This window comes from Empedobacter sp. UBA6305 (assembly GCF_002440405.1).
GTDB lineage: Bacteria > Bacteroidota > Bacteroidia > Flavobacteriales > Weeksellaceae > Empedobacter > Empedobacter falsenii_B.
In genome coordinates, this window is the sequence record NZ_DJTP01000050.1 from 57,177 (window position 1) to 114,847 (window position 57,671).

The 57,671-nt window shown below is 31.5% G+C and carries 55 protein-coding genes, 1 tRNA gene and 1 pseudogene (2 of these 57 cut by a window edge); 37 read left to right on the plus strand and 20 right to left on the minus strand.

Annotated features, from left to right (window positions below; translation table 11 throughout):
- Both B3M86_RS13190 and B3M86_RS13195 read right to left on the minus strand, forming a co-directional pair.
- Window positions 1-709 carry the 5' portion of an alkaline phosphatase gene (locus B3M86_RS13190; RefSeq protein ID WP_219033963.1) on the minus strand. It extends 692 nt beyond the left edge of the window, so the window shows 709 of its 1,401 coding nt (coding positions 1-709); it begins with the start codon at window positions 707-709; its stop codon lies off the left edge, out of view.
- Between the two features lie 64 nt (window positions 710-773).
- Window positions 774-1,355, minus strand: a complete 582-nt coding sequence (locus B3M86_RS13195; protein WP_219033962.1) for a DUF6642 family protein — start codon at window positions 1,353-1,355, stop codon at window positions 774-776.
- Between the two features lie 107 nt (window positions 1,356-1,462).
- Between B3M86_RS13195 and B3M86_RS13200 the strand changes: the two genes are divergently transcribed.
- From B3M86_RS13200 to B3M86_RS13210, 3 genes are all read left to right on the plus strand, one after another.
- On the plus strand, window positions 1,463-2,116 hold the full coding sequence (locus tag B3M86_RS13200) for a class I SAM-dependent methyltransferase (protein WP_291076054.1): 654 nt from the start codon (window positions 1,463-1,465) through the stop codon (window positions 2,114-2,116).
- Window positions 2,117-2,221: 105 nt separating this feature from the next.
- Window positions 2,222-3,988 (plus strand): AMP-dependent synthetase/ligase, encoded by a 1,767-nt coding sequence (locus B3M86_RS13205; protein ID WP_291076052.1) that lies wholly within the window; start codon window positions 2,222-2,224, stop codon window positions 3,986-3,988.
- A gap of 131 nt (window positions 3,989-4,119) precedes the next feature.
- Complete coding sequence (locus B3M86_RS13210; RefSeq protein WP_291048518.1) at window positions 4,120-5,895, plus strand: AMP-dependent synthetase/ligase; 1,776 nt, start codon at window positions 4,120-4,122, stop codon at window positions 5,893-5,895.
- Window positions 5,896-6,043: 148 nt separating this feature from the next.
- Here B3M86_RS13210 and B3M86_RS13215 read toward each other — a convergent pair whose 3' ends face one another.
- Window positions 6,044-6,319, minus strand: coding sequence for a hypothetical protein (locus tag B3M86_RS13215; RefSeq protein ID WP_291072453.1), 276 nt, complete (start codon window positions 6,317-6,319; stop codon window positions 6,044-6,046).
- A gap of 121 nt (window positions 6,320-6,440) precedes the next feature.
- On the opposite strand from B3M86_RS13215, the gene B3M86_RS13220 reads away from it, so the two are divergent.
- The 11 genes from B3M86_RS13220 to B3M86_RS13270 all read left to right on the plus strand — a co-directional run bounded on the left by B3M86_RS13220 (window position 6,441) and on the right by B3M86_RS13270 (window position 14,496).
- Window positions 6,441-8,204 (plus strand): AMP-dependent synthetase/ligase, encoded by a 1,764-nt coding sequence (locus B3M86_RS13220; protein WP_221855060.1) that lies wholly within the window; start codon window positions 6,441-6,443, stop codon window positions 8,202-8,204.
- An 85-nt stretch (window positions 8,205-8,289) separates the two neighbouring features.
- The gene (locus B3M86_RS13225) at window positions 8,290-8,823 is read left to right on the plus strand and encodes an STM3941 family protein (protein ID WP_291076050.1); all 534 of its coding nucleotides are present in this window, start codon (window positions 8,290-8,292) and stop codon (window positions 8,821-8,823) included.
- Window positions 8,824-8,850: 27 nt separating this feature from the next.
- Window positions 8,851-10,158 (plus strand): DEAD/DEAH box helicase, encoded by a 1,308-nt coding sequence (locus B3M86_RS13230; protein WP_291076048.1) that lies wholly within the window; start codon window positions 8,851-8,853, stop codon window positions 10,156-10,158.
- A gap of 11 nt (window positions 10,159-10,169) precedes the next feature.
- Window positions 10,170-10,466 (plus strand): Dabb family protein, encoded by a 297-nt coding sequence (locus B3M86_RS13235; protein ID WP_180906722.1) that lies wholly within the window; start codon window positions 10,170-10,172, stop codon window positions 10,464-10,466.
- Between the two features lie 121 nt (window positions 10,467-10,587).
- Window positions 10,588-10,842: a type II toxin-antitoxin system Phd/YefM family antitoxin gene (locus tag B3M86_RS13240; RefSeq protein ID WP_286473425.1), complete on the plus strand. Its 255-nt coding sequence runs from the start codon at window positions 10,588-10,590 to the stop codon at window positions 10,840-10,842.
- Window positions 10,843-11,100, plus strand: coding sequence for a Txe/YoeB family addiction module toxin (locus B3M86_RS13245; protein ID WP_291076045.1), 258 nt, complete (start codon window positions 10,843-10,845; stop codon window positions 11,098-11,100).
- A gap of 136 nt (window positions 11,101-11,236) precedes the next feature.
- Window positions 11,237-11,998: a type I methionyl aminopeptidase gene (gene map / locus B3M86_RS13250; RefSeq protein ID WP_291051740.1), complete on the plus strand. Its 762-nt coding sequence runs from the start codon at window positions 11,237-11,239 to the stop codon at window positions 11,996-11,998.
- 6 nt (window positions 11,999-12,004) lie between these two features.
- Complete coding sequence (locus B3M86_RS13255; protein WP_125350083.1) at window positions 12,005-12,304, plus strand: hypothetical protein; 300 nt, start codon at window positions 12,005-12,007, stop codon at window positions 12,302-12,304.
- Window positions 12,305-12,520: 216 nt separating this feature from the next.
- Entirely contained in the window at window positions 12,521-13,093 is a 573-nt protein-coding gene (locus B3M86_RS13260) for a YceI family protein (RefSeq protein ID WP_221855071.1), read from the plus strand.
- Between the two features lie 27 nt (window positions 13,094-13,120).
- Complete coding sequence (ygiD, locus tag B3M86_RS13265) at window positions 13,121-13,939, plus strand: 4,5-DOPA dioxygenase extradiol (RefSeq protein ID WP_221855074.1); 819 nt, start codon at window positions 13,121-13,123, stop codon at window positions 13,937-13,939.
- A gap of 38 nt (window positions 13,940-13,977) precedes the next feature.
- Window positions 13,978-14,496 carry a YceI family protein gene (locus tag B3M86_RS13270; RefSeq protein ID WP_125350085.1) on the plus strand — a complete coding sequence of 173 codons (519 nt, stop codon included), beginning with the start codon at window positions 13,978-13,980 and terminating at the stop codon, window positions 14,494-14,496.
- 53 nt (window positions 14,497-14,549) lie between these two features.
- Here the strand turns inward: B3M86_RS13270 and B3M86_RS13275 are convergent, their stop codons facing one another.
- Window positions 14,550-16,013 (minus strand): alanine/glycine:cation symporter family protein, encoded by a 1,464-nt coding sequence (locus tag B3M86_RS13275; RefSeq protein ID WP_221855076.1) that lies wholly within the window; start codon window positions 16,011-16,013, stop codon window positions 14,550-14,552.
- A 230-nt stretch (window positions 16,014-16,243) separates the two neighbouring features.
- Window positions 16,244-18,586 carry an ATP-dependent helicase gene (locus B3M86_RS13280; RefSeq protein ID WP_286494898.1) on the minus strand — a complete coding sequence of 781 codons (2,343 nt, stop codon included), beginning with the start codon at window positions 18,584-18,586 and terminating at the stop codon, window positions 16,244-16,246.
- 195 nt (window positions 18,587-18,781) lie between these two features.
- Between B3M86_RS13280 and B3M86_RS13285 the strand changes: the two genes are divergently transcribed.
- Window positions 18,782-19,234 carry a Fur family transcriptional regulator gene (locus B3M86_RS13285; protein WP_038331681.1) on the plus strand — a complete coding sequence of 151 codons (453 nt, stop codon included), beginning with the start codon at window positions 18,782-18,784 and terminating at the stop codon, window positions 19,232-19,234.
- 61 nt (window positions 19,235-19,295) lie between these two features.
- On the opposite strand, the gene B3M86_RS13290 is transcribed toward B3M86_RS13285, so the two are convergent.
- Complete coding sequence (locus B3M86_RS13290) at window positions 19,296-20,216, minus strand: Dyp-type peroxidase (RefSeq protein ID WP_115000647.1); 921 nt, start codon at window positions 20,214-20,216, stop codon at window positions 19,296-19,298.
- A gap of 244 nt (window positions 20,217-20,460) precedes the next feature.
- Between B3M86_RS13290 and B3M86_RS13295 the strand changes: the two genes are divergently transcribed.
- Genes B3M86_RS13295 through B3M86_RS13305 form a run of 3 tightly spaced genes read left to right on the plus strand, consistent with a single transcriptional unit; the run spans window position 20,461 to window position 23,914 of the window.
- Window positions 20,461-22,134 (plus strand): OstA-like protein, encoded by a 1,674-nt coding sequence (locus tag B3M86_RS13295; RefSeq protein WP_291048470.1) that lies wholly within the window; start codon window positions 20,461-20,463, stop codon window positions 22,132-22,134.
- 39 nt (window positions 22,135-22,173) lie between these two features.
- On the plus strand, window positions 22,174-22,725 hold the full coding sequence (locus B3M86_RS13300) for a hypothetical protein (RefSeq protein ID WP_291048466.1): 552 nt from the start codon (window positions 22,174-22,176) through the stop codon (window positions 22,723-22,725).
- Between the two features lies 1 nt (window position 22,726).
- Window positions 22,727-23,914, plus strand: coding sequence for an aspartate aminotransferase family protein (locus B3M86_RS13305; RefSeq protein ID WP_221856827.1), 1,188 nt, complete (start codon window positions 22,727-22,729; stop codon window positions 23,912-23,914).
- Window positions 23,915-23,959: 45 nt separating this feature from the next.
- On the opposite strand, the gene B3M86_RS13310 is transcribed toward B3M86_RS13305, so the two are convergent.
- Window positions 23,960-24,727, minus strand: a complete 768-nt coding sequence (locus tag B3M86_RS13310; RefSeq protein WP_291076043.1) for a methyltransferase domain-containing protein — start codon at window positions 24,725-24,727, stop codon at window positions 23,960-23,962.
- A 256-nt stretch (window positions 24,728-24,983) separates the two neighbouring features.
- On the opposite strand from B3M86_RS13310, the gene B3M86_RS13315 reads away from it, so the two are divergent.
- The 5 genes from B3M86_RS13315 (at window position 24,984) to B3M86_RS13335 (ending at window position 31,994) form a co-directional block, all read left to right on the plus strand.
- Window positions 24,984-25,898 carry a helix-turn-helix domain-containing protein gene (locus tag B3M86_RS13315; RefSeq protein WP_125349466.1) on the plus strand — a complete coding sequence of 305 codons (915 nt, stop codon included), beginning with the start codon at window positions 24,984-24,986 and terminating at the stop codon, window positions 25,896-25,898.
- An 87-nt stretch (window positions 25,899-25,985) separates the two neighbouring features.
- Window positions 25,986-27,200, plus strand: a complete 1,215-nt coding sequence (locus tag B3M86_RS13320; protein WP_291048458.1) for an MFS transporter — start codon at window positions 25,986-25,988, stop codon at window positions 27,198-27,200.
- A 211-nt stretch (window positions 27,201-27,411) separates the two neighbouring features.
- Complete coding sequence (locus B3M86_RS13325; protein WP_291048455.1) at window positions 27,412-30,567, plus strand: TonB-dependent receptor; 3,156 nt, start codon at window positions 27,412-27,414, stop codon at window positions 30,565-30,567.
- An 11-nt stretch (window positions 30,568-30,578) separates the two neighbouring features.
- Entirely contained in the window at window positions 30,579-31,439 is an 861-nt protein-coding gene (locus B3M86_RS13330) for a glycerophosphodiester phosphodiesterase family protein (protein ID WP_291048451.1), read from the plus strand.
- 294 nt (window positions 31,440-31,733) lie between these two features.
- Window positions 31,734-31,994 (plus strand): helix-turn-helix domain-containing protein, encoded by a 261-nt coding sequence (locus B3M86_RS13335; protein WP_125349469.1) that lies wholly within the window; start codon window positions 31,734-31,736, stop codon window positions 31,992-31,994.
- Window positions 31,995-32,073: 79 nt separating this feature from the next.
- Here the strand turns inward: B3M86_RS13335 and B3M86_RS13340 are convergent, their stop codons facing one another.
- From B3M86_RS13340 to B3M86_RS13350, 3 genes and pseudogenes are all read right to left on the minus strand, one after another.
- The gene (locus tag B3M86_RS13340; RefSeq protein ID WP_125349470.1) at window positions 32,074-32,715 is read right to left on the minus strand and encodes a DUF6266 family protein; all 642 of its coding nucleotides are present in this window, start codon (window positions 32,713-32,715) and stop codon (window positions 32,074-32,076) included.
- A 461-nt stretch (window positions 32,716-33,176) separates the two neighbouring features.
- Window positions 33,177-34,226: a phytase gene (locus tag B3M86_RS13345; protein ID WP_291048446.1), complete on the minus strand. Its 1,050-nt coding sequence runs from the start codon at window positions 34,224-34,226 to the stop codon at window positions 33,177-33,179.
- A 6-nt stretch (window positions 34,227-34,232) separates the two neighbouring features.
- Window positions 34,233-37,031, minus strand: a pseudogene (locus B3M86_RS13350) (TonB-dependent receptor).
- Window positions 37,032-37,213: 182 nt separating this feature from the next.
- On the opposite strand from B3M86_RS13350, the gene B3M86_RS13355 reads away from it, so the two are divergent.
- Window positions 37,214-38,743 carry a SulP family inorganic anion transporter gene (locus B3M86_RS13355; protein WP_115000408.1) on the plus strand — a complete coding sequence of 510 codons (1,530 nt, stop codon included), beginning with the start codon at window positions 37,214-37,216 and terminating at the stop codon, window positions 38,741-38,743.
- Between the two features lie 30 nt (window positions 38,744-38,773).
- Here the strand turns inward: B3M86_RS13355 and B3M86_RS13360 are convergent, their stop codons facing one another.
- A complete protein-coding gene (locus tag B3M86_RS13360; protein WP_291076041.1) occupies window positions 38,774-39,265 on the minus strand; it encodes a DinB family protein in 492 nt (163 codons plus the stop codon).
- Window positions 39,266-39,483: 218 nt separating this feature from the next.
- Between B3M86_RS13360 and B3M86_RS13365 the strand changes: the two genes are divergently transcribed.
- The 5 genes from B3M86_RS13365 to B3M86_RS13385 all read left to right on the plus strand — a co-directional run bounded on the left by B3M86_RS13365 (window position 39,484) and on the right by B3M86_RS13385 (window position 43,855).
- Window positions 39,484-41,124 (plus strand): AMP-binding protein, encoded by a 1,641-nt coding sequence (locus B3M86_RS13365; RefSeq protein WP_291076039.1) that lies wholly within the window; start codon window positions 39,484-39,486, stop codon window positions 41,122-41,124.
- 97 nt (window positions 41,125-41,221) lie between these two features.
- A complete protein-coding gene (locus B3M86_RS13370) occupies window positions 41,222-42,391 on the plus strand; it encodes a sigma-54-dependent transcriptional regulator (RefSeq protein ID WP_280061530.1) in 1,170 nt (389 codons plus the stop codon).
- A gap of 10 nt (window positions 42,392-42,401) precedes the next feature.
- Entirely contained in the window at window positions 42,402-42,830 is a 429-nt protein-coding gene (locus tag B3M86_RS13375; protein WP_280048904.1) for a hypothetical protein, read from the plus strand.
- Window positions 42,827-43,345, plus strand: coding sequence for a hypothetical protein (locus B3M86_RS13380; RefSeq protein WP_291076036.1), 519 nt, complete (start codon window positions 42,827-42,829; stop codon window positions 43,343-43,345). The genes B3M86_RS13375 and B3M86_RS13380 overlap by 4 nt, the downstream gene beginning before the upstream one ends.
- A 51-nt stretch (window positions 43,346-43,396) precedes the next feature.
- The gene (locus B3M86_RS13385; RefSeq protein ID WP_286476923.1) at window positions 43,397-43,855 is read left to right on the plus strand and encodes a GNAT family N-acetyltransferase; all 459 of its coding nucleotides are present in this window, start codon (window positions 43,397-43,399) and stop codon (window positions 43,853-43,855) included.
- Here the strand turns inward: B3M86_RS13385 and B3M86_RS13390 are convergent, their stop codons facing one another.
- Window positions 43,856-44,311: a DUF420 domain-containing protein gene (locus tag B3M86_RS13390; RefSeq protein WP_084106812.1), complete on the minus strand. Its 456-nt coding sequence runs from the start codon at window positions 44,309-44,311 to the stop codon at window positions 43,856-43,858.
- Between the two features lie 132 nt (window positions 44,312-44,443).
- On the opposite strand from B3M86_RS13390, the gene B3M86_RS13395 reads away from it, so the two are divergent.
- Window positions 44,444-45,496: a sensor histidine kinase gene (locus B3M86_RS13395; RefSeq protein ID WP_038330528.1), complete on the plus strand. Its 1,053-nt coding sequence runs from the start codon at window positions 44,444-44,446 to the stop codon at window positions 45,494-45,496.
- Window positions 45,493-46,188 carry a LytR/AlgR family response regulator transcription factor gene (locus tag B3M86_RS13400; protein ID WP_038330530.1) on the plus strand — a complete coding sequence of 232 codons (696 nt, stop codon included), beginning with the start codon at window positions 45,493-45,495 and terminating at the stop codon, window positions 46,186-46,188. Before B3M86_RS13395 ends, B3M86_RS13400 begins: the two co-directional genes overlap by 4 nt.
- A gap of 42 nt (window positions 46,189-46,230) precedes the next feature.
- Here the strand turns inward: B3M86_RS13400 and B3M86_RS13405 are convergent, their stop codons facing one another.
- Window positions 46,231-47,280, minus strand: coding sequence for a nucleoid-associated protein (locus B3M86_RS13405; protein WP_280045571.1), 1,050 nt, complete (start codon window positions 47,278-47,280; stop codon window positions 46,231-46,233).
- Between the two features lie 231 nt (window positions 47,281-47,511).
- Here B3M86_RS13405 and B3M86_RS13410 point away from each other — a divergent pair, with 231 nt between their 5' ends.
- Complete coding sequence (locus B3M86_RS13410; protein ID WP_147279988.1) at window positions 47,512-48,381, plus strand: DUF6515 family protein; 870 nt, start codon at window positions 47,512-47,514, stop codon at window positions 48,379-48,381.
- A 60-nt stretch (window positions 48,382-48,441) separates the two neighbouring features.
- On the opposite strand, the gene B3M86_RS13415 is transcribed toward B3M86_RS13410, so the two are convergent.
- A tRNA-Met gene (locus B3M86_RS13415) sits at window positions 48,442-48,515 on the minus strand.
- A gap of 116 nt (window positions 48,516-48,631) precedes the next feature.
- On the opposite strand from B3M86_RS13415, the gene B3M86_RS13420 reads away from it, so the two are divergent.
- Window positions 48,632-49,015 (plus strand): START-like domain-containing protein, encoded by a 384-nt coding sequence (locus B3M86_RS13420; protein ID WP_038330532.1) that lies wholly within the window; start codon window positions 48,632-48,634, stop codon window positions 49,013-49,015.
- Between the two features lie 11 nt (window positions 49,016-49,026).
- Window positions 49,027-49,836 carry an aminotransferase class IV gene (locus tag B3M86_RS13425; protein ID WP_291076028.1) on the plus strand — a complete coding sequence of 270 codons (810 nt, stop codon included), beginning with the start codon at window positions 49,027-49,029 and terminating at the stop codon, window positions 49,834-49,836.
- Between the two features lie 4 nt (window positions 49,837-49,840).
- Here the strand turns inward: B3M86_RS13425 and B3M86_RS13430 are convergent, their stop codons facing one another.
- On the minus strand, window positions 49,841-50,392 hold the full coding sequence (locus tag B3M86_RS13430) for a YqgE/AlgH family protein (protein ID WP_219033938.1): 552 nt from the start codon (window positions 50,390-50,392) through the stop codon (window positions 49,841-49,843).
- Window positions 50,393-50,466: 74 nt separating this feature from the next.
- On the opposite strand from B3M86_RS13430, the gene pdxH reads away from it, so the two are divergent.
- Entirely contained in the window at window positions 50,467-51,114 is a 648-nt protein-coding gene (pdxH, locus tag B3M86_RS13435) for a pyridoxamine 5'-phosphate oxidase (protein ID WP_280048899.1), read from the plus strand.
- Window positions 51,115-51,136: 22 nt separating this feature from the next.
- On the opposite strand, the gene B3M86_RS13440 is transcribed toward pdxH, so the two are convergent.
- The 4 genes from B3M86_RS13440 to hemW form a co-directional block, all read right to left on the minus strand.
- On the minus strand, window positions 51,137-53,200 hold the full coding sequence (locus B3M86_RS13440) for a M48 family metalloprotease (protein WP_291076026.1): 2,064 nt from the start codon (window positions 53,198-53,200) through the stop codon (window positions 51,137-51,139).
- 77 nt (window positions 53,201-53,277) lie between these two features.
- Entirely contained in the window at window positions 53,278-54,510 is a 1,233-nt protein-coding gene (rocD, locus tag B3M86_RS13445) for an ornithine--oxo-acid transaminase (RefSeq protein WP_115000400.1), read from the minus strand.
- A 63-nt stretch (window positions 54,511-54,573) separates the two neighbouring features.
- On the minus strand, window positions 54,574-55,383 hold the full coding sequence (gene murI, locus B3M86_RS13450; protein ID WP_125349482.1) for a glutamate racemase: 810 nt from the start codon (window positions 55,381-55,383) through the stop codon (window positions 54,574-54,576).
- Between the two features lie 17 nt (window positions 55,384-55,400).
- On the minus strand, window positions 55,401-56,528 hold the full coding sequence (hemW, locus tag B3M86_RS13455; protein ID WP_115000397.1) for a radical SAM family heme chaperone HemW: 1,128 nt from the start codon (window positions 56,526-56,528) through the stop codon (window positions 55,401-55,403).
- 126 nt (window positions 56,529-56,654) lie between these two features.
- Between hemW and B3M86_RS13460 the strand changes: the two genes are divergently transcribed.
- Window positions 56,655-56,846 carry a cold-shock protein gene (locus B3M86_RS13460; protein ID WP_038330556.1) on the plus strand — a complete coding sequence of 64 codons (192 nt, stop codon included), beginning with the start codon at window positions 56,655-56,657 and terminating at the stop codon, window positions 56,844-56,846.
- Window positions 56,847-56,900: 54 nt separating this feature from the next.
- On the opposite strand, the gene B3M86_RS13465 is transcribed toward B3M86_RS13460, so the two are convergent.
- Window positions 56,901-57,446, minus strand: coding sequence for a hypothetical protein (locus B3M86_RS13465; RefSeq protein WP_115000395.1), 546 nt, complete (start codon window positions 57,444-57,446; stop codon window positions 56,901-56,903).
- 41 nt (window positions 57,447-57,487) lie between these two features.
- On the opposite strand from B3M86_RS13465, the gene B3M86_RS13470 reads away from it, so the two are divergent.
- On the plus strand, window positions 57,488-57,671 hold the 5' portion of the coding sequence (locus B3M86_RS13470; protein ID WP_115000393.1) for an MGMT family protein. 149 nt of this gene lie beyond the right edge of the window; the window shows 184 of its 333 coding nt (coding positions 1-184); it begins with the start codon at window positions 57,488-57,490; the stop codon falls past the right edge of the window.

The window sequence follows — 57,671 nt, forward strand, 5'->3', positions numbered from 1 at the left end:
AAGGAATTGCTCCAGTATTGAAAATACCTAATAGAGATTTATTGTTTTGAGATTTTCCTAATTCCTCCTTTGTTTTCGCAATTTGATAGCCTTTATTTTTATAAATAGCATACAAATCTTTCTTGTCTTCTCTTTTGGATGAATTAAAAAACTCATCACCACCACCTAATAAAACATCAATGCCAATTTCGGCATATTTTTCAGCTATCTCTGGTTCTGCATTTCTACTTGCAGAATTTATACAAAAACCAGCTGGAGTGGCATGAGTAATAGTAACTGTAGTCACACACCCTGTTCTTTTACCCGCTTTTTTGAACTTTTGCCAAATCGGAACATGATGTTCTCCATTCGTGCTAATATTTAATACGCCATTTTTCACACGAATTCCACCTCCAAAAGCTGAACTTGCAGCAGCTGAATCGGTAACAATAGAACTTGCAGAAGCGGTGTCCATTAAAGCTCTTTTTACTTTATTTTCTTCATAAAGATTTATCCAATTACCATTTTTTCCATGCAATTGTATGTTGTACAAATTAGCCATAGCAAGAGTTCCGGAACTCATTCCATCACTTATCATAAAAATAATATTCTTTGCAGAATTTGTAGAAAGATTAGGTTTGATTTTATTTTGAGCAAATAAATCGAAAGGATTTAGAATTAAGCCTGTAGAAATTAATGCCGATCCTCTAAGAAATTTACGTCTATCCATTTTATTATTTTTGTAAATGAATAGATTATTTCTGAGAAGTGTTTTAGCTTATTGTTAAATCTTATTAATGATACAATCTAAATCCTAATTTCAGGCATATATTGGCGTGTTTATCAAACAATGCATGTACAAGCTCTTCTTCGTCATCAATTTCTTTTGCTAAACAAAAATAATATTGATCTAAAATTGTACTCAAAATTGGAGAAGGGTTTACATATCCAGATAAGGCTTTTGCTCCTGTAACATCAATAAAATATTGAAAACTTTCGTCTTCCAAATTTAAACTCATTGTATTTGCAAAATGAACAATTTTATCGGTTAGTTTTCCTTGAAAAATTTCTGCTACTTCTTCCAAACTATAGTAATAATCATCAATTTGAATTTGATTTCCTTCGCCTTCAAAAACTAAATAAATGATTTTATAATCTCTAAAATATTTATCATGATAAAGAAGATTGGTCAAACTTTCTTCGAAACCTTCAAAGCTATCAGTCGTTTTATAAACATTTGTAATCTGAAATTCTCGAGCCAAATGTTCCAAAAATTCCAATAATTGCGAATCATTTTGCTCTTCAATATCTGCTACAGATTCCAAACAAAACAATTTGAAATCATCTTCGTCTTCAGTTCGTATAATATCCTTCATCTATTTTACTATTTTTCAAAGGTAAGATGTAATTTTTAAATGATTAAAATCACGCGAACAATGATTAATATTTATTAATTTAGAATTATTCTATATAAATAAATTTAATGAAAAATAATATTGATTTACAAAATCTTGCGGAACAATTGAGTTGTCCAAATGGAGACGAAGGAATTGAAGTTGGTGAGCAAATGAATGAAAGTAATTTTGGTATGATAAAAACGACAATAGATCATTTACAATTACAAAATAAAGAACAAATATTAGAGTTAGGTCATGGAAATTGTAAGCATTTACCTTATGTATTAAATCAAGCAAAGGATTTAGAATATATTGGTTTAGAACTTTCACAGGTCATGAAAAATAGTGCTATCATGAACAATTCTGATTATTTGAATTCAAGTATTAGGTTTGAAATAATTATGGATGAAAGAATTCATTTTTATGAAAAACGATTTGATAAAATTTTTACGGTGAATACAATCTATTTTTGGAAAAATCCTAAACTTTTCTTGAGTGAAATTTATAGAGTCTTGAAATTCAACGGGAAATTTGCGCTTACTTTTGCTAAAAAGGAATTTATGGAAACATTGCCTTTTACTCAATTTGGCTTCAATTTGTACACAGAAGATGAAGTGATAAAACTATTGAAATCAGCTAAATTTTCTATTGAAGATACAAAAACATTTTCGGAAAGTGCGATTAGCAAAGCTGGCGAAAAAGTTGAAAGAGAGTATAGTATAATTATTGCAAAAAAATAAAATGATTTTTATTGATAATAAACTTAATTTTTTTGAGAAAAGAATGAGCAAATAATTTCTAAAGTAGAAAGAATTAGCAGAAATTTGTATCCTTATTTCAAGAATATGAAACAACCACAAAGAGTATTCGATTTACCTCGATTTCAAGAAAAAAATACACCTAACATTTCTATTTTTAATTACAAAGAAAAAGGAGAATGGAAGGGAATTTCGACAACAGATTTTATCAATCGAGTAAATAATATTTCGAAAGGTTTGATTGCAAATGGTGTTCAACCAAATGATAAAGTTGCGTTGATTAGCGAAAATCGTTTGGAATGGAATTTAGTAGATTTTGCAATTCAGCAAATTGGAGCTGTTGTTGTGGCAATTTATCCCAATATTTCGGACAATGATTACGAATTTATCCTAAATGATGCCGAAATCAAACTTTGTTTTGTGAGTAATGATGCTTTATATCAACGATTATTAGGAATCAAAGATCATATTCCAAATCTTGAACAAGTTTATACATTTAATACTTATCCGCATACACCAAATTGGATTGAGCTAATTTCGAAAGGAATTTCTATTGCTGATGATGTACTACAAACGAAGATGGACAATGTAAAACTAACTGATTTAGCAACTCTTATTTATACTTCTGGAACAACGGGAAATCCGAAAGGTGTGATGCTTTCTCACGAAAATTTATTAGCTGATGTTAATAGTTCCGAATATTCTTTTCCTGTAAAAGCGTATGATAAAGCGTTGTCTTTTTTACCTGCTTGTCATGCGTATGAACGCGTCTTTCAATATGTGTACATCAAAATGGGCTTACCAATTTATTTTGCGCAATCAATGGATACAATTGGGCAAGATATGAAAGAAGTTCAACCGCATATTTTTTCGGCTGTTCCACGTGTTTTAGAGAAAGTTTATGATAAAATCATGGCGACTGGAGAACAATTGACAGGAGTTAAAAGAGCTTTATTCTTTTGGGCAATTTCGTTAGGAGAACAGTATGATTTAGACGAATCGAAGCTTTCGGCTTGGTATAAATTTCAATTAAACATTGCTCGAAAATTAATTTTTTCGAAATGGAAAGCAGCGCTTGGTGGTAATGTAAAAGGAATTGCTTCGGGAAGTGCAACTTTACAAACTCGTTTATTAAAATTGTATTTAGCTGCCGGAATTCCAATTTACGAAGGTTATGGTTTAACAGAAGCTGGACCTTGTTTATCTGTAAATTGTATCAAACGTGGAATGAAAATAGGAACTGTAGGGATTCCTTTGATTGATATTGAAATTAAATTAGCTGAAGACGGAGAAATCTTAGCAAAAGGGAAAAATATCATGCAAGGATATTATAAAAATCCAGTAGCAACTGCTGAAGTTTTGAAAGATGGTTGGTTGTATACGGGCGATATTGGCGAATGGGTTGATAATAAATTCTTAAAAATTATCGATCGTAAAAAAGAAATGTTCAAAACTTCTGGAGGAAAATATGTTGTCCCACAACAAATTGAGAAAATTCTTTCAGAATCTAATTATGTCGAACAAATTATGGTTGTTGGAGAAGGACGAAAATTCCCTGCTGCTTTGGTTATTCCTTCGTATGAAAACTGCATTGATTGGGCAAAAGCAAATGAATCTTCATTGATTAATTTACCTCATGAAGAGTTTTTAACGCATCCAAAAATTTATGAATTGATAGGAAATGAAATCAATAAATTAAATGTCAATTTTGGAAATTGGGAAAAGATTAAAAAATTTCATTTATTACCTTATGAATTTACAATTGAAGCGGGAGAATTAACGCCAACTTTGAAAATGAAACGTAAAATTATTTCAGAAAAATATAAAAATGAAATTGACGGAATTTATCAATAAAAACATTAATTTTTTAGAAAAATAACGAAGCAAGATTTTTATTAATCTTGCTTTTTTCGTGAAATAAAACTGATTTATGAAAATTTTGCACCAAATTTGCACTCTTTTTTATAAAGTTTAGTATTTAAAAAATGAATAATCCTACACGAATTTTTGACTTAGCTTATCGTCAACAAGAACTTTACCCCAATCATAATATGTTTGCAAGTAAAATTGATGGCGAATGGAAGTTTACAAAACCAGCCGAATTTATTGCGCAAACAAGAGAAATTTCGAAAGGTTTATTAGCTCTGGGAGTTAAACCTGGCGATCGAGTAGGACTTGTGTGCGAAAGCCGCTATGAATGGCATGTGATTGATTTTGCAATTCAGCAAATTGGTGCGGTTGTGGTAGCGATTTATCCAAATATTACAGATTTTGAATATCAATTTATCTTCAATGATGCCGAAATACAATTGTGTATTGTAAGTACAAAAAATTTGTATGAACGTATCAATAATATGTTTGGGACAATTTATAGTTTAGAATATGTTTTTGCAATTAATGAGTTCCCAGATTCTAGAAATTGGTCAGAATTAAAAGAAATTGGAAAAGATATAACAGACGAATATGTAAATAATCTTAGTTCAATTGTTCGAAATTCAGATTTAGCAACTTTAATTTATACGTCTGGAACAACAGGAAAACCGAAAGGTGTAATGTTGTCTCATAATAATTTGGTTTCGAATTTTATTGCGGCAAAAGAAATTGTTGTGTTAGAAGAAGGAACAAGAGGTTTGACTTTTTTACCGCCTTGTCATACATACGAAAGAACTGTAATTTATACCTATTTATATATTGGTGTAACGGTTTATTTCGCCGAAGGTTTTGAAAAAATTGGTGATAATATCAATGAAGTACAACCTCATATCATGACTGCTGTTCCTCGAGTGATGGAAAAAGTTTATGAGAAAATCCTAAAAACAGGTAGCGCTTTAACAGGAAAAAAACGAAAAGTTTTTGATTGGGCGATTAATATTGCTTCTCAATATGAACCTGATGCGAAGAAACGATCTTTGGTGTATAATGTGAAGTTAGCTTTAGCTCGAAAATTAGTTTTGAATAAATTTTATGAAGCGTTAGGAGGTAATTTCAAATATATTATTTCGGGAAGTGCTTCGTTGCAAGGTAAAATTGCGCGTGTTTTTATGGCGGCTGGATTACCATTTTTTGAAGGATATGGAATGACGGAAACTTCGCCTTTAATCACTGTAAATAATCCGCATAAATTAGGTGTTCGAATAGGGACTGTGGGTTCACCAATAAAAGATGTTAAGGTAAAATTAGCCGAAGATGGAGAAATTTTGGTTCAAGGTCCTAATGTGATGATGGGCTATTATAAAAATCAAAAAGCGACCGATGAGGTCATTATTGATGGATGGTTGCACACAGGTGATATTGGAGTTTGGGAGGAAGGAGAAGGTCATTTCTTGAAAATCATTGATCGTAAAAAGGAAATGTTCAAAATTTCTGGTGGAAAATATGTTGTTCCTCAACCAATTGAAACAAAACTTGTCGAATCAAATTTTATTGAGCAAGCAATGGTTGTTGGTGATGCGCAAAAATTTGCGTCAGCTTTTATTGTTCCGAATTATGCAAATCTGAAAGAATGGGCAAAAGAAAATGCACCTGAAATTAGTAATCTTTCTCGCGATGAATTCATAGCATCTACAGAAGTTCATAAAGTAATTAATCAAGAAGTTCGTAAAGCAAATCAGTTTTTTGGAAATTGGGAACAGATTAAGAAACCAGCAATTTTAGCGCATGAATTTACGATTGAAGGTGAAGAATTAACTCCAACTTTGAAATTAAAACGTAAAGTTATTCTAAAGAAATATCAGAAAGAATTCGAAGAAATTTATAAATAAAAAAATCCCTCAATTCATAATGAGTTGAGGGATTTTTTTATGGATTCATTCTTTCGTTAGTATAACCACGAATCACAGTATAATCTACTTTTTCAATACTATCCATAAAAGAAGCGTTATCGGTATATATAATAAAATCTACTTTCTCTTAGCTATTTCCATGAGTTTCAAATTCATTATAAAGTGAATTAACTTGAAGTTTACCATTATTCTCTCTTAAGAATAATTCAAAAAATGAATCATTTTCTCCTTTTGGAATAAAATAATTAGTTGGTAAATGTTTACAATCACAATTATCAGTGCTTAAATAATAGTGTCCAGAACATTGTAATTCATATAATTTAATATCTCCAATTATATAAGACTTTTTAAAATCAGAACTGCAAGAGTAAAATAATAAGAGAAATAAAATTAGATATTTCATAATTGTAATAGTTATGACGAATATAATTCTTTTTAAGTTGAAGATAAAATTTTTGAAAAACTCATCATTTTACGCTATTTTCGACGAATTCTTTTCAAAATTACAAAACTATAAGTACGCTATGGAAGCAACCAGAATTTTTGATTTACCAAAACGTCAGCTGGAAAAGTTTCCTGATTTATCCATGTTTGTATCCAAACAAAATGGAGAATGGAAACCAATGAAAACCACAACTTTTTTAGAACATGTTGATGCAATCTCAAAAGGATTAATCGCTTGTGGAGTTCAACCAGGTGAAAAAGTGGGATTAATCTCAGAAAATCGTGTCGAATGGAATATGATAGATTATGCGATACAACAAATCGGAGCTGTTGTGGTAGCGATTTATCCGAATATTTCTGACAGCGATTACGAATATATTTTTAGCGATTCGGCTATAAAATTGTGTTTTACAAGTAATCTCGATTTGTATACGCGAATCAATCAACTCAAAACAAAATTGCCTTCATTAGAGCAACTGTACTCGATTGATGAATTTGAAAATACAGAAAGTTGGAATGTTTTAATCGAAAAAGGAAAAACAATTCAACAAGAAGAAATAGACAAACGTGCCGCAAATGTAAAGCACGAAGATTTAGCTTTTTTAATCTATACATCAGGAACAACGGGAAATCCGAAAGGTGTGATGTTGTCGCACAAAAATATTATTGCAGATGTTATGGCTTGCGAATATTCAACACCACTTGATCCTTATGATCGTGCTTTGACCTTTCTTCCTGCTTGTCATGCGTATGAGCGAACAATTCAGTATTTGTATGTGTACATGGGGATTTCGATATATTTTGCAGAATCGATGGAGAAGATTGGCGATAATTTAAAAGAAATTAAACCGCATATGATTACGGCTGTTCCTCGTGTGATTGAAAAAGTTTATGAAAAAATCATGCAAACGGGAGCTCAATTATCAGGTTTTAAGAAATCTATTTTTGATTGGGCTGTAAAAGTTGGCGATGAGTTTGTGTTAGAAGATGATCAGCGTTCTACAATTTATAATTTGAAATTAGCAATTGCCCGAAAATTAGTTTTACACAAATGGTACGAAGGACTTGGTGGCGAATTAAAAGCCATTGTAACGGGAAGTGCAGCGATTCAACAACGAATTGTTCGCGTATTTTTAGCTGCCGAAATTCCAATTTATGAAGGTTATGGATTGACAGAAGCTTCGCCAGTAATTGCGGTGAATTGTTTTCGTCGAGGTAAAAAGATAGGAACTGTTGGACCTCCGTTGAAAGGTGTTGAAGTAAAATTGGCTGATGATGGCGAAATTTTAGTAAAAGGTGATATTGTGATGATGGGTTATCATAATTTACCAGAAAAAACTGCCGAAGAAATCAAAGATGGTTGGCTATACACGGGTGATATTGGAGAATGGATAGACAATAAATTCTTGAAAATTGTTGACCGTAAAAAAGAAATGTACAAAACTTCGGGAGGGAAATATATTGTTCCACAACAAATCGAAATGAAAATGGTAGAATCGCCATTCATCGAGCAATTGATGGTTGTTGGAGAAGGTGAGAAGTTTCCTGGAGCTTTTGTGGTTCCGAGTTATACAAATCTAAAAAAATGGTCGCAGTCAAATGCTCTTGAAATTGTAAATCTTCCTCATGATGAATTTCAGAAAAGCGATGTTGTCAAAAAGAAATTAGAAGAAGAAATCAATCAACTGAATAATCATTTTGGACATTGGGAACAAATCAAAAAGATTGCAATTATTCCAAATGAAATGACCGTAGAAGGTGGAGAATTAACGCCAACGTTAAAATTTAAACGTAAAATTATTTTAGAAAAATACAAGAAACAATACCAAGAAATTTTTGGATAATTAATAAGAGTCTCAGTTTTTTGAGACTCTTTTTTATAACCTTTAATTAAGATTAAAATCTATATTTTTGTAAAAACAAAATCAATTGAATTCAGTTAAAGTTTACGCAAAACAAACAAGCAATTGGGGATTATTATTCGGTAGTCTTTTATTTTTTGCTTGTTCAATTTATTTATTTCTAAACGCCAATCAAGTTAACTCTCCGCAAACTGCAAAAATTTTAAGCGGAATTTTATTTGTTCCAAGTTTACTATTCATCATCATTTCAATCAAAAAGTTGATGAAAAAACAATTGATTTTATTGATCGATAAAAAAGGAATTGTTTACAAACCTACGGATCAATTGAATTATATTGAATGGGGAAAGATTCTAGAAATTGAAGAGCTGAAATTACCTCGTCAACGTGTTATTAATATAAAAGTTGTTGATGCTGATAAGTTTATCAATAATGAATCTCAAAAATTCCTACAAGCGCGCATGAGATTTTGGAATAAAATGTATGGTGCTGTTGTTTCGTTTGACGCAAATACATTAGATAAAAATCACTTCGAAATCATGAATCTTTTTGATGAATTTATGGAAGATTATAAGATTTCTACAGCGTCAAAAAATGATTAATTCGAAAGAATAGACTATTTTTGCAACATGCAAATCGATTTACTTTATAAAAATTTGGGCATCAAAGATATGAATGCAATGCAACGTTCAGCATTCAAAATGTCCGAAAATCAACGAGATTTAATTCTATTATCACCAACAGGTTCTGGTAAAACATTGGCGTTTTTATTTCCGACTTTAAGAGATTTAAATCCAGATGTAAAAGGTGTTCAAACCTTGATTTTAGTTCCTGCTCGTGAATTAGCTTTACAAATCGAATCAGTTTTCAAATCGATGAAATCTGATTATAAAGTAACATGTTGTTACGGTGGACATAATACAAAAGTTGAGCAAAATACTTTATTAGAAGCTCCTGCTGTATTAATCGGGACTCCAGGGCGTATTGCCTATCATTTGCGTAACGAAAATTTTGATCCTTCAACTGTTCAAACTTTAATTTTAGACGAGTTTGATAAAGCGTTAGAATTAGGTTTTCAAGAAGATATGAGCTTTATTGTTGAGCAACTTTCTGGCTTAAAACAACGTATTTTGACTTCTGCTACAGAAATGGAAAACATTCCAGAATTTGTTGGATTGAATGACGAAAAAATCGTGAGTTATCTAAAACAAATCGAGGTAAAACCAGATTTGCATATGAAAGTGGTGAATACCATTTCAGAAGAAAAGTTGGATACATTGTTCAATTTGATTTGTAAAATTGGAAGCAAACGTATGTTGATTTTCTGTAATCACCGCGATGCAGTTGATCGTATTAGCAATTTGTTGCATGAAAAAGGAATTGCGCGCGAAAGTTTTCATGGAGGAATGGAACAAGACGAACGTGAACGTGCGTTACTGAAATTTAGAAATGATTCGGTTCGAGTTTTAATTACAACAGATTTGGCTGCGCGTGGTTTGGATATTCCAGAAGTAGATTCGATTATTCATTATCAATTACCTGCAAAAGAAGCTGCTTTTATTCACCGTAATGGGCGTACAGCGCGTATGAATGCGAAAGGTTTTGTGTATTTAATTATCAGTAATGAAGAGCATTTTCCGTTTGTAAATGAAAATTTACCTGTCGAAAATTTAGGAGGAACATATAAAATTCCAGAACGTACACCTTACCAAACGATTTATATTTCTGCAGGGAAAAAAGATAAAGTCAATAAAGTTGATATTGTTGGATTTTTGTTCAAAAAAGGAGGTTTGGAGAAAAACGATGTTGGAATTATAGAAGTAAAAGATACCACTTCGTATGTTGCGATTAACCGTAAAAAAGTTCCAGATTTATTGAAAAAATTGAACGGTCAAAAAGTAAAAAATAAGAAAGTAAAAATGCAAATTGCATACTAAAATATAAATTTATGTTAGCACACCACGTATTATTTTGGTTAAAAGATGACGCTACAGAAGCTGAAGTGAATACATTTCATCAAGCTTTGAAAGATTTAGAACCAATTGCTCCTTCAGCATTTTTTCATGTTGGAACGCCTGCAAATATCGAAAGAGATGTTATCGATGCTTCGTATTCGTTTTCTTTGTTTGCAGCTTTCGAAACGATGGAACAATTTGAGACGTATCAAAAACATCCACAACATATTGAGTTTTTGAATGGTCCAAATAAACTAGCAAAACGAGTATTAATCTATGATGCAGATTAATAATTATAAAAAATATAAACTTAAATCCGTCAATTTGACGGATTTTTTTATTTTCTAAAAATTTGTAAATCAAGTTGATTTATAATTAATTGTACATATATTTGTACAAAATATTGTACATATGTTGATAACAAGTATTTCTGAATTTAGAAAAGATATCAAAGAATATTTTGATCGTGTGACGAATAATTTTGAAACATTGATTATCAATCGTGGAAAAAATTCTGGTGTTGTTATTATGTCTTTAGAAGAGTATAACTCACTAATGGCTACAAATCATGAGCTTTCTTCTCGCAAAAATGAAGAGCGTTTGGATGCTGCAATTGAGAAATTAAAAACTCAGAAAACGTTTACAAAAGAGTTAATCGAAGAATAAATGAAAATCGTTTTTGTTGATGAATCTTGGGAAGATTATTTGTATTGGCAAAAAACAGATAAATCTAAATTGAAAAAGATCAATGAATTGATTAAAGATATTGCTCGAAATCCTTTTGAAGGTCTGGGGAAACCAGAAGCTTTGAAACACAAATATGCAGGTTTTTGGTCAAGAAGAATAGATCATGAACATCGATTAATATATCGTGTTGTAGAAGATGAAATTCAAATTGCGAAATGTCGTTTTCATTATGATTGATATACTTCTTTATCAATCAACAATATAATCTATCATACAATAATCACGAATTTCTATCAAAATAAGCAAATAATCGTTACAAATACCCGTAAATTTGCAAATGATTTCTGAAAAGGAAATCAATAGAATTTAAGCAATGATTATAGAGACAGAAGAAGAGTTAATCGGAATGAAAAAAGTCAGCGAAGCTGTAGCCGTTACTCTTAAAGAGATGAAAGATTATGTAAAACCTGGAATGTCAACAAAAGAATTGGACGATTTTGGTGCGAAGATTATGCACAAATTTGGTTGCAAATCAGCTCCTTTCGAGACGTATCAATTTCCTGGTTATACTTGCTTAAGCGTGAATGAAGAAATTTGTCACGGAATTCCAAGAGCCGATAAAATTTTGAAAGACGGAGATGTGGTTAATATTGATGTTTCTGGAGAATTAGGTGGTTTTTGGGCTGATAATGGAGGTTCTATTGTTGTTGGAGAAGATGTGAATGGTTATCAAAAAATTGTTGATGCATCTATTTCTGCGCTTCAAAAAGCAATTGCGGCTGTAAAATCTGGAGTTAAAATCGCTGATATTGGTGGAATTATTGAGAAAGAAGCAAAAAAACATCATTATCATGTGATTGAGAATTTAACTGGTCATGGAGTAGGGCGTTCATTGCACGAAGAACCATTGGATTTGATGAATTTCAGAGACCCTGATGATAAACGTCGATTCCGTAAAAATTCAGTTATTGCATTGGAAACTTTTATTTCAGAAAATTCTTACGAAGCAATTGAGCAAGCGGATGGTTGGACAATGATAGGAAATGCACCTGGCGTTTTTGCACAACACGAACATACTGTTTTGGTTACTTCTGAAGGTCCTATGATTTTAACGCACATGAATGGTAATTGGTAAAATTATATGAAGAGAAACGAATATATTAAAGTAGACCGCGAAGTGGTCAAAAAAATGAGCGAAGATATTCAGGCTTATTTAACAGAAAATAAGTTGGAACGTGTAAAAACTAAGGATATGATGCCTTTCTTAATTGAAAAAGGATATTTTCCTCACGACCGTAAAAAAGGATATCCTTTGCGTCAGATTCTAACAGATTTGAAAAAATCGGAAGAATTACATTTATTACCGCAAGCATTTCCAGAATATTTGGAAATCGAGAATAAAAAAACATCTACCTACTGGTATTTTAGTCCAGTAAAATAATATTAAACACTTCTATTGAAGTGTTTTTTTTATTGCTAACAAATTCAAAATCTTTACTTTTTGGAATATTAATTGATACAATTTGATCGTTTATTAGATGAAAAATCAAGCTTTTTAATTTCTTATCTTATGTCAATGAAATCTCGCTGATGACTGAGCTAAATTTGTCCTATCAAAATAAATAATTAATTAAAAACAATCAAATAATCATTCGTTATGAAAAAATTATTATTCACGTTAATGTTATCAGCAGCTTCAATGTCTGCATTTGCTCAAAATTATACAAATGATAAAGCGCACTCAAAATTAGGCTTTTCTGTTTCTCACATGACAATTTCTGATGTTGAAGGACAATTCCAAAATTTTGATGTTCATTTAAACTTTACAAAAGAAGATTTAAGCGATGCAAAATTTCATGTAGTTGCAGATATCAATTCAATCAATACAGGAGTTGAGGCACGTGATAATCATTTAAAATCAGCAGATTTTTTCAATGCAGCAAAAAATTCAAAACTAGAATTCTCTTCAAAAGGAATTACACGTGTTAAAGGAAATCAATTTAAAATGGTTGGTGATTTAACATTAAACGGAGTAACTAAACCAGTTGCATTAAAATTAGTTTACAACGGAAGCATCAACAATAACGGAGTTAAAACGTACGGATTTACAGTAAAAGGAAATGTAAAAAGAAGTGATTTTAACATCGGTGGTAATTTCCCAGAAGCTGTTGTAGGTGATGTTGTTACATTAACATCAAACTTAGAATTTTCAGCTTCAAAAGCTAAATAATAATAAATAAAATATATTATAAAAATCGTGGATTTCAATACGTTAAAATCAATTACTTCAAGTTTTTCTACAACTGATAAAATGCCAGTTTTATTTTTAGGACATGGCTCTCCGATGAACGCAATCGAAGAAAATATTTTTGTAGAAGGATGGAAGAAGATTGGAAAAACAATCCCAAAACCAAATGCGATTATTTGTATTTCGGCACATTGGGAAACGAAAGGAACTAAAGTTACGGCTTTAGAACAACCCAAAACGATTCACGATTTTTATGGTTTTCCGCAAGCTTTATTCGATGTTGAATATCCAGCGCCAGGAAGTCCAGAATTAGCAACAGAGGTCAAAAATTTAATTAAAACAACAGAGGTTGATTTAGACAAAATGTGGGGATTTGACCACGGCTCTTGGAGTGTGATTAAATTTTTGTATCCAGAAGCAGATGTTCCGATGATAGAACTGAGTTTGGATGTTTATAAAACGCCAAAAGAGCATTACGAATTAGCGAAGGAATTAGACGCTTTGCGTAGTAAAGGGATATTAATAGTAGGAAGTGGGAATGTTGTACACAATTTGAGAGCATTAAATTGGAGCGAGCCAAATGCTGGTTATGATTGGGCTTATGAAGTGAATGATACATTCAAGAATATTGTTCAAACAGGTAATCACGACGAATTGTTCAATTTTGTACAAAAAGGTAGCGCATTTAATCTTGCTGTCCCATCTATGGAACATTATTTGCCAGCTATTTACGCATTAGCATTACAAGGAAAAGAAGAGGAGCTAACACTTTTTAATGATAAACTAATTTATGGATCATTAGGAATGTTATCATTCAAAATAGGATAAATAAAATCAATTTAAATAACAAATAAAAACAAAACATTATGGCAACAAAATGGAATTTAGACCCTTCTCATTCAGAAGTCCAATTTAAAGTAAAACACATGGTAATTTCTACAGTAACAGGAAATTTTGATCATTTCAATGCTGATGTAGAAGCTAATTCAGATGATTTTTCTGATGCAAAATTTGAATTTGATGCAAAAGTAGATTCAATCAATACAAAAAATGCAGATCGTGATGGACATTTAAAATCAGCTGATTTCTTTGCTGCTGAGCAATTTCCAGAAATGAAATTTGAAAGTACTTCAGGTATTCAAAACGGAAAAATTAATGGAACTTTAGAAATTCGTGGTGAAAAACAGCCAATTACATTAAATGCAGATTTTGGTGGAGTTATCACTGATCCATGGGGATTACAAAGAGCTGGATTCGAATTTTCAGGAGAAATCAACCGTAAAGATTACGGATTAGGATGGAGCCAAGTAACAGAAGCTGGAGGATTAGTGGTTTCTGATAAAGTAAAATTATTGGTGAATTTAGAGTTTACTCAAGCCCAATAATCATAATTTTTAATAGCAAAAAAACCACTTCAAACGAAGTGGTTTTTTTTGTGTTATTTATTTTTGTTCTCCCAAAAAGTAGCATTTTTAATTCCGATTTCTGTAGGATTAAAATCAGGATTTTTAATTCCTTTTTTACGTTTGTCTTTATAATCTTTCCAGACCTTAAGCCCAACTCCGCTTAATAATAAAATAGCAATAATATTTACCCAAGCCATCAGACCAACACCAATATCTCCAATTGCCCAAGCAGTTTCAGCAGTTTTGATTGTTCCGTAATACGTAGCACCTAAAAAACAAATACGTAAAATCCATACATATACTTTTCTATTTCCTTTCTTGAAAATGTATGTAATATTCGTTTCAGCATAATAGTAATAAGCCATAATCGTTGTAAAAGCAAAGAAAAACAAAGCAATCGCAACAAAACTATTTCCGAATGAAGGAAAATGACTTGAAACAGCTGCTTGCGTAAAACCTGTATAATCTACTCCAGGAAGATTTTGAGTAATGAAACTTCCCGCTTTTTCTGGGTGATTCACATTGTATTTTCCTGTAAATAAAATCATAAAAGCAGTTGCAGTACACACAAATAATGTATCGATGTAAACAGAAAAAGCTTGTACCAAACCTTGTTGTGCAGGATGGTTTACTTCCGCAGCCGCAGCCGCATGAGGAGCAGTTCCTTGACCAGCTTCGTTAGAATAAATTCCACGTTTTATTCCCCAAGCAATTGCAGATCCAAAAACACCACTATAAAGTGATTCTTGATTGAAAGCTGATGAAAAAATTAATCGTAAAACTGATGGAACTTGATGGATATTCATTCCAATAATAATGATTGCCATTAAGATGTAAGCGCCTGCCATAAAAGGAACGATAAATTCAGAAGCTTGTCCCAAACGTTTTACACCTCCAAAAATAATCAAGGCTAATAATCCAATAATGACGAATCCTACAATGTTGATTGGAATTCCTACAAAATTATAAATAGGAATATCAAACGCGTTATTCAAAGCAGATGAAATACTATTCGACTGAACGCCTGGTAATAATAATCCACAACTCATAATTGTAATGATTGCAAACAAAACCGCGTACCATTTGATTCCTAAACCTTTTTCGATGTAGTATGAAGGACCTCCACGATATTCTCCATCGATTTCTTGCTTGTAGACCTGTCCTAATGCAGATTCTATGAATGCAGATGCACTTCCTAAAAATGCGATAAACCACATCCAAAAAATTGCTCCAGGGCCTCCCATTGCGATTGCGGTTGCAACACCAACAATGTTTCCGGTTCCGACACGACCAGAAATTGCTAAAGAAAAAGCTTGGAAAGGAGTGATTCCTTTGTCCGATTTTTCGCCACTAAATAGCAAGCGAACCATGTCTTTTATGTAGACTATTTGTAAAAATCCGGTGCGAATAGAGAAGTAAATTCCTGTTAAAGCGCAAAGTCCAATCAAGGCATATGACCAAACGTAGCTACTTATTAGATTGATGATATCATCCATTTGAGTAAAAAATTTTGTTCTTGTGTTTATTTGTGGTGCTAAAATGCTAAAAAAATCTTAATTATAAGATTTAATCTGTTTATTTATTCGAAAAAATAAATACAAGCAAGAATTTTATTCTAAATTTTGAAGATATATTATTTAAACCTTTAGTTTGATAAAAGGTGTGTAATTGGTTAAATACAAATAAAAAAGGTTGCAAATTACTGTAACCTTTTTCTGTTTTTTTATTATGATCGAATGATTTTTAGTTTTGCAAAATTTAAGAGTAATTTTTTTTCTCCTGCATTATCAAAATGAATAATTGCTTTCATATCTGATGGTTCTCCTTGCAAATCTTTCACAATTCCTCGTCCAAAACGATCGTGAACAACAACTTGACCAACTTGCAAACCTTGTGCATTTGCTGTTGATGAAGCGTTACTTTTTGTTTGATTTACTGGTTTGAAATTTGACCTTGGTTGAGCTGGTTCTACACGAGCTCTTGGATTTGGTCTTGCAACTGATTTTTCTCGTTGTTGATAGTTTTGTGGTGTTGGTTCATCTCCAAATAAATCAGCCGATAATCCACTATTATTAGAAGCTCTTGCAGAAATATTCAGATTTTTCCATTCTAAGAAACTATCATCAATTTCTTCTAAGAAACGAGAAGGTTCACAATCGATAATTTTTCCCCAACGAAAACGTGAAACAGAATAGGTCATATAAGCCACTTTCTCAGCGCGTGTTAAGGCAACATAAAATAAGCGACGTTCTTCTTCTAATTCAGCGCGCGTGTTAACACTCATCATAGAAGGGAAAAGATTTTCTTCTAAACCTGCAATAAATACAACAGGGAATTCTAAACCTTTTGCTAAGTGGACCGTCATCAAATTGACCTTATTATCGTCATCTTCTTCGTTATCCGCATCAGTTGCCAAAGCAATATTTTCTAAGAAACCACCTAAAGAAGCATCTCCTTCGTCTAATTGTTGTTGTTCTTCGACATAACCTTGGATCGAATTTAACAACTCTTGAACGTTCTCTAAGCGAGAAACACCTTCTGGTGTAGAATCTTCTTTCAACGCATTCAACAATTGTGTTCTTTTAGCCATTTCCATTGTTACTTCATACACATCATGTGATTTTAGCATCACTTGGAAACGCTTAATCATCAACACAAAATCATTCAATTTGTTTGATGTTCCTGCATTTATTCCAATGGTTGGAGCATACATCGCAATATTTTCAATCAAAGAAAATAAACTAATTTGATGTTGATCTGCCGCAACCAAAAGTTTTGAAATAGTCGTTTGACCAATTCCACGTGCCGGATAATTGATTGTTCGCAATAAAGCTTCTTCATCATTTTGATTAATCAATAATCGCATATAACCAACCATATCCTTAATCTCTTTGCGTTGATAGAAAGATGTTCCGCCATAAACACGGTACTGAATTCCTCTTTTTCTCAAGGCTTCTTCTAACGCACGAGATTGTGCATTGGTACGATAAAGAATAGCAAAATCTTTTGGTTGAAGATGTTCATTTATCTGTCTTTCCCATATCTGCGTTGCAATATAACGCGCTTCATCAGCATCAGAAAGTCCACGATAAACGGCTATTTTTTCACCAGTTTCATTCGCAGTCCAAACATTTTTTTCTAATTGATCTTGATTTTGTTTGATAATCTGATTCGCAGCTTCCACAATCATTTGCGTCGAACGGTAATTTTGTTCCAATGGATACAATTTCGCATCAGGATAATCGGATTTGAATGATAAAATATTTCGAATATTTGCACCACGGAAAGCATAAATAGATTGCGCATCATCACCAACTACACATAGGTTTTCGTAACGAGAAGCCAATGCTTTTACAATCAAATATTGAGAATGATTGGTATCTTGGTACTCATCTACCATAATGTATTTGAAACGTTCTTGATATTTTGCTAAAACCTCAGGAAAACGCGTCAAAATTTCGTTGGTACGCAACAATAAATCATCAAAATCCATTGCACCAGATTTGAAACAACGATCTACATAAGCTCTGTAAATATCACCCATTCGAGGGCGCATTGCTTCATTATCTGCTTCAATTAAAGCTTGATTATTGTGATAAGCTCTAACTGTAATCAAGTTATTTTTGTATTGAGAAATACGTCCCAAAACTTGTTTTGCTTTGTAAATATCTTTATCTAAATGCATTTCGTTAATAATCTTTGTCATTACAGAAACTGCATCTTGTTGATCGTAAATTGTAAAATCTGATGGATAACCTAAAAGCGGAGCTTCAACACGTAGAATACGCGCAAAAACAGAGTGGAAGGTTCCCATCCAAAGTGCTTTTGCATTCGCTTCACCAACCACATGTCCGATACGTTCTTTCATTTCTCGGGCAGCTTTATTGGTAAATGTTAAAGACAATATATTGAAAGCATCAACTCCTTTATTTAGTAAATGAGCAATGCGATAAGTTAACACTCTCGTCTTTCCAGAACCCGCACCCGCAATTACCATTACTGGACCTTCGGTAGCTTCTACAGCCAAACGCTGTGGTTCGTTCAGTTTTTCTAAATAATTTTCTTCCATCGTGTGCAAAGTTAACCTTTGTGGTGTAAAGGATAAAATAATTTTGAAAGATTATACATTTTCTTATATAGATATATTGTTAATTATACGTTGTTATAAAGATTTACTATCAAGAGATAGAAAAAACGTACGAATTGAAAGTTGTTTCGTTACATTGATAAGGAAATATTCTGTATATTTACACAAATTTTTTATATGACAGACGAATCAGTAAAATCAAGTAATTACGAAATAGTAAAGCAAGTGTTTACGAATTTTTTGGAAGACAATGGACATCGTAAGACACCTGAACGTTATGCTATTTTAGAGGAAATTTATTTTACAGATGATCATTTTGATATTGATATGTTGTATATCAAAATGAAAAATAAGAAATACCGCGTTAGTCGTGCTACTTTATACAATACTATCGAGCTTTTGATGGAAGCAAAATTGGTGCGTAAACATCAGTTTGGAGATCAACAAGCGCATTACGAAAAATCATATTTCGACAAAAATCATGACCATATTATTTTGTCTGATACAGGAGAAGTATTGGAGTTTTGTGATCCAAGAATCCAATCTATCAAACAAACGATAGAAGATATTTTTGATATCAAAATTGATAATCATTCATTATATTTTTACGGAACTCGTAAGAATAAATAACCTTGATTTTATAAAATAAAAAGACCTTTTACGATTTCGTAAAAGGTCTTTTTTGTTATTTTTAATTAGAAAATTGATCTAACAAATCAAAAGAAGGAACAAAAAATAAAGTTCCAGTTTTAGCTTTACTAAAATCTAATATTCGATCATAGTTTCCGATAGGTTCACCAACAAACATGCGTTCTAACATTTCTTCTACAATGCTAAACTTTCTAGCATAAGCAATAAAATAGGTTCCCATTTCATTTGTCGACATATTTCCAAAAGGCATATTATCGCGAACAATTTTTTTGTCATCTCCAACATTTGCTAATGCAGAATGTGAATTCGAGGGTTTTTCATCGTCATTCATTTCAATATCATCAACTTTAGATCTTCCAATTACTTTTTCTTGTTCAGAAATTGGTAAATCTTTCCAAGCTTGCATATCATGAATGTATTTTTGCACAAATAAATAACTTCCATTTGTATAAGCAGAATCTTCATTGCCAATCAAACCAAAATTTATTCTTTCGTTACCTTGTGGATTTTCAGTTCCATCAACAAAACCTAAAATACTACGACCATCCCAATATCTAAAACCATGAATTTCTTCTTGACAAGTAGCAACATCATTCAATAAATCAGTCAAATTAGAAACAATATCAACGCAATAGCTTTGTTGCGTAGAGCGGATATGAAAATGAATATCGCCTTTTGTAGAAACGGCTTCATGCTTTTCTCCTTTAATGGCAACAAAAGGTTTTAATTCTTTCGGCAAAGGTTTTGGTAAATTTAATTTTATCCAAGCATCGTAACTAATTCCTAAAATAACGCTCGATTGCGTTTTCGGAAAACGTGTATTGGCTGAATGATTGAGATTGATAATTAAAGCGCAAAGCTTTTTGAAAGCATCTTTGTAAGCAGTATTTTCCTTAAAATTCCAAACCATAAAAATAGTATTGGTGTTTGGACTGTCTAATACATTTTGATATTGAGGCATTTAATAGATTTATAAAATTGAATATGAAGTTAAGAATTTTAAAACTGAATTTGATGAATAATCGTTATTTTTTTAATTAAATTAAGACTTGAAAATCTATCATATTGATTAAAATATTATGAAAATTTTAAGTATTAAAGCACGTTTTAACGTAATAATTAATTTTTAGGACTAAAAAAATAATACTAATTTTGGCTAGCACTTTTTTGAAGTGAAATAGAGATTAAATAAAAATAATAAGTAATTGTTAATTAATTATATAAATAGAAATAAAACAGGCTTGAAAGTTGCTTTTTTACTTTCATGTTTTATGACGATAAGTGCTTTTGCGCAACAGAAACCTAAAAAAGAAAAAGTTAATCTAAGGCATGCTGATTTAGTAGAACATGATCCGAAACGTTTTGAGGGAAATGATTTTTTATCAGGAAATGTTGTAATCGAATATAAAGGTGATGTAATTTCGGCTGATAGTGCGGTTTTGTATCGTGATAAAAACTTGGCTGTTGTTTGGTCGAATGCACGTTTGGTGAGCAAAGACAAAACAATTACGGCGCATAAAATGGAGTATGACGGAAACACAACAATTGCAAAAGCTTTCAAAGATGTGGTGTTGACTGATCCAAGTTCTCGTATTACGGCAGATTATATGGATTATAATCGTACAACCGAGATTGCGACTGGTATTGGGAAAGTAGAAGTGAAGATACCTACGCAACAAATAAGTTCTGAGAAAATGATTTACGAACGATTGACAGGAAATATTATTGTAAATGATACTTACAAAACAATTGGTTCTGATGGAACTTTAGTCGAAGGACGAAATGTTGTGTATAATGTAAAGTCTAAATCGGCAAATTTTGGTTCAGAAGTTTTTATTACGAATAAAGATTATACGATTTATTCGAGAAAAATGACGACGAATGATATTACGGGAATTACAACTTTCCGCGATTATTCTAAAATTACACGTCGAAATGATCCATCACAATATATCATTACTTCGGATGGAGATTTTAATAAAAAAACAGGTGAAGCTTGGTTAAGAGGAAATTCAAAAGTTTATTATCAAAACAAAACGTTGACGGCTAAAAAACTTTATTTCAACGATAAAACAGGTTTTGGTAAAGGTGAAGGCGATGTTTTTTTGGATGATCCATTAGAAAAAAGATTTTTGAAAGGTGATTACGGAGAAGCTTTTAAATACTTAGATTCGGCTTTTGTAACGAAGAACGCGTATGCTGTGAAAGCGTTTGATAAAGATTCGCTTTACATAAGTGCTGATACGTTGTTGGCGGTAAAACGTCACGATGTTGATTCGACTTCATTGGTGAAAGCTTTTCATAAAGCGCGTTTTTACAAATCGAATGCGAACGGAAAAGCAGATTCTTTGGTGTACAATCAAACTAAAGGATTGATGCAATTTTACAAAGATCCAATTTTATTTTCTGGTGATAACCAAGTTACAGGAGATTATATCGAAGCGTATACAAATGCGAAAACAGAAAAATTAGACTCGATGAAAGTGTTTAATAATGCTTTTGTGATTGCTAAAGTGGATTCGCTTGTGGAAAATGAATATCATCAAATCAAAGGAAAATATTTAACTGTTCTTTTTCAGGATGATAAAATTGATTTTATAAATGTAGAAGAAAATGCTGTCGCGTTGACGTACATGGATGATACGGATCAAAAAACGAAAGTGAAAGAACGTTATGGAGTTAATATTTCTTATTGCGGAATTATAGAAGTTGATGTTGTAGGAAAAGATGTTGAATTGGTTGCATGTCGCATAAAATCGGACGGAAAAATGTATCCATTGTCTAAATTTCCTGAAGAAATGCGTTATTTACCCGATTTTAAATGGCGAATTTCTGAACGATTAAACACTTGGCGAGATATTTTTATCGAATCGAAATAATCTTTTCATAAATTAATCGTTTAATTTCTAAAACTATAAATGAAAACTACATCTATCATATTATCTATTCTATTATTATCAAGTTGTTATACTTACAAAGCTTTTGATCCTGACGAATATGCTTTGGAAATGTCTAAAGGCAATAATCAGACGGCTAACTCTAATGAAAGAAGTCGTTCCAGAGCTGATATTGCTGAATTGAGAAGAGAACGCAAAAGTCCTAATGAAAATGCAATTAGTTCATCTCTTTCAGAAAGTAAAGAAAAATTAGCTGCATTAAAAGCTAAAAAACAAGAGAATAAAGAAGAGAAAGTAGCGATAGATCCTTCTACAATTAATATTTCGGATGTTATCAAACCCGATCAATTTTATAAAGTAGATGCGCAAGGAAAAGAATATACAATAGAGGCAAAGCAATGGAAAGCTGATACCTTATATGCTGTTGTAAAAGGAACAGAAAAAGAATTGAAGTTTCATAAAAATGATATTTCATCGTTCAAAATAAGAAAATTTTCGAAAGGTAAATCAGATGCTCTTACTGTTGCAGCGTATGCAATGGGCGGTGCAGCTGTGCTTTTTTTATTAAAATAAAATGGGAACATTAAAAGAAGGATTTTTCAAATATCAGGCGCAAACAACAAATTTTGCATCTGGTTTTGAAGTCGATTACGCAAAGGGCTCTTATATCTATGGAAAGGATGGAAGAGCCTATCTTGATTTTGTGGCTGGCGTTTCGGTGAATACACTTGGACATAGCCATCCGCGTATCAATCAAGCGATTATAGATCAGGTAAACAAATATATGCATGTCGCTGTTTATGGTGAATATGCGCAAGAAAAACCAGTCGAATTATGCAAGCGATTGGTTGATTTAACACCAGAAGGATTGGATCAAGTTTATTTGGTGAATTCTGGAACAGAAGCGATTGAAGCTTCGCTTAAATTAGCGAAACGTTTTACAGGTCGTCGTCAATTGATTTCTTTTCGTAATGCCTATCATGGGAATACACATGGTTCATTAAGTGTTTCGGGTGATGAACGTAAGAAAGCTGCTTTCCGACCATTGTTACCAGAAGTTTATTTCATCGATTTTAATAACGAAGAAGATTTACAAAAAATTACCAAAGAAACGGCTGGTGTTATTGTAGAAAGTATTCGTGGTGCTTCTGGTTTTAGATTACCAGAAAATGATTTCTTTATCAAGTTGAAAAAGCGTTGCGAAGAAGTTGGTGCATTATTGATTATGGACGAAATTCAGCCAGGATTTGGACGTACAGGGAAATTGTTTGGTTTCGAGCATTTTGGTGTTGTGCCAGATATTGTGGCAATGGGAAAAGGTATGGCAAGTGGTTTACCTGTTGGTGCGTTTATGACTTCTGATAAAATTATGAGTTCTCTTAAGCAAAATCCTCAATTGGGACATATTACGACTTTCGGAGGAAATCCTGTGATTGCAGCTGCAGCTTTAGAATTACTAAATGTTATAGAAGAAGAGAAATTAATGGATGATATTGATCGTAAAGAACAATTATTCAGAGAAAATCTTCAGCATCCAAAAATTAAGAAAATTCACGGAAAAGGTTTGATGTTAGCTCCTGAGTTATCATCGCCAGAATATACGTTGCGCGTTCAGCAAGAATGTATGAATAGAGGCTTGATTCTTTTCTTTTTAATGTATAGCATCGAGAATTTACGAATTACACCGCCAATTAATATTTCGGATGAAGATATTATAAAAGGTTGTGATATCTTAAAATCTGTATTAGACGATTTAGATTAAATTTTAATAAACAAAAAAGAGAATCATAATTGATTCTCTTTTTGTTTAACTCTTTCTTCCATACAACAATATTCTCTTAAAGGAATAAATTGCAGGAAAAGTCTTATAATATTTCTTAATTCTCGTTTTAAATTCTGTCGTAAATAATTCTTGATGTTTAGTCGTTAAACGCTCCATATAAGGAATCAAAGCAGAACCAGAAATGAAATTATAAAATTCTGTTTCGTCATTTCCGTAAATTGGATAAACTTTCATGTTTATGTTCAAATCCTTCAATCCATTATCAAATATGATTTTCGCATAATCATCTATCGTTAACAAAGGAGAATCTCGATGAAAATTATTCAAATAATCCGCAAAAGGTTTTTCTCGTGCTAAATCACTCAAAATAACATTCAATACATTATCTTTTTGACAAGGCATTTGCACTGCAAATTGTCCATTAACATTCAGTTTTGAGATTAATTTAGGAAACAATTCTTCATGATTATCCGACCATTGTAACGCTGCATTACTAAAAATTAAATCCCAAGTTGTATCTGAATTTGCAAAATTTTCAATCGTTTGTTGTTGAAATGTAAGATTGGCTAAATCAAATTCTTTTGACTTTTCGAGCATTTCCTTAGAAGAATCAATTCCTAAAAAATTAGCATGTTCAAATTTATTAGCGAGAATTGCTGTTTGTTCGCCAGTTCCACAACCTACATCTATGCAATTTTTCAAATTATTAGTAGAAATTAAATCCGCTAAATCATAAAAAGGTTGATAACGAATATTTTTGAATTGATTATATCTTTCGGGATTCCAAAGCATTTTATTGAGTTTTGAATGTGATTAAAGTTAATGAAATTTTATAATACTTAATCCACTGTGTATTTTGAATAAAAATTTGTCAGTTCGAGTGATTTGAAGAAATGAAATGAATAAAAATTCTAAAAGAATTTTACTCGAATTGACGGTTTAATTGCTAAAATTATCAAAATGCACAATAGGTAATATTATGATTAATGTAGTTTTTAACATATAATTATTCTAAAATGTCGTTTATTTGAATTTTGTAAGAATAAAGATGAGTCAAGAATTAGAAACTATTGCAGATTATTATAATAAAATTAGTTTAGAACAAGCCGAATTGATGAATTCTGCTAACTTTGAACACGATAAAGCGCATTTTAATATTTCTTTGCGTAAATATTGTAGTTTTAAAAGTCCATATAGTCGGCGAGATTATTACAAAATCAGTTTGTTGATTGGTGAAGGAATTTTTAAATATGGAAATAATGAAAGATATATTTCTAAACCGGTTTTATTTCTTCCATCTCCGCATATTTCTTATACTTGGGAATGTAAATCGAGTTTGCAAGAAGGTTATTTTTGTTTATTCAATCAACAATTTTTTTCTGAAAATAAAGAGTTTGATGTCTTCAAAAAAACATCTTTGTTTAAAGATTGGAGTTCTCCTTTTATTGAGATTTCTGATGAACAATTGCCTTTGATTTTGTCTTATTTTCAGGAAATGTATCGTCTTAATCAATCCAATTATCAATTGAGATATTTTAGTATTCGTAATCATTTATCTGCTATTTTTCATTATGTTTTAGAACAAAAAGTTGATGAAATACATGCGGTTGAATTGCCATCAAATGTGAGATTGTATAAGAAGTTTGATGAATTATTAAATAAACAATTTCCACTAGATTCACCTGCTCATCCACTTATTTTGAAAACACCCGCTGATTTTGCAACGAAATTAAATATTCATGTAAATCATCTCAACTCATCTGTGAAATCTGTAACAAAACAAACAACGACACAAATTATTAAACAGAAAATAGTTGAAGAAGCTAAAAACCTGTTGTTGTATACTGATTGGGATATTGCGCAAGTTGGTTATACATTAGGTTTTGAGGAACCTGCTCATTTTAATAATTTTTTTAAAAAACATACTTTAACTTCTCCATTAAAATTTAAACAAGAAAATTAATTTATTTGATTTTTGTAATTTTTTATTTGTCTTTTTTAATTCCTCAATTTCACATTCATTTTACTTTTGCATAGTAAAAAATGATTTATGTTGAGAGAAGCATCAGAAAAAAGGAAAAAAATTATAAGTATACTTGGTTTCTTTTCGATTCCAATTTCGGGATTTGTAACAGATATCTATTTGCCGTCATTTCCGTCGATGGCAAAATCGTTGATAGTTCCAGAAAGTAGTATTCAATTAACTCTGACTTGTTTTTTATTGAGTTATGGTTTATCTCAATTGTTTATTGGAAGTATTTTGGATGCAATTGGACGATATTATCCAAAAATTGTAGCATTATTTGTCGTATTAATCACAAGTTTAGTTATCGCGAGTACAGATAGCATTTTGTTGATTTGTTTTCTTCGAATTATTCAAGGAATTTCAGTTGCGATTATTGTTATTGCAACTCGAGCACTTTTTATTGATATTCATACACCAGAAAAGGCGAAACATTATTTAGGTTATTTCACGATTGTTTGGTCATGCGGACCTATTTTGGCTCCATTTTTAGGTGGATATTTAGAAAAGTTGTTCAATTGGCATGCGAATTTTTATTTTTTAGCTATTTACGCTGCTTTAATTTTAATTTTTGAATTGATTTTTAGTGGGGAAAGTATTGTTGAAAAGACTAAATTGAATTTGAAAAACGTTATTGATACTTATAGAATGATGCTTAGCAATCAATTATTTATAGTTGGAATTATGATACAGGCTGTTGCTTATTCTATTGTAATGATTTTCAATATTATTGGTCCGTTTTTAATTGAAAATACCTATCATTTTAATTCTGTAGTGATTGGTTATTCAACTTTAATTTTAGGTTTTTCGTGGATGATTGGCGGATTTGTAGGAAAGAAAAGAATGCATCTTGACTTTAAAGAAAGTATAGCTTTACCTATTATTGTACAATTAGTTTTGATTTCTCTTTTGATTATCGCAGGTTTCTTTGTTCAAAATCTATTTGTTTTATTATTCTTTGCGTTTTTCATTCATATTTGTTCGGGAATTTTATTCACATCATTCTTTACTTCAAATATGATGGCTTTTCCTAAAAATGCTGGTGTTGCTGGTGGTTTGATGGGAGGAATGACGTATATTATTACTTCGCTTACAAGTTTTATTATCTCAAGTACTGGTAAAGTTGATACTCAAAATGGGTTAGCAATCCGATACTTTATTTTTTCATTTCTATTATCTGTAATTATTTACGTTATGTATAGAATGAAGAAATCTACACGAAAAAAAGCTATAATCGTATAATTAAATCCGAGCGAATGCTCGGATTTTTAACATATTATTTTCTTTAAATACTCTTTTAAATCTTAAAACCAAATTCTTAAGGTTTATTAAACGTTTAAATTTCTTGTAACTATTACCTTTTTTATGACTTTTAGTTAAAGCTTTCTTAATTATTAAGTAACACCATATTGTGAGGTAAAAAATAATTTTGGGTTTCAAATAAAACATATACATGAAACTTAATTTATTTCAACTATCAGCAGTTGTTTTTGTGATGGGAGCAACTACTGCAGTTTATGCACAGGGAGATTTAGCAGGTATATCGGGAAAAATTACTGATGCTAATGGTTCGGATTTGCACAATGTAACCATTGTTGTGAAAAATGAATCGACAGGATTTACAGCTTCTACGAAAACGAATGAAAAAGGAGAGTATAACTTAAAGCAGTTGCCATTAGGTTCTCCTTATACAGTTACTATTATTTCGGAAGAACATGGTGAGGAGATCTTAGAAGGATATAGTTTGAATCAAGGAGATTTAATTTGGGTTCCGTTCAAATTTACAAATGGAACGACTGAATTGAATGAAGTGATGGTAAGTGGGCAAACTTTAAAAAGTTCTATTAAACAAGTTGGTGCGTCTACTTCTGTATCGGCAAAAGATTTACAAACTTTACCTGTAAATGGACGAAATTTCACTTCTTTAATAGATTTATCTCCGTTGAGCAATGGAACAAGTATTGGTGGTCAATTATCTTCGTCTGTTGATTATACGATAGATGGAATGTCTAATAGAGGTACTATTGCAGGAGGTTCTACTTCGTCTTCTTATTCTATTTCGATGGAAGCGATTCGTGAGTTTAAAGTGGTAACAAATGAATATGATGTAACAAACGGGCGTGCTGGTGGTGGAACAATTAGTACTGTTACAAAGTCTGGGACGAATAAAATGCAAGGAAGTGCATTTTTGTATGGTCGTACAGATTGGCTTTCGAGTCCGTATGATATTCGTGGAAATAAACGAGATAATGAGTTCTCTACTTATCAATATGGTTTTTCTTTGGGAGGACCAATTAAGAAAGATAAAGCGCACTTTTTTGTTGCTTGGGATAGACAAGTTGATAAACGTCCATTATTCATTGCAAATATTAATAATGAAAGTGATGAAGCTTTATTTAATGTAACGCAATCTACTTTAGATCAATTTTTGAGCATTGCGCGTGAAAAATATGGTGTTTCGAATAATCCTCAGTTTGGATCATTTAATAAGAATAAAGATACAAATGCTGCATTTTTACGTTTAGATTGGCAGATTAATGCGAGAAATTTATTAACGCTTCGTAATAATTTTGTACATGAAAAAGATTTATTATCAGAAGGAGATAATACAACAATCAATATGTACGAATCGTATATTGATCGTAAGAAAACTGATAATAGTTTGATGTTATCGTTGAGAACTGATATTAATGATGATATTACAAATGAATTAAAAGTTCAGTATTTTTTAGAGAACCAATCTGTATTAGCATCAAAGGAATTACCAACTGCATCTATTCCGCGTGCGATTGTAGAAGGAATTAGTTCTACGATTAATGGTAAAAATCAGTTTACAAATATTCAGTTAGGTGGACAACGCTTTTCTCCAGAATGGTTTAAAGGAGATGTTGTGCAATTGGTGAATAATATTTATATCAACCGAAATAATATCAAATATACTTTTGGTGGAGATTTCTCGTATTACAGAATGGTAAATGTGTATGGTAGTGAAATGAACGGACGTTTTTATTTTACTGGTATGGACAATTTTAAGAACATGACACCTTATCGTTATGCAAGAGAGATTAGATTGACGGATGATCCTTCTACAGTTATTAATCAACTAAGTTCTGCGGTTTATGGACAAATGGAAACAGAGCTTTCTCCTGGTTTAGACTTAATGGCTGGTTTGCGTGTAGAGAATATGCAATACTTGAATGGTGCAAACTACAATGAAATTGCTGATAAACAATTGGGTGTTAGAACTGATAATAAGATTAATACGTGGCAAATTCAACCTCGTTTTCAATTGACTTGGGATGTTAATCAAAATAGAAAAGATTTCGTAAAATTTGGTGGAGGTATTTTTGGTTCTTCACTTAATCCTTATTCTATGATTAATAATATGTTGTTTGATGGGACCAAGGTTGCTGCGGTAGATATTGAAGGTGCTTTAGTGCCAACGCCAGATTTTATTGGTTATAGACAAAATCCTGATACTGCTCCGGGAAAAGATTTGTTCAATAATCCTAATATTGAAAAATTAATCACAATAAATGCGAATAGTAAAGATGCGAAAGTGCCAACGGTGTATAAGTTAAATGCTTCTTATAACCATTTTTTTAGTGATCGTTTGCGTGTAGGAATTAGTGCTTATGCTAACTGGGCGCGTAACAACTATATGTATGTGGATCGTAATATGGTTGATGAACCATTTTTTAGAATTGCAGAAGAGGCGAATCGTGGTGTTTATGTGCCAGCGTCAACAATAAACCCTACAAATGGAGCTGCCAATTGGGTAAATGGACGTAAAACGAAAGACTTGGGTCGTGTTTTAGAATTAATTAGTGATGGTAAAAAAGATCAATATGCATTTGTGTTAGATGGTACGTATCGTTATTTCAAGGATGGACAGATTTCTGTTTCATATACTTGGAATGATTCGAAAGATAATACTTCTTATAATGGTAATGTTGCGAATACAGCGACGTTGAGTTTGATGGTTGCTGAAGATCCTCGAAATTTAAGTAAAATGAATTATTCTGATACACATTTCCGTCATAAACTGGTTGTGTATGGACAATCACCAACTTTTTGGGGAATGACTGCTGGTGTTCGTTTTAGTGGAATAGGAGGAACTCGTTATTCGTTGGCAGTGAATGGTAACATGAATGGAGATTTTGTGAATTCGAATGATTTGGCTTATATCTATGATCCAAATAGTGCATCAACACCAGATTATTTAAAGAAAGGAATTCAGGCAATTTTAGATAATCCAGAAGTAGAAAAACATACAAAAGATTATATCCGCAAAAGTTTTGGAAAAATAGCAGAAAGAAATGGAGGTATTAATGGGTTTGCTGGAACGTTTGATTTGCGTTTAACAAAGAAGTTCAATATTGTTGAGAAGCATAAATTTGAAGTTGGTTTTGATATTTTCAATGTAGCGAATTTATTGAGTAAAGATTGGGGTGTTGGTCCTCGTATTGGAAAGCAAAATATTTATTCAATTAAAAGTTTTGATGCGACAGAGAAGCATTTTGTATATAATGTAAATACTAATACAGGAAAAACAAGTTATGCGTTTAGTCCTTATCAAATTCAGATAGGATTTAGATATAGTTTTTAATTATCATTTTTATGAAAAGAATAATTAGTTTATTGAGTGTTTTAGCCACAGTTGCTGTGGCTAATGCTCAGTTGCATACGGTTGATATTAAGAGTTTTGATGAGTTGAAATCATATTTTGAACAAGATGAAAATAAACCTGTTATTATTTCGGGACATAGAGGAGGTATGATGCCTGGTTATCCTGAAAATAGTATTGAGGCTTTTGAGAAAACCTTGTCTATTATGCCTTCTTTTTTTGAGATAGATCCTCAACTTACAAAAGATTCTGTTCTTATTTTGATGCACGATGATACCTTGAATCGTACGACAAATATGCAAGGAAAGGTAAAAGATTATACCTATGCTGAAATAAAACATGCGAAATTAAAAGATAGGGAAGGAAAGTTGACTGATTTTAAAATTCCGACACTAAAAGAAGCTTTGGATTGGAGTCAAGGAAAAACTATTTTTCAATTGGATAATAAAGGTGTTCCGTATGCAACTTATGTGAAATTTCTGAAAGAAAATCCTTATCCTAATGTAGTTTTAGGTTTGCGAAAAGATGATGAGGTTGCTTATTATGCAAAACATCTTGAGTATGTAATGTTTATGAAACCTTTTCATTCGATGAAAGATGTTGAAAGTTTTGAGAAACTAAATGTTTCGTATGATAGAATGATTGCTTGGATTGGTTTGGAAGTGAAAGAAGAACAAAAAGAAATGATAGCTTATTTGCGTAAAAAAGGTGTTATGGTGATGATTGCCATTGCGCCTTCTACGGATAAATTGCCAACCGATATAGAAAGGGCAAGGGGTTATATTCAGCATTTAATTTCTCGACCAGATATTATTGAAACAGATTATCCTTCGCAATTCATTAACTACAAGTAATTTTATTAAAATATTTAGCAGAATACATCCTATTTGTTTCGAATAGGATTTTTTTTTGGTTAACTAAATTTATTTCAGTTGTGCATTTTTCATGTAAAAAGATTCTTTTCATTTTGTGATTTTAGAGTCTTGGATGATTACAGCCTTATTATCTTCTTGAGAGGCTATTTTCTTCATTTATACAACAAGCTTTGTGAGTTAAATGCTTAATATATGGTATTATATTTTATTTATTTGTAAATTAGTCATTATTAAATAATTACCAATGTGTATTGTTTTTATAAAAGCTGTAGTATGAAGGAAACAGAATTTACATTTTTGGAACTTCAGCAAATCTATGCGGAGTTTGTAGAACGTTATAGTACAAAGGATTTTAAATTGACTAAAGATGAGTTGATGACGGATCAAGAGGTTGCTGAATTGTTTGGTATATCTGAAAAGACTCTGGATAGGTGTCGCAAAAAAGGTGAGATTAAGTTTTTTAGATTAGGTTCTAAGAACTACTATTTGAGGAGTTTATTGTTTTTGGATATTTTGAAGAGGTATAATGATTGACAATTTTATGTGGGTCATTTAACTTTAATATTCCTAAGGCTAAATATGATTAGATTATTTTAGCCTTAGGAATATGTTTTTAAGTACTAATGGCACCTAAATAAACTGAGTTTGACACTTGGTCTTCTGTTTGTGAACGGAAGGCAATCCAAAAGTGTAGGGTTTTACCTATTTGAAAGTTGGATAGGCTTAAAGTGTAAGTTTCGTTCATTCGTTCTGTTGCATTTTCAATAAAAAATGTATTGTTTTCGTTTTCTACTGCTACTAATATTTGCAACATATCTGTAGCTGTGTCTGATGTGGGTGAAGCATTGTTCTGCCAGTTTATCTCGACCATTGCGGCTGATACTAAAGTAATAGATAATGGAATGGCGGCTAATAATGCACCTTTGGAGAAACAAATATTTTGGTAATTTGGTGTTATAGTGGCTGTTGAATAGTCTATTACAAGGTTTGTTGTGATGTTGGTAAACGCTTGATTGTAAGAAGATCGCATGCCTGTACGATAACCATAGTGTTTGCAAGCATAGGCTCTGTATGAGGTCATAAAGTCTATGGCAAGTTTCATTCTTTGCTGAACGAGTAATTGTTTTTCTGATGGTGCTTTGGTTCTTTTTTTAGGTCTGATTCTTGAAATCTCGTGACCATTTACATTTGCTACAACTATACGCCCTGTGCGTCCTGAAGAGCCTGCTAAAAGTGAATCATAAATTTTTCCCATTGTTTTATTTTTTTAGGGGTTATTATGCTAAAGTTCAGCAATATATATTGACAAAAATTCTATTTTCTTAAAATTTCTCTAATTGTCAGGTTTTTTCCTTATTTTTCTTTCTTTTTCCTTGGTTATCTGTTTTTGTCTTTTCTATTAATTGATTATCAATTGATTATAAGTTATGTACTGTTTTTATGTGTTTGTTTTTTCGATGATTCTTCGATAGTTCTTCGATGGTTTTATATCTATTCTATATTTGTTCTTCGATGTTTGTTCGATGTTTGTTCGATGAAGTTGAGTAGAAGTTTTTATGTAGAAAATATGTAGAAAATTTTCATAAAGTTTGTTTTGATTGGCTTTGTTTACAAAAAAATATAAGTGCAAATGATGTTATATTGACAAAAAAGGTGCTGCTATATAACTAAAAAATCCGAGCTATGAGCTCGGATTTTTTATGTGTGAATGTATAATTATTTTGCTTGTTTATCAATTTCGTTTTGAATTATTTGCCAATCATAGATTTGGAATGTTTTTCCATTGCTCATAGCAACAAAGAAACCTTTTGGGAATTTAGTTCCAAAATTGAAGTTTATAGCATCAGCTCCGTCACATTCGATAGTAGAAACTGGGATTTTAGCAATCAATTTGTGTTCATTCGGATTTGAAGCTTCACCTTGTCGTTTGTATACATTAAAATAATTTGCTTGTTGATCCGAAATTAAGATATAGCCATCTGTTGCATTGGTTTTATAAATTGCAATTCCTTCGTGGTCGCGTTTAAAATCTTTTTGCCCAAAAAATGCAATTTCTTCGTTTCCTTTTTCTGGATCAGCATAATATTTTCTAATTCCTGCTGTTTCGTCAGCATAATAAATAAAGCCTAATTCTTCGTCAACTGCAATGGCTTCAATCTCTTTATTACCCGAATAATTTCCAAATTTGCGTACTAAAGTTGCTTCTATTTTTCCGTTCTTGTTTTCTAATGCATATTGATGTAGGTATTCGCCACTTACACCATCTTTACGACCAACGATTGCATAAAACTTGTTGTTTTTGCTTTTGTAGAGCGCAATTCCCATTGGGTCTCGTAATGTTTCGTCTTTGAAAACTTCGACTCCGCCATTGTCAATCAATTTAAAATCTGGAAGCGAAACAATTCTAATTTTATTGTTTGCACGTTCGGTAAGTACTGCAATGTCTACGTTTTTTCCATTCAGAGGAAAACCGTACATAACATCTACATTATTTGGACGATTAAGTGGAACGATTTGGTTTACGATTTTACCATTCAAATCATAGGCATATAAACCGCCCGTTTCTTCTTGTTTATCTGTTCCAATAATAAGTGATTTTTCAGGATTCTGATAATTGATCCAAATTGCAGGATCATCAGTGTCATTTGGTGTTTGCTCTGTTGTAACAGTTGGTTTTACTGCATTTGTAGGAACTGGAGCCAGTTTAGAGGATTCACAAGAAAATAGAATAGTGAATAGTGATAATGTGATGAATATTTTTTTCATAATTGTTTAGAAATCAAACTTTAGACCTAAAGTAAAACGTGGTTGATAATATTCGAGTTGCATTGTTTGACTCGAAACTCCTTGGTAGTAACGTAAAGGTTGATTTGTTAAATTGTTTGCTTCTGCAAAAATTCGTAATTGCTTCGAGAATTTATACGACGCATTTGCATCTAAAAATAATTGTTTGTCATAGTAACTATCCTCGAAAGCATTTCCTCCAATTTCGTCTAAATAAGCGGCTGTATAATTAACCGAAATACGTGCAGAGAACTTTTTGTTCTCGAATGCTAACGAACCATTGAACATGTGTGGAGCTGTTTTAGGTAAATCAAGATCTTCTCTCAAATCACCATCTTCATTGGTAATTCCTTTGGCTTTCGAATCGGTGTATGTATAGTTAAGATAAATTCCCAAATGTTTGAAAAATTCGCCTGGAATAAAATCTAATTGACGCTGAAATGCAACCTCAAACCCAAAAACATTCACGTGATCTCAATTTCTAGCTTGTGTCATTTTCCAATTTTCTCCAGCAGGAACTGGGTTTGCTATGTCAGGAAAAAGCGTTTGGAAATCATTTGTTGTAAATGTATTGTTTTTGTAGGTATAGATGAAATCGTTTAATTTTTTGTAGAAAAATCCTCCCGAAACAATTCCGATATTTTCGAAATAGTTTTCAACCATCAAATCATAATTCATGGCATAGGTCGCTTTCAGATTTGGGTTACCTGCAAAAAGCTCTGCATCTTCTTTCAAAACACTTACAAAAGGCGCTAAACTGTAATAATTTGGTCGTGCAATACTTGTTGTGAAAGCTGCTCTCAGAATAAAATCATTTGTAAATTTATGTTTCAAAGAAAGACTTGGTAAAACATTGGTATAATCGTTTTTGTGCTTGATTTCTCCAATTAAATCTTCTTCATCTTGTACATAATTCCCTGTATAATCTATCGAAGTATTTTCGATACGAACACCAACTATTAAAGATGTTTTAGATGATAAATCTTGATCCCAACGAATATATCCTGCCGAAATATATTCTTTCGCTTTATATTTAGAGGCTAGATATTTAGAAGGCTCTAAGTTAGATTTGAATAGATTTGTATTGTTTAAATCTAAATTTCCTAATTGATGATTTGAATAGAAATATCCAGCTTGATATTTTTTACCAGCATTGAAACGATTGCTTGACCAATTTACAGGATTTTGAGTACTCAAATTTCCCATTTCATCTATGCTTTCGTATGAATAGAAAATATTTTCGCGCACTTTGTCTTTCAATCGAAGGCGACCACCAAAACGTAAACGTCCTTTCTGATTTGGGATAACACTTAAGGGAACTCTGAAATTAAGCTTTGCACCAAATTCTGTTTCATCTGTATAATTGTGCTGTTCTGATAACGAACTAACTTTGAATTTGGTCAAATCTTCTGCAGAAGTTGTTGTTACATTTGGATATTTTGCATCAGATAAATCTTCATTAAACGTAACACCTTTTGCACGATAATCAATGTAGCGCTCATTTGGTCTGTCTTCGCTCGCTTTTGAGTAAGAAACAGCCCAATCCATATCGATTTTTGGTGATAATAAATGCTCTCCTCGTAACGAAACATTGTAAACACGTTGATCTTCTAAACGCGTATTTTTATTGCGGTTATTATCAATTCCACCTTTTGTTTGGCGACGTATATTTCCTTTGTAAGTTCCTGTTTTTTCATCAAATTCTAAATCGCGATAAGTTACTCTATAACGATTTTCTCGGTCGTCACGCCAATTGTAAATAGCAGAAAGATCAATTCTATTGTTTTCATTAAACTTATAATCTGCCGAAAAAGACGCACTTCTTCTTACGCGTTGAATGTCATATTTACGAATCTGAAATTGTGACAAATAGGTTTTATTTTCATCTTTGTCCCAAACTGCTTCGATATTATCCGAACCAAAATTTTGAACCTGATAACTTCCTGAAACAACCACACCTAATTTCTTGTCAAAGAATCTATTTCCATATAAAAAAGCTGAATTGTACAAGCCTTTTTCGCGAATTGGTGCATAACCACCAGAAGCCGTTATAGAAATACGCTCTTTGTTTGGAACAGCACGCGTAATCAAATTTACAGCTCCACCAATTGCGTCTGCATCCATATCTGGTGTCAAAGTTTTGTTCACTTCGATAGATGAAATCATTTCCGCAGGAATCAAATCCATTTGTACATTTCGGTTATCACCTTCGGCAGATGGAATACGATCTCCATTTAACATGACCGAATTTAATTCAGGCGATAAACCTCTAATGATAATGTTTCTGGCTTCACCTTGATCGTTTTGCATTGTAACTCCAGTCACACGTTTTAACGCATCTCCGATGTTAGAATCTGGAAAACGACCAACTTGATCTGAAGAAATAATATTGGTAATATTTCCGTTATTTTTTTGTTGATTCAATGCTTTTGCTTGCCCTTTTAAATAATCTCCAACTATAACAACTTCATTTAGTTCATTGTAACCTGCGTTTAGAGAAAAATCAATAACGGCTGTTTTATTTTCGGTAACTTCTATTTGTTTTGAAATGGTTTCGTATCCCAAATAATCAATATAAATGGTATAAATACCAGGCGTAAGATTTAGAAATTGATAATTACCATTTTGGTCAGATACAGTATATTTATTGGAATTCTCGATGCGAATTGTAGCTCCTGGTAACGAAAATTGATCGTTAGAATCTATAACTTTTCCTGAGATAACGCCGCTTTGAGCCAAAACGAATGGACCTAGAATGAATAAGGAGAGTTTTAAAAGATGTTTCATTAGAAATTAAATTTCGTCAAAAATACACTTGCTATATATCTTAATTGTTAAATATTTATTAAGAAATATTTAACAATTATAAAATTACTTCAATGATTAGTATGTAATTTGATATTTAATCTAGCTTTTTACTAATTTTAGATGCGTAGTAATTGTTACTTTTGCATGAAATAAAACTTCTGATGTCGATTGCTGAATATTTAAAATTCAATCAAAAAATAAATTATAAAAACGAAATATTAGCCGGCTTAACTGTTGCTATGACAATGATTCCTGAATCGCTTTCGTTTGCAATTTTAGCTGGTTTATCACCTTTAATAGGTTTATATGGTGCATTTATCATGGGAATTGTAACGGCGGTTTTTGGAGGAAGACCAGCGATGGTTGCGGGTGGAGCAGGTGCTACCGTTATCACTTTAATCGCGTTGAATGCTACGTATGGTGAGCAATATATTTTTGCTGCGGTTGCTTTAGCAGGAGTTTTCCAGATAGTAGTTGGTGTTTTCAAATTAGGAAGATTTGTTCGTTTAATTCCTCAACCTGTTATGTATGGCTTTCTAAATGGTTTGGCGGTTGTTATTTTTATGTCACAAATAGAACAATTCAAATCAACTACGAATGGAATAACGAGTTGGTTGAGTGGTACACCTTTTTATACGATGGCTGGATTGACGCTAATTACAGTTCTGATAGTTTATTTCTTTCCGAAATTAACGAAAATTATTCCAGCTTCTTTGGTTGCAATTCTTGTGACTTTTCTATTGGTAATCGGATTTCATATTGATACAAAGACTGTTGGTGATATTGCGAGTATCAAAGGAGAACTGCCAAGTTTTCATATTCCGAGTGTTCCGTTTACGTTAGAAACCTTGAAAATTATTTTGCCTTATTCGATTATTATGGGTTCGGTTGGGTTAATTGAAACTTTGCTAACGCTTACTTTGGTGGATGAGGTGACTGAAACGAAAGGTTCGTCGAATAAAGAATGTTTGGCGCAAGGTGCTGCAAATATTACAAATGGTTTTTTCGGTGGAATGGGAGGTTGTGCAATGATTGCTCAGACATTTGTTAATTTAGATGCAGGTTCTCGTTCGAGATTAGGACCAGCAATTGGTGCAATTACAATCTTGATTATTATTCTAATTGGTGCTCCAGTGATTGAGAAAATTCCAATGGCAGCACTTGTTGGTGTAATGATGATGGTTGCGATTTCGACTTTTAAATGGGGATTTTTTAAATTAATAACAAAAATGCCAAAATCGGATGTGTTTGTAAGTATTTTGGTGGCGATTATCACGATTGTGTTACATAACCTTGCTTTGGCTGTTTTTGTAGGTGTTATCGTTTCGGCTTTGGTTTTTGCTTGGGATAATGCTAAACGTATTCGAGCACGTAAATTTGTTGATGAAAATGGACGAAAAATATATGAGATTTATGGACCACTTTTCTTTGGTTCGACTTCTACTTTTTTAGAGAAATTTGAAATTAATTCTGATCCAAGAATAATTGTTATAGATTTGAAAGAGAGTAGAATAGTTGATATGAGTGCAATTGAATCTTTACATATTATTACATCTAAATATGCACAACAAGATAAAATTGTAATTTTGCGACATTTGAGTAAAGATTCTATTCGATTATTAGAAAATGCAAAAAGCGTTATTGAGGTAAATATCGAAGAAGATCCAACTTATAATGTGATGCCGAAATAAAAAAGTCAGCTTTTTAGAAGCTGACTTTTTTTATAAATATCGTTCATTAATTACATTCATATGATGGATGGAATGACCAGCCATTACATAACCGATTTTCTCAACAGAATACTCTCGATTACCAACTTTTCCTATTTTGTTTAAAGTTTGATCATTAAAAGATTCAAACTGAAAGTAAGTTGCTTTCATCAAATTAGTCCATTCTTTTATCAATTCTTCAGGCTTTCTTTCATTTGCATTCGAAGTCAATACATAGGCATTTTCATCAAAGAAACTCAACGTTTGCGAATCTTCTCTCGCAATATGTTGCGCACGATAAGAAAAAATACGTTCACAATCTATACAATGTTGTATCATTTCTTTGATAGTCCATTTTCCTTCTGCATACGCATAATCCCATTTATCTAATTCTGTTACAATTATTAATGTTTTCTTGATATCAGCAATACGTGTCTGTAAAGCATCTACAACTTCTATTCCATCGTAAATAGAAGTATAATTGTCGTGGTTTATTGTATTCATTTTTCAGTAATTTTTTACAATTTAAGGATAATTTGATGGAGTTATTTTAAGTATTTGTTAAAAATAAACCTTCATTTTTTTGAATTTATTTCCGATTTTAATAAAAAAATACGATTCTTTTAGAAATTTAGAATCTTGTATCTGATAAATTTATTTTCCTGAAAATCGTTGTTAAGTTTGAGTTGGAAAGTAATTTTAAAAACATAGAATATAAGCACATGATTTCTAACTTATCATACTCAAGTGGGGCATCACAATATCCTCTTTTAGGAGAAACGATTGGCGAAAATTTACGAAATACAGTTGCAAAATATCCGCAGCAAGAGGCTTTGGTTTGCGTTGATCAAAATTATAGAGCGACGTACACAGAGTTTTATTCACAAACTGAACAAATTTCAAAATCATTGATTGCTATTGGTCTGCAAAAAGGTGATCGCGTAGGTATTTGGGCACCAAATCGTGCAGAATGGACGTTGTTACAATATGCAACGGCTCGTGTGGGAATGATTTTGGTTAATTTGAATCCTGCTTATCGCGAAAATGAACTCGAATTTGTATTAAATCAAGCTGAAATTTCTGCTGTTTTTGCTGCTTTAAGTTTCAAAACAAGTGAATATAAAGTGATGTTGAACAATGTAAAAGACAATGCGAAATCACTAAAACATATTATCATTTTTGAAGAAAATTGGGATAATTTCTTGATCGAAGGAGAAGAAATTTCGACTTCAGAAGTTCATCAAATAGAGCAAGCTGTTCAGTTTGATGACGCTGTAAATATTCAGTATACTTCGGGAACAACTGGCTTTCCAAAAGGAGTAACGTTAACGCATCATAATTTATTGAACAATGGATTTTTTATCGGTGTTCGATTAAATTATACACATCGTGATCGTGTTTGTATTCCTGTTCCGTTTTATCATTGTTTTGGAATGGTGATCGGCAATATGGCGTGTACTTCTCATGGCGCTTGTATGGTGATTCCTTCGGATAGTTTTGATCCTGCAAAGACTTTAAATGCAGTCGAAATGGAAAAATGTACATCGCTATATGGAGTTCCGACTATGTTTATTGCGGAATTAGAATTACCAAATTTTGATCGTTTTGATTTAACATCTTTGAGAACAGGTGTAATGGCTGGATCGCCTTGTCCGATTGAAATCATGAAGAAAGTGCAAGCTAAAATGAATATGAAAGAAGTTTCAATTTGTTATGGAATGACAGAAACTTCGCCAGTTTCTACACAAACCATTATCGGAACGCCTTTAGAAAAGCAAGTTTCGACGGTTGGAACGGTTCAAGACCATTTAGAAATTAAGATTATTGATCCGCAAACAGGAGATATTTTACCTCGCGGAATTGCTGGTGAATTTTGTACAAGAGGTTATTCGGTCATGCAAAAATATTGGAACAATCCAGAAGCAACTGCGCAAGTTATTGACGAAAATAATTGGTTGCATACTGGTGATTTAGCGACAATGGATGTAGATGGATACATCAACATTACGGGACGCATTAAAGATATTATCATTAGAGGAGGAGAAAATATTTCACCAAAAGAGATTGAAGATTTTTTGTACGAACATGAATCAATTTCTGATGTTCAAATTATTGGTGTTCCAAGTATCAAATACGGAGAAGAGGTAATGGCTTGGGTGAAAGTGAAAGATGGAATTACTGTAACCGAAGACGAATTGAAGGCTTATTGTTTATCCATCGCTCATTTCAAACGTCCTAAATATTGGAAATTTGTACAAGAATTTCCAATGACCATTTCAGGAAAAATTCGAAAAATAGAAATGAGAGAAGTTTCTATAAAAGAATTAGGTTTAGAAAATGCACGAAAAGTGAAAACATCTTAAAAAAAGTATTAAAATCTATATCAAAAGTAGACTCAAAAATAATAATTTCAATTATCTTTGAGTCTATTTTAATTTATAAAAATAAACGATCTAAACGATGTCAAATATCTTATTAATCGAAGATGAACAGGCAATCCGCAACGTTTTGAAAAGCATTTTAATGGACGAAAATCCTAAATGGAATGTGGATGAAGCTGAAAACGGAGCTGTTGGGCTTGAAAAAATAAAAGAAAAAGAATACGACTTAATTATAAGTGATATAAAAATGCCATTGAAAGATGGAATGGAGGTTTTGTCAGAAGCGATGGAATATAATCCAGACCTAACAATGGTGATGATTACGGGGCACGGAGATGTTGATTTGGCTGTTGATGCAATCAAAAAAGGTGCGTACGATTTTATTCCAAAACCTCCAGATCTTAATAAATTATTGACGACTGTTCGCAATGCTTTAGACCGTAAATCGTTGATGTCTTCAAATAAAGAATTGAAGAAAGAAAATAAAGCATTAAAGAAAAAAGTTGCGAAGAAATACGAAATGATTGGTGATGCTCCTGCAATTGCAGAAGTGAAACAAATCATTGATAAAGTGGCTGCTACAGACGCTCGCGTATTGATTCTTGGTCCAAATGGAACTGGAAAAGAGTTGGTTGCACATCATTTACACGAAAAAAGTGATCGTAATGTAAAACCTTTGGTTGAAGTGAATTGTGCGGCAATTCCTGCTGAATTAATTGAAAGTGAGTTATTTGGTCACGTAAAAGGTTCGTTTACAGGAGCTGTTAAAGACAAGCAAGGTAAGTTTGAATTGGCAAATGAAGGAACAATTTTCTTAGATGAAATAGGGGATATGAGTCTTTCTGCTCAAGCAAAAGTTTTGCGCGCGCTACAAGAAGGAAAAGTTTCTCCAGTTGGTTCTGAGAAAGAAATTAATGTGAATGTTCGTGTGATTGCGGCAACAAATAAAGACTTACGAAAAGAGATTGAAGAAGGTCGTTTTCGCGAGGATTTATACCATCGTTTGGCGGTAATTATTATTAATGTTCCTGCGCTTAATGATCGTAAAGATGACATTCCTTTGTTGGTAGAACATTTTGTAAAAGATACAACAAGTCAAAAATCTTTTGATAATTCGGCTTATGATGCGCTGAAAGAATTGGATTGGACAGGTAATATTCGTGAGTTGAGAAATGTTGTTGAACGTTTATTGATTTTGGGTGATAATCCAATTTCTAGAAAAGACGTTGAGCAATTCGTGAAAAAATAATTCATCTCAGATGAAAAAAATTGTCTTTCTTCTATTTATCAGCCAATTCTTTTTATTTTCATGTAAAAAGGATAATGTAGAAGTTGATAAAAGTTCGGATGGTTTGTCGCATGAAGATGTATTGTCTTTAGAGAAAAATTCTGTTTTTACGAGCGAAACGCTTATTTACAAAGGAGTTTTTGAAGGAAAATATTTTGGAGATAAAATCGTTCTGAAATTAGCAGATGACAAATTTACTGCTGAGTACAAAGGTCAATCTTATGATGGAGAATTGTTCAAAAAAGACGATGGATCGTTGATGGAAATCGATTCAAAAAAGAAAAAATTACCTTTTCAATTTTTACGTTGGTCAGACAATTCGGAGATTATGATTCTCAATGAAGATGGAATGGCTGATGATAATGGTGAAAATTATTTAACAAGAATTTCAGATAAATGAAAATAAAATTTACGTGGATTTTAAGTCTTATTGCAATTACTTTTTTAGTAAGTTGTAATTCTTCTTCAGCCAGTAAAAATGATGAATTAGGAAAACGTTTTTTCGAAAATTATTCATCTCGAAAAGATTATAAAAAAATGTTATCTTTTTACAACGATAGTTTGGTATATGAAAATGTGGCGCAATATTCAGGAGGTTCTACGGTAGATCCGCGTCATTTATTGAATGATATTATTCGTTGGAGTGATCAAACAATGCAATATGAAAACAATAAATTATTGAAAGTAAATGAATTATTTTCTAACGATTCGATGATTATTGCAAACGGAGAATTTTCGCCTTATACATACAATGGAATGAAATTTCCAGCAATGAAATTCACGACATATTTGTATTTAGATCAAAATTCTAAAATCAAAAAACAAGTCGATTGGTTCAATTATCCGATTGAGGATATTATAGAGTTGTATCAATTGCAACAAGGTCAAGACAAAATAAAATTAGATAAACAATAGTTTTAATAAATCCAGTTAGAGTTTTTTAACTGGATTTTTTTATTTTTAGATATGATAAGAATTGCCGTAGAAAATGATATTCCTGAATTGAAAAGAATGATGATAAAATTGTTACAACATCATCAAGAGTTTAATGCGTTGTATCAGATAGATTTGACTTACAAACATGATATTGATGATTTTTTCAAAGGAATTTTACAACAACAAAACATAAAAGTATTTGTAGACGAAATAGAAAATCAGTTGGCGGGATATATTATTTGTTCGAAACATCTTCGTCCGAAATATTTTGCTATTAAATCAAAAGGAAGAATAGATTCGTTGTATATTGATGCAAATTATCGCAATCAAAATATCGCTTCTAAATTAGTTAAAGAAGCGATAAATTTCTTGAACGATCAAGCCTATATTGAATTAGAATTTACAGCTGAAAATCAATCTGCAAAAGGCTTTTGGCTGAAAAAAGGTTTTGAGATTTTGAATCATCAATGTATTTTAAAATTGAATTAATTACAAGAAAAAAGCCATTGTACAAACCATCAAAGCTGTAATTCCTGTATAAAAAAGTCCGATAATTACAATATAACCCAACTTGCGATGAATCGTTGAAAATCTTCCAGGTAATTGTTTTTTCTTATTTTGATTTTTTGATTTGAAAATTGTAAAAGCCCAAACAATATACGTTAAAACAGCACCAATAATATGCGACCAAAGTGTGGTATGAAAAAATGTTGTCGCTAAATATGGACTCACTTTTACCAAACTACCAGAACCTCCAGAAAAACGAATTGTCAATTCCAAGAAAATAACGCCTGTAACACAAACATAAAATAAGTTTTTTTGAACTTTTATATGTTGCTCATATTTTCCTTGTTTTACTAATTTTACCGCATACAAAGCAATAAAAGGAGCAAATATTGATAAAATTAACATGCCGTAAACGACGATTTGACTAATTGACATCATGAAATAATTTTTATTCAAAAGTATTTGTCACAACGGAATTGGACAATTTTTTTAGACGAACTACAAATTTTTCACGACCAAATTAGTTCACTTTCCAAAAGCTTTTTCGTTACTTCGCTAAAAGTTTTGAAGATGCAAGATTTCGTAAAAAAATATCCTCTTATTTTCCATTTATTGGGATGGATCGGAATTGCATTTATCTTTTTCATCATTTTTCCGCTTACCTATCGCATTAATTTACCACTAGAACACTACGTTTATCATGCAATTTTACTTGTCTTTTTAATGATATTGTATTATTTGAATGTAGGTTTTTTATTGCCAAAAATTAGTTGGAGAAAAAACGGTGTTTTATACATTTTAACGTTAATAATTTTGACTATTTTTCTGATTCTTGTAATGAATCAAGTGGAAGAAATGTTGCAATTAAATCAAAAACTTCATCAAATATTACATCCAAATCAGCCAACAAATGCGAAGCAAAATTCATTTTTCATTTCGATTTATATTTCAATTTTTGCTTTAATTATTTTCGCGATTGGAATTTCATCTCATTTGATTAAAAATTGGAACAAAGAAGAAAAGAAAAAACTTTTGTTGAAAGAAGAAAAAACCAAAGCAGAATTAAGTGTTTTGAAAGCGCAAATTAATCCACATTTCTTTTTCAATACATTAAATACGATTCATTCGTTAACTTATTTTGAAGTTGAGAAGTCGAGAATTGCAATTCAGAAAATGGCTAAAATGATGCGTTTTGTGTTGAATGAAGAGCAAAATGATATAGTTTTGCTGAAAGATGAAATTAGTTTTATCGAGAATTATATTGATTTGATGCGTTTTCGGATTCCAGGAAATTTAACGTTAAAAGTTGAGATTTCTACTTCTGAAAATGAGTTAGAAATTGCACCAATGATATTGTTGACGTTTATAGAAAATGCTTTTCAATATGGAATTTCAACGACGAAAGATTGTGAAATTTGTTTGAAGATTAAAGTTGAAAATGGATTATTAATTTTAGAAACAACAAATGAAATCTTTGAAAATAAACGCGTTAATCGTTCTAAAAATATTGGAATTCAAAATACGATAAAACGTTTAGAAATTATGTATTCATCAAATTATGAATATGTAGTGAAGATAGAATCAAATGTTTACAATTGTTTACTAAAAATTAAGTTGAAATGAAATTAACCTGTATAGCGATTGATGATGAGCCTTTAGCGTTGAAATTATTAGAGAATTTTATTCATCATTCTGATGATTTAGAGTTGCTTGCGTGTTTTAATTCTTCTCAATCTGCCCAATTATTTCTTCTTGAAAATCAAGTTGATTGTATTTTTTTGGATATTGAAATGCCAGAGTTAAATGGAATTGATTTTGTAAAATCGTTGTCAGAAAATAATGTAAAAACGTCAATAGTTTTTGTGTCTGCTTATAGCAATTATGCAATAGAAGGTTTTAAAGTTTCGGCAACAGATTTTTTGCTTAAACCTTATAGTTTTGAAGATTTCGAAAGAACAGTTTCTAAAATAAAACATCAAAAAAATCTTGAAAATTTATTGAAACAAAACGATGATATTTTTATTAAAATTGATGCAAAACAAGTGAAAATAAAGCTTTCGTCTATTTTGTATATCGAAAGTATGAAAGATTATTTGAAAATATATTCTGAGGAAAAGGAGTTACCGTATATTCCGTTGATGACACTGAAAAAAATGAAAGAAAATTTACCAGAAAATTTCATTCAGATTAATCGTTCGCATATTGTCAATTTCAACAAAGTGACTTCTTTTGGGAAAAATCATTTAATAATAGGAAAGAAAGAGTTTAATTTATCAGAGAAATATAAATCTGATTTTGAGAAGTATATCAAATAAAAAAGCTCCAAAATTTTGGAGCTCGTAATTATTATTTAACTATTATTGTTCTGAGTTAAAGTAGACTTTATAATAATACATTTTCTTTTCTTCGTCAAAACCGCGTTCCAAATATTCTTCGGCTGCATCAGGATTTGTCAAATCTAATTTGATGTTAATCTTTGTATCTAATTTAATTTCACTTTTGATTTTCTTTGATTCTTTCATCAAAGTTGGAACCGAAACTTCAAAAGCTTCTACAAATTCAACACGATTATTTTCGCTGTAATCTTTCTTATATTCTTTGAATTCGTCAATAATTTCGAAAGGTTTCAACACTTGATCTTCAAAAATTTCATTTGTTACAACTTCATTCGAATTCAACACATTTATCGAATTTGAGATAAATTCTGCTTGTTGTTTTTTGTCAGTTTTATCCAAAAGAAAATCATTCGAGAAATCTGTAATCAACTCCATATATTTCTTCGTATGGTAATTGTTGTCCTTAATCAAATCAATTTCTAAGAAATTTTTCTTCCAATATTCTGACTCCACATTTTTATCATCGATAGAGTAGACGCGGAAACCTTCGTCGCGATAAGCATCAAGAATAAGACAGGCTTTGTCGATTCCTTCTAACTTATAACCTTTCCAAATGTTGTAATCTAAACCACGCGATTCGTCGAAACGCAAGAATTTTTTCTTATTCTCTAATTTATAAATTCCAATTCCACGACAAGGAATTCCGTCGAACATCATATTCTCGAAAAGCGCAATAAAAACTTCACCACTTTTGATCTGTGGATGCAATGATTTTTCGTATAAATGACTTAAAACTTCTTGCGAAAAATCGATAAAATCTGTTTCTTCATCAAACATTTGCTTGCATTGATTATACAAAACATTAAATTCTAACTTTTCTGTATAATGCGTGAAACGATTAATTTCGAGCGTTTTTTTGAACGGACTTAATAAGAAAGGAACCAATTGTTCTTCCTTAGATTCGTCGTATTCTAGTGTTTTATCGGCAAAAATGTTAGCTTCTTCTCGAACTTTATGTCCAACTTTTTGTAAACTAATAAAGGCGATGTAAGCATTTTTAACGTCAATCATTTTATATAATTTCTTAAAAACAAAAGTAATCAATTCACAAATCAATACAAACGATGTCAGGAATAAAAATATTTAACAAAATTGTCAAACAAAATTGTTAATGCAATTCCTTGAATTTGAATAGCTTATAAATTATTTTGATTATTATAACATTTTCTATGGTTTAAACTTATAATTATGGCACGGAAATAGTATTAGGAGAAATGTCTTAATTTATTAAAAAGTTGGATGATGAAAAAAATTAGATTTACACTTTTAGGAGTAGCTTTTACAGCCATGTTAGCTGTTGGTGTAAATGCTCAAGATAGAGGTCAAAGAGGTGGTGAGAGAAGTTCTTCTTCAAGAGAAGCAACTTCAAGAAGTCAAGGAAATGGACGCTCTGAAATGGCTAGAACAGAAAATAGAACTAGTCGTATTGAAGGAAATAGAACAGAAAGAATAGATCGCGGTAATTCTACGAATGAATCTTGGAAAAACTCTACAAATAGAACAGAACGTGAAACGAGTACACGTATAGATAGAAACAATACAGCGATTGTAAGTAGTAGACCAAGTTCTAACAAAGATTGGAATAATAGTAGAAATAACAGAGAAAATAGCCAAGGAAATCAAGGCAACAGATCTGAGAGTTTAAAAAACAGAGATTTCTACAACAATCCAGTTCGTATAAATTCTAGTTCATACAACAGAGGAAACCGACCAGTTTCTAATGTGAATGTAAGAAACTATAACAAGTATTCGTACAACAGTTATAATTTCTACGGAAACAACGGTATTTACTATCGTCCTTATAACAATGGATATGTGAGATATATGCCATACGTAGGATTTAGAATTAATATTTTACCAGTAGGTTATGTAACAATTAATATTGGTAATAGAAATCCATATTATTTCTACGAAGGAGTTTATTACAGCCCTAATAGAAATTATTATGAAGTAGTTCAAGCTCCTCTAGGTGCTATCGTATATGCTTTACCAGCAGGATATGAAAGAGTAGATTATGGAGGAGAATATCTGTACGAATTTGGAGGTGTTTTGTACCAAAAAATTTACAACAGAGGAACAAGAGCTTATCAAGTAGTAGGTTATTTAGATTAGTATAGGTTTTAGTAGTTAAGTAAAAGCCCAAACAGATCATCTGTTTGGGCTTTTCATTTGTAGCGAAGAGCAGAATCGAACTGCCGACCTCAGGGTTATGAATCCTGCGCTCTAACCATCTGAGCTACCTCGCCTAAATTTTAATTTTTGCAAAGGTAATTTTTTTTTTGATTTTATAACAAAACTTATTTTGATTTTCTTTGGTAGATACAATTCATTTTATATCTTGCGACTTCAATAAAATAGAATTATGCCAAAAAAGAAATATCAAGTAGAATTTTCAATCAAGTCTTCACCGTCTTTGCTATATAACTATATTTCAAACCCTTCAGGTTTATCAGAATGGTTTGCAGATAATGTAAATTCTCGTGGAGAAAAATATACTTTTATTTGGGATGGACACGAAGAATCTGCATTTTTGATGAAATCTAAGCAAGATGGATACGTGCGCTTTCAATGGGAATATGATGAAGATACAAAATATTTCTTCGAATTAACAATTGTAGAAGACGATTTAACGAACGATGTATCATTAGTTATTACAGATTTTGCTGATGAAGACGAAGTAGAAGAATCAAAACAATTGTGGGAAAGTCAAATTGAAGATCTTAAAAAAATCTTAGGATCTGTTTAAAATCTATTATTTTGAAAATTAACTTAGGTGGCGTTATCGTCGAAAAAGCAAATGCAGAAATAGGAATTCAGAACAGAGCTTTTCGTAATGGTGATGCTGTAAAAGAAATTTTACGATTTGTAAATGGTGAAATTATTGATTGGGAAGATCATTATTTCAATCTAATGGCTTCTATGCGCATTTACCGCATGAATATTCCGTTGGATTTTACACCAGAATTTTTTCAAGAACAAATCAATTTATTAGCAGAAGCAAATCAATCGAAATCAGGAAAAGTAGAATTTTTTGCTTTCAGAAATGATGAGGAAGATTATCTAAAAGCATCCATCAATTATTTGATTTCTATCGAAAATAGTGAAAATGATTGGGAGTTTTTACAAGCTGAAAACGAGATTGATGTGTACAAAGATTATGCAATCAATACTGCTTTTTATTCACTTGTGAATACGTATCGTCCAGAAGAAAATATTGCAGAAATCTATCGTTTAGAGAATGATTATGCTGATATTATTTTGCTAAATGCAAACAAAAAAATGGCACGTTCATTACGAGGAAATATTTTTGTGGTGAATGGAGAAACGATTCGTACACCGAAAAAAGAAGAAGGTGTTATTACAAGTGTTTTGAGAAATAATTTCATTACAAAAATTAATAAAGCCGAAGAATTTAAAGTAGAAGAAGTAGAAATTTTTCCATTCGAAATTCAGAAAGCAGAAGAAGTTTTTATTTTGATTGATGGAGTTGGAATTTTACCAATTACCAAAAATCGTAAAAAAGAATACACTTTAAATAAAACAAAATCGATTTTTAAGTATTTATAATTGATTAATTCATAGAAGGATCAGCGGGGGTGTTTAGCCAAATTAAGTTCTCACCTCCAAGCTGTTTCATCAATTTTTTCCACAAATCAGCATCCCAACGCTCAAAAATATCAAAATCCAAATCCGTTACAGCCCACGAATTATTGTTTAATTCATCTTTGATTTGCTTTGGTGCCCAACCACAATATCCAATAAAAAACTTGATTTCATCTTGACTAATCAAATTCTGATTTACTGCATCACGCACATCTTCATACACGCCAGACCAATATAAATTTTCAGTAATTTTTTCACTATTTCTGATTAAATCAGGTCGTTTGTGAATATAATAGATGTTTTCTTTATCGACAGGTCCACCTTCAAAAACAATAGATGCAGACTCCATTTCAGATACAAAAATACTAATCGGAATATGAGAAGAATGATTAAGAATAAAACCAATACTTCCAGATTCTAAGTGTTCTGTAATTAAAATTACACTTCTCTGAAAAATATCGTTACTTAATGTTGGTTTTGCGACCAAAATAGCTCCTTTTTTTATACTTTTGATAGACATTTTTGTTTCGGTTTTGTTACGTAAATCTTAACGAAATATACAATTAGCTGTTTAAAAATATAAAATAATCATTAATGAAACAAGATTTAAGTTATAAAAGAAAAGTTTACGAAAAACAGTCGATGAATTTTGATTCGTTAAGAGAAAATCCGATCGAACAATTTCGTGATTGGTTTCTGCAAGCTGAAGAATCGGATGGAGTGGATGAAGCAAATGCGATGTCTGTTGCAACGATTGGTGAAGATGGATTTCCGAGAACGCGTGTTGTTTTATTGAAAAGATATACGGACGAAGGTTTTATTTTTTATACGAATTATAACAGTCAGAAAGGAAAAGCTTTATTAGAAAATCCGAAAGTTTGTTTGTCATTTTTTTGGCCATTTCTAGAAAGACAGATTATTATAAAAGGTGTGGCTGAAAAAACTTCGGATAATAATTCGGATGGATATTTCGAAACACGTCCAAGAAGTAGCCAGTTAGGTGCTTGGATTTCGGCGCAAAGTTCTGTGATTGATGAGCACGAAGATTTGACGGCAGAGGAATTGGAATTAGAGAAAAAATACGAAGGAAAAGAAATTCCGCGCCCAGCACATTGGGGAGGTTTCTTGATTCGCCCAACAGAAATAGAGTTTTGGCAAGGACGTCCAAGTCGTTTACACGATAGAGTTCGTTATGTTTTACAAGACGATTTTGATTGGAAAAAAGAGCGTTTAGCTCCTTAAAATATAAAACAAAAGCCTCTAATTAAGAGGCTTTTGTTTTTGATGTATAGTTTAACAATGGTTCGTATTCTTTTAGAAAAGCAGATTTCTTTTGAAACAATAAGTTATTTGAAACTTGATCTACAAAGTATAAATTTTCAATCAAATTCTCAAAAGCATTGTTGTTATAACCTGTAGAGTCAAAAAAGAAAATCCAATCTTCATCTATAAAATATTGCGCATTTTCAACTTTTCGAATTGTTATTTTTTCCTTTGCTATTTCACTTTGTAGAATATCTTTTGTTACATTTTTTAGTTGTTCAACTTGATCATTCAAAACTGTTAAAGCCTCAATTCTTAGCTTTTCGTGAATAGGTTTTGTTGCAAAATTAATATGAGTTCTAATTTCATCTACCAATTGAATATTCGCTGATAAATCTGCTTCAACTTTGATACAATCTTCTAATAAAATAGCTTTTTGTTCATCTAAATTAGATCTGAAAAATATTTTGATATTGTCTAAATATTCAGAAAACTCAGCTTCTTTTTCCTTATTTATTTGCTCCAATTCTTCTTTAACTTTCAGTACATCTTGTTTTTTATTGTAAACAACATTGTTGTATTTGAATGGTTGCGGCTTTTTTTGACTGGAAAAAAAATCTAATTGCAATAAATCAATTTGTAAAGCTAAATATTGTTTTGCAACTATAATATTTTCATCCGAAAACAATTCATTCGTAGGAATATTTTGTTGTTTATCCGTTAAATCAGCTTTTTTAATTCGATCAAAAGGTAAATCATAATTTGAAAAAAAATGATTGTAAACTTTAGGGTAATTGTATTTATTATGAATGCTTTTAAACGTTTCAATAAATTCTGAATTGTCTATTTCATTGACACGATATAAATTTAATTGAAAGAAAAAATTGAATGTAAATTCTTCTTCAAATTCATTATTTTTTTGAAGTAATGTAATGGCTTTTGGAGATTTGTCTATCTCAGAATGATGATTTGTAGACGCTATATTTGCTAAACGTTTGTCCATTTCTGGATGCGTCGACCATAAATCTTCAAATTGTAGTAAAGAATGATTTTGATTAAATTCATTAATTCCAACAATTGCTAAATTATTTTCTAAAGAAAGTTCGTAATCATCGATATAAAAGTCAACTAATTGATTCATATTTTGATAAATATTAGTCGAAAACTTTTTATCATCTTGTAAACTTGTATAAAAATTGGCTAATTCTTGGTAAACAAATTGATACAATTCTATTCTCAATAATGGTTTGCTCATCGTCTCAATTCCCACAACATTTGTTGCAATTTGATCCGCATGAAATTCCATTTCTCGACTTAATTTTAGATAATTAAATTCTAATTTTTTGTGAATTATTTTCAAAATAGATTCAATCATTTTATTGTAAGCAACAGCGCCCATCGAGATAAAACCAACAATTCCATTAATTTGACCTAAGTTATCGACATCAAATCTCAAGGTTTGATTACTGTATAAAATATCTTCCATAATTTTGGTCGCATTTCCAACATGACTACCAATTGTCATTGATTTTTGAGAAAAATGCCCAAATTCGTGCGCAATTATTCCTTTTAATTCGTTTTGAGAAATACCATGAAGCAAACCAATACCAATCGACAAATTTTTTCTCGTCGGAAAAACTAAACTTTGCAAATTGTTCGAATAGGAAACATATGCATTTACATCATCAATAATAAATACTTTTTTTGGATGTTTTGTGCCAACTTTATCTGCGGTTTCTTTTATTAATTTGAATAATTCTGGTTGATCTATTTCAAAAATTTCAATTCCATTTGTAGCTGTTTTTTTGAAAATATTCAGAATAAATTTAATATTATAGTAAACGATTAAACCTCCTAAAGCCAATAGTCCCAAACCTAAAATAATGGTAATCCACATTGGTTTTGCAATGACAATAGCGATTCCTCCACAAACACAAATTATAAAAATGATGATGCTCAAAATTGTAGAAAAGAAAAGAGTAATCAAGAAAAGAGCAATCCAAACTGCTGATTTTTTTTGCGCCTTTTTGTACGTTTCAGAAACGTTTATTTTAAAAGAATTCATAGTGTTAATTAAAGTTTCGAATATAAAAAAACCTGATGAAATTTCATCAGGTTTTTTCTATATCATTTTATTGTTGATTATTTATTAAACTCTTGTGCAGTTTTACGAATAATCGCTAAACATTCGTGTAATTGTTCTTCGTTCATCACTAAAGGAGGAGCGAAACGAATGATGTTTCCGTGTGTAGGTTTGGCTAATAATCCGTTGTCTTTCATTGCAACACAGAAATTCCATGCTGTTTCAGATTCTGGTGTATCGTTGATTAAAATTGCATTTAATAAACCTTTTCCACGAACTGATTTGAATAATGGAAATTCTTCAGCCATTTTCGTGATTTCTGTTCTAAAAATTTGTCCTAATTTTTCAGAATTTTCAGCTAATTTTTCGTCCAAAACAACTTGCAAAGCTTCTGTAGCAACAGCCGCAGCTAATGGATTACCTCCATAAGTAGAACCGTGTTGTCCTGGTTTGATGACATTCATTATTTCATCATTTGCTAAAACTGCAGATACTGGATAAGCTCCACCTGAAACGGCTTTACCTAAGATTAAAACATCAGCATCAATATTTTCGTGATCGATTGCTAACATTTTTCCTGTACGTGCGATTCCTGTTTGAATTTCGTCCGCGATAAATAAAACATTATGTTGTTTACATAATTCTTCACAAGCTTTCAAATATCCTTCAGAAGGTACATTAACACCAGCTTCTCCTTGAATTGGTTCTACTAAGAATCCACAAATTTTATCTGCTTTTTCTTCTAAAATTTGTTTCAAAGCTTCAACATCATTGTATTCTACAGCTTCGAAACCACTTGTGTAAGGATTGAAATTTTTACGTGCATCTTCATCATTCGAGAAAGAAATAATAGTAGTTGTACGACCATGGAAATTGTCTTTACATACTACAATAATCGCTTCACCAGTTGGAATTCCTTTCTTTTCGTAACCCCATTTACGAGCAATTTTTAGCGCTGTTTCTACAGCTTCTGCACCCGTATTCATTGGCAATACTTTATCGAAACCGAATAATTCTGTGATAAATTTTTCGTATTTTCCTAATTCCGCATTATAAAAAGCACGAGAAGTTAACGTTAATTTTTCGGCTTGATCTTTCAACGCTTTAATAATTCTAGGATGACAGTGACCTTGATTAACAGCTGAATAAGCTGATAAAAAGTCGAAATATTTTTTTCCATCAACATCCCAAACGTAAACACCTTCACCTTTTTCCAATACAACTGGAAGTGGGTGATAGTTATGCGCTCCGTATTTTTCTTCTAATGCAATTAATTCTGCTGATTTTTCCATGTAATGATTTGTTTTTGTTTGTTCGTAATATTTTATAAAAAAACCGACAAATAATGGTCGGTTCTATTTCGTTTCTAAATTTTTCTCAATTAATTGAATATCTTTTCCAAAGAATTTTTTTGCCACTTTTATAATATTATCTGTATTGTCAGAAATATAAAATGTATAGTTTGCAACAGTATCTTTCGCAGCCAATTTTCCTTCTTTTGCCAATTGATAAATTACTTGATTCACGACAATTAAAGGTGAATTTACGATATCAACTTTTCCTTCAAATACTTGATTGATTTCTTTTTCCAGATGTGTATAATGCGTACATCCTAAAATAATCGAATCAATTCCTTCTAATTTTTTGTTCAATAAATACGTTTCTAAAACTGCTTTAGAAATCGTAGAATTTGTAAAACCCTCTTCGATAACAGGTACTAAGAGAGGAGTAGCCATTTCAATAACCGTAATATGTTTATTTCGACGACGAATTGCTTTCTTGTACGCGCCCGAATTTACAGTTGCTTTTGTTGCAATAACACCTATCTTTTCTCTTAATTCGAACGAAACTTTCTCCGCAACAGGCGAAATAACATCGATAACAGGAACATCTTTTCCTGCAGCTTCTCTAATTTCTTTCAACGAATTAGCGGTTGCAGAATTACATGCAACTAAAATCGCTTTACAATTATTGTCTATTAAAAAATTAGTAATGTCTACCGAAAATTGTGTAATCGCTTCTTTCGATTTTTCTCCATAAGGCAAATTTTGAGTATCGCCAAAATAGATCAAACTTTCGTTTGGTAGCAGACGTTTTATTTCTTTTGCAAACGTCAAACCACCAACTCCAGAGTCGAAAACACCAATTGGTCTGTTATCATTCATATCGCAAATTTAACAAATTAATTGATGTAAAATAATCTAGAAGCAATTCCGTCTGCGAAAAATTTTGCTTCGGGTTTCAAAATAATTTTATTTTCTTTCTTTTCGACTAAATTTTCGTTGATTAATTGATTGAGTTCTTGATGAAAAGAATTAACTAAAGGTTGAGAAAATTCTGAATTAATTCGATTTAAATCTATTCCATAAATTGTTCTCAATCCTATCATTATCATTTCATTAAATTTTTCTACTTCATTTAAAACTTCAATTTCTTGAGGTAGATTATTTTCGTTGATAGCTTGTATGTATTTAGAATTATTTGCAATGTTCCAAGCACGAGTTTTTCCGTTATAAGAATGCGCAGAAGGTCCAATTCCTAAATAATGAATTCCTTTCCAATAATTAGAATTGTGTAAAGAAAAATACTCTTCTTTTCCGAAATTGGAGATTTCATATTGAATAAAATCATTCGAAGTTAAAGTGTCAACTAAAAGTTGAAATTGTTCGTTTTGACGATCTTCATCAACCGGTTTTGTGATTCCTTTTTTGATTTGATGATCTAAAATTGTTTTTTCTTCGACTGTTAACGCATAAGAAGAAATATGTGGAACATTCAGCTCAATTGCTTTTTGCAAATTTTGCTTCCACATTTCGTTGGTTGTGGTCGTAGAACCATAAATCAAATCAATAGTGATATTTTCGAAACCAAAATCTTGCGCCAATTTTATCGAAGTTTCAGCTTCTTGTGCATTATGTGCGCGATTCATTAATTTCAAATCTTCTTCAAAAAATGATTGAACACCAATCGAAAAACGATTAATCGGAGTTGATTTTAAGAAATTAAGTTTTTCTTTATTCAAATCATCAGGATTCGCTTCGAGTGTAATTTCCTTTAAATTTTTGGTTGAATAATTTTTATAAATCGTTTCGAAAATACTTTCTAATTCAATTTCGGACAGGATAGAAGGTGTTCCTCCTCCAAAATAAATCGTTTCTAAAGGTGTTGAAATTTCATCTTTTCTGATCTCAAGTTCTTTATTAATTGCTTGAATTAAATTTGATTTATGTTGAAGATTTGTCGAAAAATGAAAGTCGCAATAGCTGCATTTTTGTTTACAAAACGGGATATGAATATAAATTCCTGCCAAAATATTATGATTTGAAGCAAAATTATAATGAAATTATAGGCTAAAAAAATTGTTATAAAAAAAACTAAAAATTAATATTGGTTTTGTAAATAAATCTTATATCTTTATCAACGAAAATAAAATACTATGAATAAAGGAACTGTAAAATTCTTTAATGAAGAAAAAGGATACGGATTTATTAAAGATGACGAATCAGGAAAAGAGTACTTCGTACACGTTTCTGGTTTAACAGACAAAGTAGCTCAAAACGATAAAGTATCTTTTGACTTAGAACAAGGAAAAAAAGGCATCAACGCCGTTAATGTGAAAGTAATCTAATTAATATATTATCTCAACATATTTCTTGTAAGCGACCTATTTAGGTCGCTTTTTTTATTCTTTGATTTCGTCGCTATTTTGATAAAACTCTGCATCACGAAGCAATTCATTCACGAAATGATACAATCTTCCTAGCTGATATTTTGCCAAATAATGACCATATAAACTCGCTAAATAGGTTCCTAAAGTAATCAATAATGCAATAGGAATACTCCAAATCCATACACTATTTCCTTGTACAATATATTCGGAAACCGCATAAGAGCCTAAGGTGATAAAAATAGCTCCGCTCAAACCATACAAAAATGCGAAAAATGTCCAAACATTAGAAGGCGGACCAATAATTCCTCTTACAACCAAATAGTTAGGATGATCATCGTCATCTTCAATTCTGATTTGTAATTGCGGGTGCCAATATTTATCCTTGTCTTTGCGGACACGAATCATCGCAACTTCCTGATTGGCATAACCTCCGTATTCAGTAGAATTTGTTTCAAGGTGTTTTTTGATTAAATCAATAAATTCTTGTTTTGATAAATGCGTAAAAACCTTAAAACGTGGTCGGCTTAAAAGAGATTTAATTGGAACTTTTTGGCTCATATTCTATTACTTTCTTTAAATTTACAATAAATGTTTAGATTATGACAAAAATCATTTCTGATACTTATGAGAAAATTTATGAAATAGTTCGTCAAATTCCCGAAGGACGTGTTTCTACTTATGGTTTGATAGCAAAATATATAGGAGAAAAATTTTCTGCGCGTGTGGTTGGCTATGCGATGAATCATGCACATAATCGAGAAGATGTTCCTGCGCATCGTGTTG

What these genes read in the sequence shown, in the direction of transcription:
- B3M86_RS13195 (WP_219033962.1), bottom strand. Translation starts at nt 1,355, where the DNA reads ATGAAGGATATTATACGAACTGAAGACGAAGATGATTTCAAATTGTTT.
- B3M86_RS13200 (WP_291076054.1), top strand. Translation starts at nt 1,463, where the DNA reads ATGAAAAATAATATTGATTTACAAAATCTTGCGGAACAATTGAGTTGT.
- B3M86_RS13205 (WP_291076052.1), top strand. Translation starts at nt 2,222, where the DNA reads ATGAAACAACCACAAAGAGTATTCGATTTACCTCGATTTCAAGAAAAA.
- B3M86_RS13210 (WP_291048518.1), top strand. Translation starts at nt 4,120, where the DNA reads ATGAATAATCCTACACGAATTTTTGACTTAGCTTATCGTCAACAAGAA.
- B3M86_RS13215 (WP_291072453.1), bottom strand. Translation starts at nt 6,319, where the DNA reads ATGAAATATCTAATTTTATTTCTCTTATTATTTTACTCTTGCAGTTCT.
- B3M86_RS13220 (WP_221855060.1), top strand. Translation starts at nt 6,441, where the DNA reads ATGGAAGCAACCAGAATTTTTGATTTACCAAAACGTCAGCTGGAAAAG.
- B3M86_RS13230 (WP_291076048.1), top strand. Translation starts at nt 8,851, where the DNA reads ATGCAAATCGATTTACTTTATAAAAATTTGGGCATCAAAGATATGAAT.
- B3M86_RS13235 (WP_180906722.1), top strand. Translation starts at nt 10,170, where the DNA reads ATGTTAGCACACCACGTATTATTTTGGTTAAAAGATGACGCTACAGAA.
- B3M86_RS13240 (WP_286473425.1), top strand. Translation starts at nt 10,588, where the DNA reads ATGTTGATAACAAGTATTTCTGAATTTAGAAAAGATATCAAAGAATAT.
- B3M86_RS13245 (WP_291076045.1), top strand. Translation starts at nt 10,843, where the DNA reads ATGAAAATCGTTTTTGTTGATGAATCTTGGGAAGATTATTTGTATTGG.
- map (WP_291051740.1), top strand. Translation starts at nt 11,237, where the DNA reads ATGATTATAGAGACAGAAGAAGAGTTAATCGGAATGAAAAAAGTCAGC.
- B3M86_RS13255 (WP_125350083.1), top strand. Translation starts at nt 12,005, where the DNA reads ATGAAGAGAAACGAATATATTAAAGTAGACCGCGAAGTGGTCAAAAAA.
- B3M86_RS13260 (WP_221855071.1), top strand. Translation starts at nt 12,521, where the DNA reads ATGAAAAAATTATTATTCACGTTAATGTTATCAGCAGCTTCAATGTCT.
- B3M86_RS13270 (WP_125350085.1), top strand. Translation starts at nt 13,978, where the DNA reads ATGGCAACAAAATGGAATTTAGACCCTTCTCATTCAGAAGTCCAATTT.
- B3M86_RS13275 (WP_221855076.1), bottom strand. Translation starts at nt 16,013, where the DNA reads ATGGATGATATCATCAATCTAATAAGTAGCTACGTTTGGTCATATGCC.
- B3M86_RS13280 (WP_286494898.1), bottom strand. Translation starts at nt 18,586, where the DNA reads ATGGAAGAAAATTATTTAGAAAAACTGAACGAACCACAGCGTTTGGCT.
- B3M86_RS13285 (WP_038331681.1), top strand. Translation starts at nt 18,782, where the DNA reads ATGACAGACGAATCAGTAAAATCAAGTAATTACGAAATAGTAAAGCAA.
- B3M86_RS13290 (WP_115000647.1), bottom strand. Translation starts at nt 20,216, where the DNA reads ATGCCTCAATATCAAAATGTATTAGACAGTCCAAACACCAATACTATT.
- B3M86_RS13300 (WP_291048466.1), top strand. Translation starts at nt 22,174, where the DNA reads ATGAAAACTACATCTATCATATTATCTATTCTATTATTATCAAGTTGT.
- B3M86_RS13305 (WP_221856827.1), top strand. Translation starts at nt 22,727, where the DNA reads ATGGGAACATTAAAAGAAGGATTTTTCAAATATCAGGCGCAAACAACA.
- B3M86_RS13310 (WP_291076043.1), bottom strand. Translation starts at nt 24,727, where the DNA reads ATGCTTTGGAATCCCGAAAGATATAATCAATTCAAAAATATTCGTTAT.
- B3M86_RS13315 (WP_125349466.1), top strand. Translation starts at nt 24,984, where the DNA reads ATGAGTCAAGAATTAGAAACTATTGCAGATTATTATAATAAAATTAGT.
- B3M86_RS13320 (WP_291048458.1), top strand. Translation starts at nt 25,986, where the DNA reads ATGTTGAGAGAAGCATCAGAAAAAAGGAAAAAAATTATAAGTATACTT.
- B3M86_RS13325 (WP_291048455.1), top strand. Translation starts at nt 27,412, where the DNA reads ATGAAACTTAATTTATTTCAACTATCAGCAGTTGTTTTTGTGATGGGA.
- B3M86_RS13330 (WP_291048451.1), top strand. Translation starts at nt 30,579, where the DNA reads ATGAAAAGAATAATTAGTTTATTGAGTGTTTTAGCCACAGTTGCTGTG.
- B3M86_RS13335 (WP_125349469.1), top strand. Translation starts at nt 31,734, where the DNA reads ATGAAGGAAACAGAATTTACATTTTTGGAACTTCAGCAAATCTATGCG.
- B3M86_RS13340 (WP_125349470.1), bottom strand. Translation starts at nt 32,715, where the DNA reads ATGGGAAAAATTTATGATTCACTTTTAGCAGGCTCTTCAGGACGCACA.
- B3M86_RS13345 (WP_291048446.1), bottom strand. Translation starts at nt 34,226, where the DNA reads ATGAAAAAAATATTCATCACATTATCACTATTCACTATTCTATTTTCT.
- B3M86_RS13355 (WP_115000408.1), top strand. Translation starts at nt 37,214, where the DNA reads ATGTCGATTGCTGAATATTTAAAATTCAATCAAAAAATAAATTATAAA.
- B3M86_RS13360 (WP_291076041.1), bottom strand. Translation starts at nt 39,265, where the DNA reads ATGAATACAATAAACCACGACAATTATACTTCTATTTACGATGGAATA.
- B3M86_RS13365 (WP_291076039.1), top strand. Translation starts at nt 39,484, where the DNA reads ATGATTTCTAACTTATCATACTCAAGTGGGGCATCACAATATCCTCTT.
- B3M86_RS13370 (WP_280061530.1), top strand. Translation starts at nt 41,222, where the DNA reads ATGTCAAATATCTTATTAATCGAAGATGAACAGGCAATCCGCAACGTT.
- B3M86_RS13375 (WP_280048904.1), top strand. Translation starts at nt 42,402, where the DNA reads ATGAAAAAAATTGTCTTTCTTCTATTTATCAGCCAATTCTTTTTATTT.
- B3M86_RS13380 (WP_291076036.1), top strand. Translation starts at nt 42,827, where the DNA reads ATGAAAATAAAATTTACGTGGATTTTAAGTCTTATTGCAATTACTTTT.
- B3M86_RS13385 (WP_286476923.1), top strand. Translation starts at nt 43,397, where the DNA reads ATGATAAGAATTGCCGTAGAAAATGATATTCCTGAATTGAAAAGAATG.
- B3M86_RS13390 (WP_084106812.1), bottom strand. Translation starts at nt 44,311, where the DNA reads ATGATGTCAATTAGTCAAATCGTCGTTTACGGCATGTTAATTTTATCA.
- B3M86_RS13395 (WP_038330528.1), top strand. Translation starts at nt 44,444, where the DNA reads ATGCAAGATTTCGTAAAAAAATATCCTCTTATTTTCCATTTATTGGGA.
- B3M86_RS13400 (WP_038330530.1), top strand. Translation starts at nt 45,493, where the DNA reads ATGAAATTAACCTGTATAGCGATTGATGATGAGCCTTTAGCGTTGAAA.
- B3M86_RS13405 (WP_280045571.1), bottom strand. Translation starts at nt 47,280, where the DNA reads ATGATTGACGTTAAAAATGCTTACATCGCCTTTATTAGTTTACAAAAA.
- B3M86_RS13410 (WP_147279988.1), top strand. Translation starts at nt 47,512, where the DNA reads ATGAAAAAAATTAGATTTACACTTTTAGGAGTAGCTTTTACAGCCATG.
- B3M86_RS13420 (WP_038330532.1), top strand. Translation starts at nt 48,632, where the DNA reads ATGCCAAAAAAGAAATATCAAGTAGAATTTTCAATCAAGTCTTCACCG.
- B3M86_RS13430 (WP_219033938.1), bottom strand. Translation starts at nt 50,392, where the DNA reads ATGTCTATCAAAAGTATAAAAAAAGGAGCTATTTTGGTCGCAAAACCA.
- pdxH (WP_280048899.1), top strand. Translation starts at nt 50,467, where the DNA reads ATGAAACAAGATTTAAGTTATAAAAGAAAAGTTTACGAAAAACAGTCG.
- B3M86_RS13440 (WP_291076026.1), bottom strand. Translation starts at nt 53,200, where the DNA reads ATGAATTCTTTTAAAATAAACGTTTCTGAAACGTACAAAAAGGCGCAA.
- rocD (WP_115000400.1), bottom strand. Translation starts at nt 54,510, where the DNA reads ATGGAAAAATCAGCAGAATTAATTGCATTAGAAGAAAAATACGGAGCG.
- murI (WP_125349482.1), bottom strand. Translation starts at nt 55,383, where the DNA reads ATGAATGATAACAGACCAATTGGTGTTTTCGACTCTGGAGTTGGTGGT.
- B3M86_RS13460 (WP_038330556.1), top strand. Translation starts at nt 56,655, where the DNA reads ATGAATAAAGGAACTGTAAAATTCTTTAATGAAGAAAAAGGATACGGA.
- B3M86_RS13465 (WP_115000395.1), bottom strand. Translation starts at nt 57,446, where the DNA reads ATGAGCCAAAAAGTTCCAATTAAATCTCTTTTAAGCCGACCACGTTTT.